This is a genomic window from Pseudomonas sp. UW4, assembly GCF_000316175.1.
Taxonomy (GTDB): domain Bacteria; phylum Pseudomonadota; class Gammaproteobacteria; order Pseudomonadales; family Pseudomonadaceae; genus Aquipseudomonas; species Aquipseudomonas laurylsulfatiphila.
In genome coordinates this window covers 4,103,560-4,160,948 of sequence record NC_019670.1, presented here as the reverse complement: position 1 = coordinate 4,160,948, position 57,389 = coordinate 4,103,560, and the positions used below count along the sequence as shown (strand labels likewise).

Annotated in this window: 52 protein-coding genes and 1 pseudogene (2 of these 53 only partly in view); 8 read left to right on the top strand and 45 right to left on the bottom strand. The window is 57.1% G+C overall.

From position 1 onward, the window contains the following. The 3 genes from PPUTUW4_RS18195 to PPUTUW4_RS18185 all read right to left on the bottom strand — a co-directional run. Positions 1-76: the 5' portion of a hypothetical protein gene (locus tag PPUTUW4_RS18195; protein ID WP_015096004.1), read on the bottom strand. It extends 1,373 nt beyond the left edge of the window; only the first 76 of its 1,449 coding nucleotides appear in the window; the start codon lies at positions 74-76; its stop codon lies beyond the left edge, outside the window. A 193-nt stretch (positions 77-269) separates the two neighbouring features. After that, the gene (locus PPUTUW4_RS18190) at positions 270-1,601 is read right to left on the bottom strand and encodes a site-specific integrase (protein WP_015096003.1); all 1,332 of its coding nucleotides are present in this window, start codon (positions 1,599-1,601) and stop codon (positions 270-272) included. Between the two features lie 292 nt (positions 1,602-1,893). Next, complete coding sequence (locus tag PPUTUW4_RS18185; protein WP_015096002.1) at positions 1,894-2,691, bottom strand: transporter substrate-binding domain-containing protein; 798 nt, start codon at positions 2,689-2,691, stop codon at positions 1,894-1,896. A 123-nt stretch (positions 2,692-2,814) separates the two neighbouring features. On the opposite strand from PPUTUW4_RS18185, the gene dnaX reads away from it, so the two are divergent. From dnaX to PPUTUW4_RS18160, 5 genes are all read left to right on the top strand, one after another. After that, positions 2,815-4,896, top strand: coding sequence for a DNA polymerase III subunit gamma/tau (gene dnaX, locus PPUTUW4_RS18180; protein WP_015096001.1), 2,082 nt, complete (start codon positions 2,815-2,817; stop codon positions 4,894-4,896). 68 nt (positions 4,897-4,964) lie between these two features. Continuing rightward, a complete protein-coding gene (locus PPUTUW4_RS18175) occupies positions 4,965-5,303 on the top strand; it encodes a YbaB/EbfC family nucleoid-associated protein (RefSeq protein WP_007971455.1) in 339 nt (112 codons plus the stop codon). Between the two features lie 272 nt (positions 5,304-5,575). Beyond that, positions 5,576-6,610 carry an NADP-dependent oxidoreductase gene (locus tag PPUTUW4_RS18170; RefSeq protein ID WP_015096000.1) on the top strand — a complete coding sequence of 345 codons (1,035 nt, stop codon included), beginning with the start codon at positions 5,576-5,578 and terminating at the stop codon, positions 6,608-6,610. Between the two features lie 79 nt (positions 6,611-6,689). After that, positions 6,690-7,292 carry a recombination mediator RecR gene (gene recR / locus PPUTUW4_RS18165; RefSeq protein WP_008050204.1) on the top strand — a complete coding sequence of 201 codons (603 nt, stop codon included), beginning with the start codon at positions 6,690-6,692 and terminating at the stop codon, positions 7,290-7,292. A gap of 193 nt (positions 7,293-7,485) precedes the next feature. Next, positions 7,486-8,634, top strand: coding sequence for an acyl-CoA dehydrogenase family protein (locus PPUTUW4_RS18160; RefSeq protein ID WP_015095999.1), 1,149 nt, complete (start codon positions 7,486-7,488; stop codon positions 8,632-8,634). 129 nt (positions 8,635-8,763) lie between these two features. On the opposite strand, the gene PPUTUW4_RS18155 is transcribed toward PPUTUW4_RS18160, so the two are convergent. The 16 genes from PPUTUW4_RS18155 to ccoN (PPUTUW4_RS18080) form a co-directional block, all read right to left on the bottom strand. Then, positions 8,764-9,312, bottom strand: coding sequence for an adenine phosphoribosyltransferase (locus PPUTUW4_RS18155; protein WP_015095998.1), 549 nt, complete (start codon positions 9,310-9,312; stop codon positions 8,764-8,766). Between the two features lie 80 nt (positions 9,313-9,392). Next, positions 9,393-10,127 carry a fumarate/nitrate reduction transcriptional regulator Fnr gene (fnr, locus tag PPUTUW4_RS18150; RefSeq protein ID WP_015095997.1) on the bottom strand — a complete coding sequence of 245 codons (735 nt, stop codon included), beginning with the start codon at positions 10,125-10,127 and terminating at the stop codon, positions 9,393-9,395. A 90-nt stretch (positions 10,128-10,217) separates the two neighbouring features. Next, positions 10,218-11,600, bottom strand: a complete 1,383-nt coding sequence (hemN, locus tag PPUTUW4_RS18145) for an oxygen-independent coproporphyrinogen III oxidase (RefSeq protein WP_015095996.1) — start codon at positions 11,598-11,600, stop codon at positions 10,218-10,220. Between the two features lie 200 nt (positions 11,601-11,800). Beyond that, the gene (locus PPUTUW4_RS18140; protein WP_015095995.1) at positions 11,801-12,484 is read right to left on the bottom strand and encodes a sulfite exporter TauE/SafE family protein; all 684 of its coding nucleotides are present in this window, start codon (positions 12,482-12,484) and stop codon (positions 11,801-11,803) included. Continuing rightward, on the bottom strand, positions 12,477-12,695 hold the full coding sequence (gene ccoS / locus PPUTUW4_RS18135) for a cbb3-type cytochrome oxidase assembly protein CcoS (RefSeq protein ID WP_007971444.1): 219 nt from the start codon (positions 12,693-12,695) through the stop codon (positions 12,477-12,479). Before ccoS ends, PPUTUW4_RS18140 begins: the two co-directional genes overlap by 8 nt. 22 nt (positions 12,696-12,717) lie before the next feature. Then, the gene (locus PPUTUW4_RS18130) at positions 12,718-15,171 is read right to left on the bottom strand and encodes a heavy metal translocating P-type ATPase (RefSeq protein WP_015095994.1); all 2,454 of its coding nucleotides are present in this window, start codon (positions 15,169-15,171) and stop codon (positions 12,718-12,720) included. Between the two features lie 154 nt (positions 15,172-15,325). Continuing rightward, positions 15,326-15,865 carry a FixH family protein gene (locus tag PPUTUW4_RS18125; protein WP_015095993.1) on the bottom strand — a complete coding sequence of 180 codons (540 nt, stop codon included), beginning with the start codon at positions 15,863-15,865 and terminating at the stop codon, positions 15,326-15,328. Positions 15,866-15,876: 11 nt separating this feature from the next. Then, positions 15,877-17,292 (bottom strand): cytochrome c oxidase accessory protein CcoG, encoded by a 1,416-nt coding sequence (gene ccoG / locus PPUTUW4_RS18120; RefSeq protein WP_015095992.1) that lies wholly within the window; start codon positions 17,290-17,292, stop codon positions 15,877-15,879. Positions 17,293-17,704: 412 nt separating this feature from the next. Next, a complete protein-coding gene (gene ccoP / locus PPUTUW4_RS18115) occupies positions 17,705-18,682 on the bottom strand; it encodes a cytochrome-c oxidase, cbb3-type subunit III (protein WP_015095991.1) in 978 nt (325 codons plus the stop codon). Further along, a complete protein-coding gene (locus PPUTUW4_RS18110) occupies positions 18,679-18,864 on the bottom strand; it encodes a CcoQ/FixQ family Cbb3-type cytochrome c oxidase assembly chaperone (RefSeq protein ID WP_003175465.1) in 186 nt (61 codons plus the stop codon). The genes ccoP (PPUTUW4_RS18115) and PPUTUW4_RS18110 overlap by 4 nt, the downstream gene beginning before the upstream one ends. Positions 18,865-18,869: 5 nt before the next feature. Further along, positions 18,870-19,478 carry a cytochrome-c oxidase, cbb3-type subunit II gene (gene ccoO, locus PPUTUW4_RS18105; protein WP_007905434.1) on the bottom strand — a complete coding sequence of 203 codons (609 nt, stop codon included), beginning with the start codon at positions 19,476-19,478 and terminating at the stop codon, positions 18,870-18,872. Further along, a complete protein-coding gene (gene ccoN / locus PPUTUW4_RS18100; RefSeq protein ID WP_008050393.1) occupies positions 19,478-20,920 on the bottom strand; it encodes a cytochrome-c oxidase, cbb3-type subunit I in 1,443 nt (480 codons plus the stop codon). The genes ccoO (PPUTUW4_RS18105) and ccoN (PPUTUW4_RS18100) overlap by 1 nt, the downstream gene beginning before the upstream one ends. A 482-nt stretch (positions 20,921-21,402) precedes the next feature. After that, positions 21,403-22,356, bottom strand: a complete 954-nt coding sequence (gene ccoP / locus PPUTUW4_RS18095) for a cytochrome-c oxidase, cbb3-type subunit III (RefSeq protein WP_015095990.1) — start codon at positions 22,354-22,356, stop codon at positions 21,403-21,405. After that, complete coding sequence (locus tag PPUTUW4_RS18090) at positions 22,353-22,550, bottom strand: CcoQ/FixQ family Cbb3-type cytochrome c oxidase assembly chaperone (protein ID WP_086780479.1); 198 nt, start codon at positions 22,548-22,550, stop codon at positions 22,353-22,355. The genes ccoP (PPUTUW4_RS18095) and PPUTUW4_RS18090 overlap by 4 nt, the downstream gene beginning before the upstream one ends. Positions 22,551-22,568: 18 nt before the next feature. Continuing rightward, positions 22,569-23,177 carry a cytochrome-c oxidase, cbb3-type subunit II gene (gene ccoO, locus PPUTUW4_RS18085; protein ID WP_007974128.1) on the bottom strand — a complete coding sequence of 203 codons (609 nt, stop codon included), beginning with the start codon at positions 23,175-23,177 and terminating at the stop codon, positions 22,569-22,571. 10 nt (positions 23,178-23,187) lie between these two features. After that, entirely contained in the window at positions 23,188-24,612 is a 1,425-nt protein-coding gene (ccoN, locus tag PPUTUW4_RS18080) for a cytochrome-c oxidase, cbb3-type subunit I (protein ID WP_015095988.1), read from the bottom strand. A 95-nt stretch (positions 24,613-24,707) separates the two neighbouring features. Between ccoN (PPUTUW4_RS18080) and PPUTUW4_RS18075 the strand changes: the two genes are divergently transcribed. Beyond that, positions 24,708-25,385 (top strand): alpha/beta family hydrolase, encoded by a 678-nt coding sequence (locus PPUTUW4_RS18075; protein WP_015095987.1) that lies wholly within the window; start codon positions 24,708-24,710, stop codon positions 25,383-25,385. Between the two features lie 206 nt (positions 25,386-25,591). Here the strand turns inward: PPUTUW4_RS18075 and PPUTUW4_RS29935 are convergent, their stop codons facing one another. From PPUTUW4_RS29935 to acnA, 25 genes and pseudogenes are all read right to left on the bottom strand, one after another. Then, a complete protein-coding gene (locus PPUTUW4_RS29935; protein WP_158467556.1) occupies positions 25,592-25,753 on the bottom strand; it encodes a hypothetical protein in 162 nt (53 codons plus the stop codon). Between the two features lie 122 nt (positions 25,754-25,875). After that, positions 25,876-27,441: a PAS domain-containing methyl-accepting chemotaxis protein gene (locus tag PPUTUW4_RS18070; protein ID WP_015095986.1), complete on the bottom strand. Its 1,566-nt coding sequence runs from the start codon at positions 27,439-27,441 to the stop codon at positions 25,876-25,878. 154 nt (positions 27,442-27,595) lie between these two features. After that, a complete protein-coding gene (locus PPUTUW4_RS18065) occupies positions 27,596-27,979 on the bottom strand; it encodes a hypothetical protein (protein ID WP_015095985.1) in 384 nt (127 codons plus the stop codon). Next, positions 27,976-30,075 (bottom strand): YjbH domain-containing protein, encoded by a 2,100-nt coding sequence (locus PPUTUW4_RS18060; protein ID WP_015095984.1) that lies wholly within the window; start codon positions 30,073-30,075, stop codon positions 27,976-27,978. The genes PPUTUW4_RS18065 and PPUTUW4_RS18060 overlap by 4 nt, the downstream gene beginning before the upstream one ends. Further along, a complete protein-coding gene (locus PPUTUW4_RS18055) occupies positions 30,072-30,803 on the bottom strand; it encodes a capsule biosynthesis GfcC family protein (protein ID WP_227698098.1) in 732 nt (243 codons plus the stop codon). Before PPUTUW4_RS18055 ends, PPUTUW4_RS18060 begins: the two co-directional genes overlap by 4 nt. A gap of 38 nt (positions 30,804-30,841) precedes the next feature. Further along, complete coding sequence (locus PPUTUW4_RS18050) at positions 30,842-31,501, bottom strand: YjbF family lipoprotein (protein WP_015095982.1); 660 nt, start codon at positions 31,499-31,501, stop codon at positions 30,842-30,844. Between the two features lie 14 nt (positions 31,502-31,515). After that, positions 31,516-32,622 carry a polysaccharide biosynthesis/export family protein gene (locus PPUTUW4_RS18045; RefSeq protein ID WP_015095981.1) on the bottom strand — a complete coding sequence of 369 codons (1,107 nt, stop codon included), beginning with the start codon at positions 32,620-32,622 and terminating at the stop codon, positions 31,516-31,518. Positions 32,623-32,709: 87 nt separating this feature from the next. Continuing rightward, positions 32,710-33,009, bottom strand: coding sequence for a hypothetical protein (locus PPUTUW4_RS18040; RefSeq protein ID WP_041474924.1), 300 nt, complete (start codon positions 33,007-33,009; stop codon positions 32,710-32,712). A gap of 142 nt (positions 33,010-33,151) precedes the next feature. Next, positions 33,152-34,042: a dTDP-4-dehydrorhamnose reductase gene (gene rfbD / locus PPUTUW4_RS18035; protein ID WP_015095980.1), complete on the bottom strand. Its 891-nt coding sequence runs from the start codon at positions 34,040-34,042 to the stop codon at positions 33,152-33,154. Positions 34,043-34,044: 2 nt separating this feature from the next. Continuing rightward, positions 34,045-34,587 carry a dTDP-4-dehydrorhamnose 3,5-epimerase gene (gene rfbC, locus PPUTUW4_RS18030; protein ID WP_015095979.1) on the bottom strand — a complete coding sequence of 181 codons (543 nt, stop codon included), beginning with the start codon at positions 34,585-34,587 and terminating at the stop codon, positions 34,045-34,047. Beyond that, positions 34,587-35,462 carry a glucose-1-phosphate thymidylyltransferase RfbA gene (gene rfbA / locus PPUTUW4_RS18025; protein ID WP_015095978.1) on the bottom strand — a complete coding sequence of 292 codons (876 nt, stop codon included), beginning with the start codon at positions 35,460-35,462 and terminating at the stop codon, positions 34,587-34,589. Before rfbA ends, rfbC begins: the two co-directional genes overlap by 1 nt. Positions 35,463-35,542: 80 nt before the next feature. Continuing rightward, entirely contained in the window at positions 35,543-36,613 is a 1,071-nt protein-coding gene (gene rfbB, locus PPUTUW4_RS18020; protein WP_015095977.1) for a dTDP-glucose 4,6-dehydratase, read from the bottom strand. A gap of 62 nt (positions 36,614-36,675) precedes the next feature. Continuing rightward, a pseudogene (locus PPUTUW4_RS18015) lies at positions 36,676-37,689 on the bottom strand (IS630 family transposase). Between the two features lie 362 nt (positions 37,690-38,051). Next, a complete protein-coding gene (locus tag PPUTUW4_RS18010; RefSeq protein WP_015095976.1) occupies positions 38,052-39,209 on the bottom strand; it encodes a glycosyltransferase family 4 protein in 1,158 nt (385 codons plus the stop codon). Between the two features lie 12 nt (positions 39,210-39,221). Then, a complete protein-coding gene (locus PPUTUW4_RS28295) occupies positions 39,222-40,025 on the bottom strand; it encodes a glycosyltransferase (protein ID WP_015095975.1) in 804 nt (267 codons plus the stop codon). Next, complete coding sequence (locus PPUTUW4_RS28290; RefSeq protein ID WP_015095974.1) at positions 40,007-41,326, bottom strand: O-antigen ligase family protein; 1,320 nt, start codon at positions 41,324-41,326, stop codon at positions 40,007-40,009. Before PPUTUW4_RS28290 ends, PPUTUW4_RS28295 begins: the two co-directional genes overlap by 19 nt. Beyond that, positions 41,313-42,365 (bottom strand): CDP-glycerol glycerophosphotransferase family protein, encoded by a 1,053-nt coding sequence (locus PPUTUW4_RS28285; protein ID WP_158467555.1) that lies wholly within the window; start codon positions 42,363-42,365, stop codon positions 41,313-41,315. The genes PPUTUW4_RS28290 and PPUTUW4_RS28285 overlap by 14 nt, the downstream gene beginning before the upstream one ends. Positions 42,366-42,411: 46 nt before the next feature. Then, entirely contained in the window at positions 42,412-43,677 is a 1,266-nt protein-coding gene (locus tag PPUTUW4_RS28280; RefSeq protein ID WP_015095972.1) for an oligosaccharide flippase family protein, read from the bottom strand. 1 nt (position 43,678) lies between these two features. Then, on the bottom strand, positions 43,679-44,143 hold the full coding sequence (locus PPUTUW4_RS18000; RefSeq protein ID WP_015095971.1) for an adenylyltransferase/cytidyltransferase family protein: 465 nt from the start codon (positions 44,141-44,143) through the stop codon (positions 43,679-43,681). Positions 44,144-44,818: 675 nt separating this feature from the next. After that, the gene (locus tag PPUTUW4_RS17995) at positions 44,819-46,210 is read right to left on the bottom strand and encodes an undecaprenyl-phosphate glucose phosphotransferase (RefSeq protein ID WP_144443157.1); all 1,392 of its coding nucleotides are present in this window, start codon (positions 46,208-46,210) and stop codon (positions 44,819-44,821) included. A 623-nt stretch (positions 46,211-46,833) separates the two neighbouring features. Further along, on the bottom strand, positions 46,834-47,340 hold the full coding sequence (rfaH, locus tag PPUTUW4_RS17990; protein ID WP_015095969.1) for a transcription/translation regulatory transformer protein RfaH: 507 nt from the start codon (positions 47,338-47,340) through the stop codon (positions 46,834-46,836). 54 nt (positions 47,341-47,394) lie between these two features. Further along, a complete protein-coding gene (locus PPUTUW4_RS17985; protein WP_015095968.1) occupies positions 47,395-49,632 on the bottom strand; it encodes a polysaccharide biosynthesis tyrosine autokinase in 2,238 nt (745 codons plus the stop codon). Positions 49,633-49,656: 24 nt separating this feature from the next. Beyond that, positions 49,657-50,091 carry a low molecular weight protein-tyrosine-phosphatase gene (locus PPUTUW4_RS17980; RefSeq protein WP_007974078.1) on the bottom strand — a complete coding sequence of 145 codons (435 nt, stop codon included), beginning with the start codon at positions 50,089-50,091 and terminating at the stop codon, positions 49,657-49,659. A 218-nt stretch (positions 50,092-50,309) separates the two neighbouring features. Continuing rightward, positions 50,310-51,098 carry a type II CAAX endopeptidase family protein gene (locus PPUTUW4_RS17975; protein WP_015095967.1) on the bottom strand — a complete coding sequence of 263 codons (789 nt, stop codon included), beginning with the start codon at positions 51,096-51,098 and terminating at the stop codon, positions 50,310-50,312. A 222-nt stretch (positions 51,099-51,320) separates the two neighbouring features. Further along, on the bottom strand, positions 51,321-54,062 hold the full coding sequence (gene acnA / locus PPUTUW4_RS17970) for an aconitate hydratase AcnA (RefSeq protein WP_015095966.1): 2,742 nt from the start codon (positions 54,060-54,062) through the stop codon (positions 51,321-51,323). 297 nt (positions 54,063-54,359) lie between these two features. Between acnA and rlmM the strand changes: the two genes are divergently transcribed. Together rlmM and tusA are read left to right on the top strand one after the other, a co-directional pair. After that, positions 54,360-55,433, top strand: coding sequence for a 23S rRNA (cytidine(2498)-2'-O)-methyltransferase RlmM (gene rlmM / locus PPUTUW4_RS17965; RefSeq protein WP_008022982.1), 1,074 nt, complete (start codon positions 54,360-54,362; stop codon positions 55,431-55,433). A 186-nt stretch (positions 55,434-55,619) separates the two neighbouring features. Further along, positions 55,620-55,871 (top strand): sulfurtransferase TusA, encoded by a 252-nt coding sequence (gene tusA / locus PPUTUW4_RS17960; RefSeq protein ID WP_015095965.1) that lies wholly within the window; start codon positions 55,620-55,622, stop codon positions 55,869-55,871. 143 nt (positions 55,872-56,014) lie between these two features. On the opposite strand, the gene PPUTUW4_RS17955 is transcribed toward tusA, so the two are convergent. Continuing rightward, on the bottom strand, positions 56,015-57,389 hold the 3' portion of the coding sequence (locus PPUTUW4_RS17955; RefSeq protein WP_015095964.1) for an MATE family efflux transporter. The gene runs 35 nt beyond the window's last position; only the last 1,375 of its 1,410 coding nucleotides appear in the window; its start codon lies off the right edge, out of view — the gene reads right to left on this strand; its stop codon occupies positions 56,015-56,017.

Below are 57,389 nucleotides of genomic sequence, written 5' to 3'. Positions count from 1 at the left end.
GCAGGGCTTCAGTTTTACCTGCTCCGGGGGCAGCGATAGCGGTATAGATCGGTTTGATATGGGTGATGCAAGACATTCTATGTTCTCCTTGGTCAAGTTCATTTCATTGGCGTTACCTCGGGTATTGCCGATTGGTTTTGGTAAATCGCAGACGCAAAAAAACCTCCTTGCAAGGCACCAATTTTGGCTCGGTGGTCGCGTGGAGGTTTTCAGATTGTCTGTCTGCTCACTGAAGCAGGTGCGGGATTATACAGTAACCAAAATTATTGTCAATAATTATGTTGATTTTTGTGCTCGGCATGTGCTTGCAGTGAAAGATATCCCAGTGCTCCGACCATTGCTTTAATAGGGATACGGCTACCATAAACCCCGAATGTTACGGCAGAGTCCTCGTGACCAGCGATACGTTTTATCAGCGAATCCTGCACGCCTGCTTCACGCAGGTCGTCGATCATTGTGTGACGGAAACTGTGGAAGGTTTTCTTGGGATCGGTGATACCCATTTTGATCCGGTATCGGCTAAACCATTTCGACGGTGCGTGTCCTAGTTTTCCACGAACAGGTTCAAGTTCTGGAAACAGTCGGTCTAAGCTTTGGGTACGCTGATGATTCACATAATCGAGCAGTCCGAGTTGAATCAGGGTGGGATGGATTGGTAGCGTCCGGCGACTGCTGCTGTTCTTCAGCTTTTGAGATTCGTGACCATCGTCGATGCGTATGCAGTCGATTCCTTGTAACGTGATGAAGTCGGTAACGTGCAACTGGCAAAGCTCTTCCAGTCGTGCACCTGTGAATCTTCCGAGTAAGGGTAGCCAGTACCTCCATGGATGCTTGCGAGCCTCAGCCTTGAGTGCATCCAGATTGAGAAGGGTTGTCAGGTCGTGTTGGTCAAACGACAGTCGTGCTTCCTTAGCTGATCCCGTCATCACCTTCAGTCCCACCAGTGGATTGTTAGTAACGTAACCATTGGATTTGCACCAGTTCATGAATGCAGAGAGTTTGCGTAGACGGTTGTTCACGGTAACGGCGGTGATGGTTTTGTAAGTGGCACCTGACTCAACGACCTGCTTCAAGGTCTTACCTTCATATTCGGGGCGTAGGCCGAAGTACTGCGGACAGCGACTCAAACGATCTTTCAATAGTCGGGCTTGCTGGACGTCGAATGCTTCAACGGGCATGTCGCCCATCAGTTCGAACAAATCTCGTAATGAGCGTTCGACTTCGTGCGTGCTGACCTCACGCCATGTACCGCCACGTTTTCCCTCTTCTATATAGAGCTTGGACAGGGTAGACAAAGCCGGACCATCAGCAACTGATTTCGCAGGCTTGGCTATGGGGTGGTGTGGGCGATGCATTGAGGGTGGAGCAGGGCATTTATCTCGCCATTCGGTACAGAGTCTACGCAACGTCAGGATATCTGACAGAGGATGTTCGAGTAGGTGTCCGTGTACCTGCTGAGCAAGGGACGCAGCGAGGAACAAGGCGCTCTGACGTTCGCGAATGTTCAAGCACATGCGCAAGGTGTGACGGTTCGGAAACAGGTGTTTGGGTAGTCGAAGGTTTAGGTAATAGACCGATTGGCGACGGACGATATAGGTCATGAGTGGAGCACCAGAGTGGAACAGCAAAGTGGAACAATGCTGGTTACACCCCGAGTTTTTTCGAAGAATCGTGCAACGTGTTTTCACACGATCAAGAGATAGTTCACCAAGCTGGACGCCCCGTATTACATGGCTTGTAATGATCAACGAGCTTGGTTGCATGCCAGCCAGATTTGATTGGAAGGGAGCAGCCGCAGCGGTGACATTGTGTGCCGGGGTGTGGCTGGTAGGGTTACCACCTTAACGCCACGCGAGTGTTCTCTCGCGTTATCTTCTTGAATACAGACTTTCGCTAGCTGCCAGGATCTTCTCCGGGGCGGTTTTTCGTCGTTTGCGGTTTATCCACAGCCGCAGGCTCGCCACCGATATACAACCGAACAATTTCATCGATCTCCCCGGACATCTTCATCCGCGCCAGGGTGCGCAGAATGCTCTGCACCGGGACCTGTGGGTCGTTGCGAACGTAGCAACCGAGACGGTTTTCCTGCAGCACTGCCACGCTTTGCAGTTGCTGCTCCGGCAGCAGGCGGTGATTGAACCAGTCCAGGCTCCATTGATTGCTGACGGCATAGCGATTGCGGCCGGCCAGGAGTTTTTCCAGCACTTGTTCCTGATTGCGTGCATCGTCGCGCAGCAGTTGGCCGCTGTCGAACAGTGGCTGCAGGGTCGGGTAGCTGTAGCCCAGCACGGTGCCTATGGGCTGTTGCGGCAAGTCGGCGGGTTTGACTGCGTCGGGCGGCGCAGGCCGGGTGATCAACACGTCAGGTTGAGTGAAGAGCGGGATGCTCCAGAGATAATCGCCAGGCTGCTCGGGCAGCCACGATTGCGCGGCATAACAGCGGACATCGACCTCGCCTTGCTCCATGGCGCCTTGTATGCGCCTGCGGGGCAATACGTGGAATTCGGCTGGTACGCCGACCTGGGTCGCGAGGCTGAGCATCATGTCATACAGGATGCCCTGGGTCGGTTTGCCCCGCTCAAGCTGCACCATGGGCATGCTCCAGCTGTCGGTTATCACGAAGCGCAGCGGTGCTGGCGCCGCCGCGCCGTCCAGGCTGATCAACAGCAATGCCCCCAAGGCCAGCCGCATAAACACTCCGTTAAATGCCTCCGATGTGCAGCTTAGCCACAATACACGAGCGCACCGGATGCAATTTGTGCCTTGCTCCGCTAGCATTAGCCGCTTCTGCTTCCTTCGCTGCGACGGTTTTCGATGAGTTATCAGGTTCTTGCACGTAAATGGCGTCCGCGCTCGTTCCGCGAAATGGTCGGCCAGACCCATGTGCTCAAGGCTCTGATCAATGCCTTGGACAGCCAGCGGCTGCACCACGCCTACCTCTTCACCGGTACCCGTGGGGTCGGCAAGACCACCATCGCGCGGATCATTGCCAAATGCCTTAACTGTGAGACAGGTATCACGTCGACCCCCTGTGGCGAGTGTTCGGTGTGTCGCGAAATCGACGAAGGCCGCTTTGTCGACCTGATCGAGATCGACGCCGCGAGCCGCACCAAGGTCGAAGATACCCGCGAATTGCTCGACAACGTGCAGTACGCCCCGAGCCGTGGGCGCTTCAAGGTCTACCTGATCGACGAAGTGCACATGCTCTCCAGCCATTCCTTCAACGCGCTGCTCAAAACCCTCGAGGAGCCGCCACCCTACGTCAAGTTCATCCTGGCGACCACTGATCCGCAGAAACTTCCGGCAACGATTCTGTCGCGGTGCCTGCAGTTCTCCCTGAAGAACATGACGCCGGAACGGGTTGTCGAGCACTTGACCCACGTGCTGGGTGTTGAGAACGTGCCGTTCGAAGACGATGCACTGTGGTTGCTGGGCCGTGCTGCCGACGGTTCGATGCGTGATGCCATGAGCCTGACCGACCAGGCGATTGCCTTCGGTGAAGGCAAGGTCCTGGCCGCCGATGTGCGGGCGATGCTCGGGACCCTCGATCACGGGCAGGTCTACGACGTCCTGCATGCGCTGATCGAAGGCGATGCCAGGGCGCTGCTCGAAGCCGTCCGCCACCTGGCCGAACAAGGCCCGGACTGGAATGGCGTGCTCTCGGAAATTCTCAATGTGCTGCACCGCGTTGCCATTGCCCAGGCCTTGCCGGAAGGTGTCGATAACGGTCACGGCGACCGTGATCGCGTGCTGGCACTGGCCCAGGCCTTGCCGGCCGAAGACGTGCAGTTCTACTACCAGATGGGCCTGATCGGCCGCCGCGACTTGCCGCTGGCGCCGGATCCCCGGGGCGGTTTTGAAATGGTGTTGCTGCGGATGCTGGCGTTCCGGCCCGCAGACACCGCGGATGCCCCGAGGCAACCGCTAAAGCCAGTGGGGATCAGCCAGGCCACAGTTGATTCCGCAAACTCAGTGGCTGCCGCGCAGGTTGTTGCGCCGGTAGCCGCTGCGGCCGTTGCACCGATTGCGGCTGCGCCAGTGGCAGCTCCTGCGCCAGCACCGGAACCGGTGGCGCCGGTCGTTGTGCCAGAACCTGCGCCTGTGCCTGTGGTTGAAGCGGCCGTGGTCGAAGAGGTGGTCGACCTGCCGTGGAATGACCCGGTTGAGCCTGCTCCCGTTCAGCAACCCGCGGTGGAGCCGGTGCTGGAAACCGCCAGCGAACAACCCGAATTACCGCCGATGCCGTTGCCGACGCCGGACAGCGTGGTGCCGGACGCCCCGGAGTGGGCCGCCGCGCCAATTCCGGAGCCTTCGGTGGCCGACGTCGATGCCGCAACGCCGGGCATGGACCTGGATGACGAGCCGCCGCTGGACGAGGATTACATCGAACCGGACATGGATTCGGCCTACAGTTACCTCGACGAACTGGCCAGCGAGCATGCTGCCGACCCGGCGCCGGAGCCCGAGCCTGAGCCCGCGGCAATGCCGGCCACCGGCCTGGCCCTGCAATGGCTGGAGCTGTTCCCGAAATTGCCGATTTCCGGCATGACCGGCAGCATCGCCGCCAACTGCACGCTGATCGCGGTGGATGGCGACAATTGGCTGATGCACCTGGACCCGGCCCACAGTGCCTTGTTCAACGCCACTCAGCAGCGTCGCCTCAACGATGCGCTGAACCAGTATCACCAGCGCACGCTGACCCTGAGCATCGAGCTGATCAAGCCCGAGCAGGAAACCCCGGCACAAGCGGCTTCGCGCCGCCGCGCCAACCGTCAGCGCGAGGCAGAGGAATCGATCCACGGTGATCCGTTCATCCAGCAAATGATGCAGCAGTTCGGTGCGGTGGTCCGTAACGATACTATTGAACCTGTCGACGCCCTGGTCACTCAGGGCTAATAACTGAAGGCGCTCGGCTACATTCCGCCGGGCGCTGTTTTGATCCAAGTACTTTAGAGGTGATTACCATGATGAAAGGTGGCATGGCCGGCCTGATGAAGCAGGCGCAGCAGATGCAGGAAAAAATGGCCAAGATGCAGGAAGAACTGGCCAACGCCGAAGTCACCGGTAAGGCCGGTGGCGATATGGTCACCGTGGTGATGACCGGTCGCCATGACGTCAAGAGCGTGACCATCGACCCGAGCCTGGTCGAAGGCATGAGCGAAGACGACAAGGAAATGCTGGAGGCGGTTATCGCATCCGCGGTCAACGATGCCGTGCGCAAGATCGAAGCCAACAGCCAGGACAAGATGGGCAGCATGACTGCCGGCATGCAACTGCCGCCGGGCATGAAACTGCCATTCTGATTCGCCTTCAGGCGGCAGATGAGCTACAAAAAATGCCAGGTATTGCGCCTGGCATTTTTGTTTCTGGCATTGGAAATGTGGTGTCTGAAGTGCCGTCATCGCGAGCAAGCTCGCTCCCACAGGGGATTTGTGTACGGCGAGAATCCCCTGTGGGAGCGAGCTTGCTCGCGATGAAGTCGCCCCGGTGCAACTGAAAACACATCGAACCCCATACCGCCACAAAGGTCTGCTCCCTATATCACCCAACCCCATCGATCACAGGAGACGCTGCCATGTCCGACCCCATGACCCTCAATCAACGCATTGTCCTGGCTTCACGCCCGGTCGGCGCGCCAACGCCGGAAAACTTCCGCATGGAGCGGGTGGCGTTGCCGGAACTGGCCGACGGTCAGGTGCTGCTCAAGACCGTTTTCCTGTCGCTGGATCCCTACATGCGCGGACGCATGAGCGACGCGCCGTCCTACGCCGCACCGGTGGAAATCGGCGAAGTCATGACCGGGGGCGCCGTCAGCCGGGTCGAGCGCTCGCTCAATCCGAAGTTTCAGGAAGGAGACCTGGTGGTTGGTGCCACCGGTTGGCAAAGCCACAGCATCAATGACGGGCGCAGCATCATCCCGGTGCCGTCGGGATTACCCAGTGCATCGATGGCCCTTGGGGTGCTGGGGATGCCGGGCATGACCGCGTACATGGGCCTGATGGACATCGGCCAGCCCCAGGCCGGCGAAACCCTGGTGGTTGCAGCGGCCTCAGGCGCTGTGGGTTCGGTGGTCGGTCAGGTGGCGAAGATCAAGGGACTGCGCGTGGTCGGCGTGGCCGGCGGGGCGGACAAGTGCCGTTATGTGGTCGACGAGCTGGGCTTCGACGCCTGCATCGACCACAAGAGCCCTGACTTTGCCGATGAACTGGCCAAGGCCTGCGGCAAGGGCATCGACATCTACTACGAAAACGTCGGTGGCAAGGTCTTCGACGCTGTGGTGCCGTTGCTCAATCCCAAGGCGCGGATCCCACTGTGCGGCCTGATTGCCTCCTATAACGCCCATGAAGCGCCGAGCGGGCCGGATCGCCTGCCCCTGTTGCAGCGCACCCTGTTGACCAAGCGGGTGCGCATCCAGGGTTTCATCGTGTTCGATGACTATGGTGATCGCCAGCCGGAGTTCCTCAGTGCCATGGCGCCCTGGGTACGTGATGGCAAGGTGAAATTCCGCGAAGACGTGGTCGATGGCCTGGAACAGGCTCCCGACGCGTTCATCGGCATGCTGGAAGGGCGCAACTTCGGCAAACTGGTGGTTCGGGTTTCCCGGGACTGAGTAATCGACGCTGCAATTTGACGCTTAACCGAGGCGCGGGTATAAACCGCGTCTCGTTGTTTTGTCGGACTTTTCCACCATGAGCTTCAGCCCTTTGATTCGCCAACTGATCGACGCCCTGCGAATTTTGCCTGGCGTGGGTCAGAAAACCGCCCAGCGCATGGCGTTGCAGTTGCTCGAGCGTGACCGCAGCGGCGGCTCGCGCCTGGCGCTGGCCTTGAGCCAGGCCATGGAAGGGGTCGGTCATTGCCGCTTGTGTCGTACGCTGACCGAAGATGATCTCTGCCCGCAATGCGCCGATACCCGTCGCGACGACACCTTGCTCTGCGTGGTGGAAGGCCCGATGGATGTCTACGCGGTGGAGCAGACCGGTTTCCGCGGGCGCTACTTCGTACTCAAGGGGCATCTGTCGCCGCTCGACGGTCTGGGGCCGGAAGCCATCGGCATCCCGCAATTGATGGCGCGGATCGAAGAGGCCGGCACGTTCGCCGAAGTCATCCTGGCGACCAACCCGACCGTGGAAGGTGAGGCTACAGCACATTACATCGCCCAGTTGCTCAGCAGCAAAGGCCTGATCGCCTCGCGTATCGCCCATGGCGTGCCGCTCGGTGGTGAGCTGGAGCTGGTGGATGGCGGCACGCTGGCGCATTCGTTTGCCGGGCGTAAGCCGATTTCGCTCTGAGTTCATGTGGCGTCCATGCTGACGCCATCGCGAGCAAGCTCGCTCCCACAGGGTAGTGCGGCGTACATAAAACCAATGTGGGAGCGAGCTTGCTCGCGATGCAGGCGACGCGGTCCGTCTGAATGACACAATCCTGTTGAAAACCAAGCAAGCGCTCGGTTAACTTCACTGACCCCTTCAGTGGAGCTCGCCGATGTCTGCCTTTCAGGAATACTTCGACCCCAGCCACCAATTGGTCCGTGACAGCGTCAGACGATTCGTCGAGCGCGAGATTCTTCCTGATATCGAGCAGTGGGAAGAAGCCGAAAGCTTCCCTCGTGAGCTCTACCTCAAAGCCGGCGCAGCGGGGATTCTCGGCATTGGGTACCCGGAAGCTTACGGAGGCAGCCACGAAGGGGATCTGTTCGCCAAGGTTGCCGCCAGTGAAGAGTTGATGCGCTGCGGCTCAGGCGGGCTGGTGGCTGGCCTGGGGTCGCTGGATATCGGCTTGCCGCCCATTCTCAAGTGGGCACGACCGGAAGTGCGTGATCGTGTGCTGCCCCAGGTGTTGTCGGGAGAGAAAATCAGCGCCCTGGCCGTCACCGAGCCCGGCGGCGGCTCCGACGTCGCCAACCTGCAAACCCGCGCTGTGCGCGATGGCGACTTTTACCGGGTCAATGGCAGCAAAACCTTTATCACCAGCGGTGTGCGTGCGGACTTTTATACCGTCGCGGTGCGTACCGGTGAGCCGGGGTTCTCCGGCATCAGCCTGTTGCTGATCGAAAAGGGTACGCCCGGTTTCACCGCAGGACGGCAACTGAAGAAAATGGGCTGGTGGGCGTCAGACACGGCCGAACTGTTCTTCGATGATTGCCTGGTACCCGTGGGAAATCTGATCGGTACCGAGAACATGGGCTTTGCCTGCATCATGGGCAATTTCCAGAGCGAACGCCTGGCCCTGGCACTGATGGCCAACATGACCGCACAGCTGGCGCTGGAGGAGAGCCTGAAATGGGCGCGCCAGCGCGAAGCCTTTGGCAAACCGATCGGCAAGTTTCAGGTGATCAAGCATCGCCTCGCCGAGATGGCGACCGGGCTGGAAGTGTCCCGGGAGTTCACTTACCGCCAGGCGGCAAAGATGGCGGCGGGGCAGAGCGTGATCAAGGAAATTTCCATGGCCAAGAATTTTGCGACGGATACCGCAGACCGGATCGTGACCGATGCGGTGCAGATACTCGGTGGGCTGGGATACATGCGCGAGAGCCTGGTGGAGCGGCTGTACCGCGACAACCGGATTTTGTCGATTGGCGGCGGGACGCGGGAAGTGATGAACGAGATCATCAGCAAGCAGATGGGGCTTTGAAGGGATGTAGTGAAGCTACTGACGCCATCGCGAGCAAGCTCGCTCCCACATTTGATCGTGTTCTTTCAGGAAGAATACAGTCCAGTGTGGGAGCGAGCTTGCTCGCGATGGCGGTCTGACAGGCGCCGCTTACATGTCAGTCAACGCAAACTGCGTCAGGCAAAACGTAGGAATGCCCATGTCTTCCAGGCGCTGCGAGCCACCCAGCTCCGGCAGGTCGATGATCGCCGCCGCTTCATGCACCCGCGCGCCCATGCGGCGGATCAGGTTGGCGGCGGCAATCAGGGTGCCGCCGGTCGCGATCAGGTCATCGAACATCACCACCGAGTCACCTTCGCACAGGCTGTCGGCGTGCACTTCCAGGAAGGCTTCGCCGTATTCGGTCGCATAGCCCTCGGCCAGCACGTCAGCCGGCAGCTTGCCTTGCTTGCGAAACAGCACCAGCGGTTTGTTCAACTGATAGGCCAGTACCGAACCGATCAGGAAGCCACGGGCATCCATGGCGCCGATGTGGGTGAAGTCAGCCTCGACGTAACGGTGGGCAAAGCTGTCCATCACCAGACGCAGGGCCTTGGGCGACTGGAACAGCGGGGTGATGTCGCGAAAGATCACACCCGGTTTCGGGAAGTCGATGACAGGGCGGATGAGGGATTTGATGTCGAAGGAGTCGAAGACCATCGTCTAGGTGTCCTGGCAGGGCTGCAAACCACGCAGTATAACGGCGGCTGAACCCTTTCGCTCAGCCGCAACGTTTTGTTTCAGCCTTCCAGTGAGCCACCGGCCAGGGCGCACAGCTGGATCGGGTCGATAATCCGGATTTCCTTGCCTTCTGCCGCAATCAGCTCGTTTTGCTGGAAGCGGGTAAAGACCCGGGACACGGTTTCCACCGCCAGGCCCAGGTAGTTGCCGATTTCGTTGCGCGACATGCTCAGGCGGAACTGATTGGCGGAAAAACCCCGGGCGCGGAAACGTGCCGAAAGGTTGACCAGGAAGGTGGCGATGCGTTCGTCGGCGGTCTTTTTCGACAACAGCAGCATCATCTGTTGGTCGTCACGGATTTCGCGGCTCATCACCCGCATCAACTGACGGCGCAACTGCGGCAGTTGCAGGGCCAGTTCGTCGAGGCGTTCGAAAGGAATTTCACACACCGAGGTGGTTTCCAGGGCTTGCGCCGACACCGGGTGCTTTTCGGTGTCCATGCCCGACAGGCCGACCAGTTCGCTGGGCAGGTGGAAGCCGGTGAGCTGTTCTTCACCGCTGTCGCTCAGGCTGAAGGTCTTGAGGGCGCCGGAACGGACAGCGTAGACAGAATCGAAGGTATCCCCCTGGCGAAACAGAAACTCGCCTTTTTTCAGCGGCCGGCCGCGCTTGACGATTTCGTCCAGCGCATCCATGTCTTCCAGATTCAGCGAAAGAGGCAGGCAAAGAGGAGCCAGGCTGCAATCCTTGCAATGGGCTTGATTATGAGCGCGCTGTTTTACTGGCTCGGACATTTCTGCAATCCTTGTGGGAAATCACACATAAGACGTAAGGGTAACTCACCATAGGAGATCGAGGCCAGTCTGGGGCGCTAGCTTGCAGAATTAGATCACCCGCGAAAATCGCTGGCGACTGTGTTGTTCCAGGTACGCGTCGAACACCATGCACACCGAACGCACCAACAGTCGCCCGGCGGGCAGGATGGTGATCCTGTCGCGATCGAGTTCGATCAGCCCGTCTTTGGCCATGTCTTGCAGTTGGGGCCAGAGTTCGCCGAAGTAGCCCTGGAAGTCGATGTTGAAGGCCTGTTCGATGTCGCAGAATTCCAGGCTGAAGTTGCAGATCAATTGCTGAATGACTGCGCGCCGCAGCCGGTCATCGGCATTGCACAGCAGGCCGCGGCTGGTGGCCAGTTGCATTGAGGCCAGGGTGTTCTGATAGTGGTTCAGGTCGCTGCTGTTCTGGCAGTAGAGGTCGCCGATCTGGCTGATTGCCGAGACGCCGAGGCCGATCAGATCGCAATGACCGTGGGTGGTGTAGCCCTGGAAATTGCGTTGCAGGGTCGATTCTTCCTGGGCGATCGCCAGCTCGTCGTCGGGCAGGGCGAAGTGGTCCATGCCGATGTAGCGGTAACCGGCGCTGATCAGTTGCTCAATGGTGCGCTGCAGCATTTCCAGTTTCTGCGCGGGTGTCGGCAGTTCATTGCTGTTGATGCGCCGCTGGGGCATGAAGCGTTCCGGCAGGTGGGCGTAGTTGAATACCGATAACCTGTCCGGTTGCAGGTTGATGACCTCTTCGACGGTGCGGGCGAAGTTCTCCGGCGTCTGCCTCGGCAGGCCGTAGATCAGGTCGATATTGATCGAGCGAAACTGCAAGGTGCGGGCAGCGTCGATCACCGCGCGGGTTTCTTCCAGGCTTTGCAGGCGATTGACCGCTCGCTGCACCGCCGGGTCGAGGTCTTGCAGGCCGATGCTGACCCGATTGAAACCCAGTTCGCGCAGCAGTCCCATGGTCGACCAATCGGCCTCGCGGGGGTCGATCTCGATGCCGTAGTCGCCGGAATCGTCGTCCAGCAAGTTGAAGTGTTTGCGCAAGTGCGCCATCAACTGGCGCAGTTCGTCGTGGCTGAGAAAGGTCGGCGTGCCGCCACCGAAGTGCAGCTGCTCGACTTTCTGCGTGGGGTCGAGGTGGCAGGCGATCAGCTGGATTTCCTGTTCCAGGCGCTGCAAATACGGCTGCGCCCGGCCGCGATCCTTGGTGATGACCTTGTTGCAGGCGCAGTAGTAGCAAATGTTCGCGCAGAACGGCACGTGCACGTACAGGGACAGTGGGCGTTGGGCCTTGCGGCTGTCGCGCAGGGCATGAAACAGGTCGAAGGTGCCGACCTGGCTGTTGAATTGCACGGCGGTCGGGTACGAGGTGTAGCGGGGTCCCGCCAGGTCATAACGGCGGATCAGATCAGTGTCCCAACGAATGGCGTCGAGCATCATGCGGGCATTCCCCGGATAGGCTGGCAGTGTCGGCCACTTTATGCGAGGTCGGGATTGGGCATCTTGATTTGCATCAAGGTCAGAATCTTTGTCGTTTGTGAGGGCCTCATCGCGAGCAAGCTCGCTCCCACAGGGGGAGTCGCTGTGTACACAAAACCTGTGGGAGCGAGCTTGCTCGCGATGGGCGCGCCGCCGGTTTAATGACCCATGAGCCAATGTTGATGCGGTCCCGGCAAGGTCCAGATGCCGAACAACATCACCAGCACCCCACCCGCCAACCGCACGCTGCGCTTGCGCAACACCGCGGTGACGCGCTCGGCGGCCAGGCCGGTCGCCAGCAGCACCGGCCAGGTGCCAAGCCCGAACGCGAGCATCAACAATGCACTGTCCAGCGCGTTACCCTGGCTGGCCGACCACAGCAGGGTGCTGTAAACCAGGCCGCACGGCAGCCAGCCCCAGAGCGCACCCAGCAGCAACGCGCGTGGAACGCTCGATACCGGCAGCAACCGGTTGGCGACTGGCTGGATGTGCCGCCACAAGCCTCGACCGAGGCTTTCGATACGGGTCAGGCCACTCCACCAGCCGGCCAGGTAAAGACCCATGGCAATCAGCAGCAAGCCGGCGAGGATGCGCAGGAACATCGCCGCCGGGCTGCTGGCCACGGCCCATCCGGCCAGGCCGATCAACAGTCCGGCGCAGGCGTAGCTCAGAATCCGCCCCAGGTTGTAGGCCAGCAGCAGGCGAAAGCGGCGGCTGCGTTGCTCCTTGGGAATCGCCAGGGTCAGCGCGCCCATCAAGCCGCCGCACATGCCCAGGCAATGACCGCCGCCGAGCAAGCCGAGGATCACCGCCGATACCAGCAGTGGCGCCAGTTCAAGCATGGGGCGGGGCCTTGTCTTGAGGTTTGGCCGGTTGGCCGCTGGCTTCGTCGACGGCGGCGGTGTGGTTCGGGTCCTGGTCGTCGAACAGGATGCTGTGGGCCGGGCCGTCGAGGTCGTCGTACTGCCCGCTGTCGACCGCCCAGAAGAAGATATAGACGGCGATGGCCACGATCAGCAGCGCAGCGGGAATCATCACGTAGAGAGCTGGCATCTGGACTCCATGCCCGCGCGGCTCAGGCCGGCAGCGGGCGGGTTTCTGGCGGGGTGTCGAGGGTGCGCTCGCTCGGCATGCGAGTCAGGCGCAGCGCGTTCAGCACCACGGTCAACGAACTGATCGACATGCCTACCGCCGCCCAGACCGGAGTAATCCAGCCGAGGGCAGCGAAGGGCAGCATGAGGCCATTGTACAACCCGGCCCACAACAGGTTCTCGATAATGACCCGACGGGTGCGCCGCGCCAGGCTGAAGGCTTGCACCAGCGAGTCGAGGCGGTTGGACAGCAGCACCGCATCGGCACTGGTTTTCGCCAGGTCAGTGGCCGAGCCCATGGCGACGCTGATATCCGCGGCTGCCAGCACCGGCACGTCATTGACGCCGTCCCCCAGCATCAACACCTTGCGACCTTCCTTGTGCAGTTGTTGCAGGACTTGCAGTTTGTCGTCCGGGCGCAAGCCGCCGCGCGCTTCATCGATGCCCAGTTCCGCTGCCACGCTGGCGACCATCGGCGAGCTGTCGCCGGACAACAACAGCGTGCGCCAGCCCCGCGCCTTGCACGCGGCCAGCAAGGCCGGTGCATCGGCGCGCAAGCGATCATCGAGGACGAGCCAGGCCAGCGGCCCTTCGCTATCGCCGAGCAGCAGCCATTGGCCGGCTTCTTCGGGCATCGGCGGCACCAGGGCGCTACTGAGTTCGCAGACGAATCCCGGTTGACCGATGCGCAGGCGCCGCCCTTCAACCAGCCCCTCCAGGCCAAGACCCGGGGTGCTATGGACTTCTTCGGCCGCCATCGGCGCACGACCGAAAGCACGGGCGATGGGGTGTTCGGAGCGGTTTTCCAGGGCGGCGGCCAGGCCCAGGCATTGGTCGCTGTCGAGGGCGCCGAGGGGGCGGATCGAGCGCAACGCCAGCCGGCCTTCGGTGAGGGTGCCGGTCTTGTCGAAAATCACCGTATCGATCTGGTTCAGGCCTTCCAGCACATGACCGCGGGTCAGCAGCAGGCCGAGTTTGTGCAAGGTGCCGGTGGCCGCGGTGAGGGCGGTCGGCGTCGCCAGCGACAAGGCGCACGGGCAGGTCGCCACGAGCATCGCCAGCACGATCCAGAAGGCTCGCGATGAGTCCAGTTCCCACCACAACAGGCCAATGGCCGCAGCCGCGATCAGCGACAACAGCAGGAACCATTGTGCGGCGCGGTCGGCGATTTCCGCCAGGCGCGGTTTTTCGGCCTGGGCACGATCGAGCAGGCGAACGATGGCCGAGAGGCGCGTGTCCTGGCCCAGGGCCTGGACCTCGACGGTCAGTGCGCCTTCGACGTTCAGGGTGCCGGCGGTGACCGCATCGCCGAGGGTGCGAGGGTGCGGCAGGTATTCGCCGGTCAGCAGCGATTCGTCGATACTCGATTGGCCGTCGAGGATCTTGCCGTCAGCCGGGAGAATGGCGCCTGGATGAACCAGTACCTGATCACCGATTCGCAGTTCGCTGAGCAGAATGCGTTCGCTCTGGCCTTCAGGCGTCAAGCGCAGGCACGAGGCGGGCAACAGATTCACCAGCTGCGCGGTGGCGGCGGCCGTGCGCTCGCGGGCGCGCCGCTCCAGATAGCGCCCGGCCAGCAGGAACAGGGCAAACATGCCGACGGCGTCGAAATACAGCTCGCCGACCCCGGTGATCGAAGTCCAGATCCCGGCAACGTAGGCGCTGCCGATGGCCAGCGACACGGAAACGTCCATGGTCAGGTGGCGGGTGCGCAGATCGCGCATGGCACCTTTGAAAAACGGCGCGCAGCTGTAGAACACGATCGGGGTGGTGAGGAACAGCGCGACCCAGCGCAGGATGGTATGCAGTTCGGGACTGAGGTCGATGTTGAATTCAGGCCAGGTGGCCATGGTTGCCATCATCGCCTGGAACCACAGCAATCCGGCCACGCCAAGCTGGCGCAGGGCCAGGCGGTTTTCGCTGGCCAGTTGTTCGCTGGCGCGATCGGCCTGATAGGGGTGTGCGGCGTACCCGATGTGGCGCAGTTCGCTGAGGACCCGGCTCAGGGGTAATTGCGCGTCGCTCCAGCGCACGTGCAGGCGGTGGTTGGAGAGGTTCAGGCGCGCTTCGGCCACCGCCGGCAAGGTGCGCAGGTGTTTCTCGATCAACCAGCCGCAGGCGGCGCAACTGATGCCTTCCATCAGCAGCGTGGTTTCGGCCATTTCGCCTTCGTGGCGGACAAAGGGCTGCTGCACATCGGCGCGGTCGTAAAGCGCCAGTTCGTCGACCAGTTGTACCGGTAGCGCCTCGGGGTTGGCCGAGGCTTCGCTGCGGTGCTGGTAATAGCTATCCAGTCCCCCGGCGACGATGGCCTCGGCCACGGCCTGGCAACCCGGGCAGCAGAACTCGCGGGACTCCCCGAGTACGACGGCGGTGAAGCGACTGCCGGCCGGGACGGGCAGGGCGCAGTGGTAGCAGGGGAGTGGGGTGGTGGTCATGGAGTATTCACTAGTACTGCTGAATCTCTGGCGTCTGATAGGGCTTCATCGCGAGCAAGCTCGCTCCCACAGGGATCATAGGTGTACTCAGGTTCTGAGCACGGCGGTGATCAACTGTGGGAGCGAGCTTGCTCGCGATGCGCGAAGCGCTGCTTTATTTCTTCAGGTCTTCGGCGCCTTGCAGAGGTTCATCACCGAGCTGCAGATCCTTGTCATGGTTGACCAGTTCTTCTTCGAACATGCGCCAGATGTGCTCGTCCTGGGTGCCAAGCAATTCGACAAAACGCCGGCCTTCGATCTTGTCGCTCAGTTGGCCAATGTAGCGACCCTGTTCGGTTTCGCTGCGGGTCAGGGTGATCTTGCGATCCTTCTCGGGCTGGGTCGGCGAGATCAGGTTCAGCTCCAGGGTTTTCGGATGGCTGTCGCCGCTCAGGCGCAGGTCAACTTCGCCGGTCACGTCATCGAGATGAATACTGGCGCGCATATTCAGGTTCTGGGCCAGCAGTTCACGGTCGAGGGAGCGGTTGATGCCTTTGCCAGCCTCGTAGTAGTTGTCGTTGACCAGGTTGTCCGGGTTCTTCACCGCGATGGTCACCATGGACAAGGTCAGCATCACCGAGCAGGCCAGGATCCCGATGATGATCCACGGCCAGAGGTGCTTGTACCAGGGGCTTGCGGCAGTTGCTGCGGGCATGTTCAGTTCTCTCAACGAATTTGTGGGCCGATGAACCGGCTCTTGGCTTCAATGTGGACGCTGTCGTCATCGGCATCCTTGAGGATGAATTTCACCTCGTTGGTGCTCGACGGCAGTTTTTCCGGCGCGACCGACAGCTCGGCAGGCTGGCTGACGATCTCGCCGGCCGCGACCTTGATCTCGCGCCGGCCCTGCAATTTGAGATCCGGCAGGCCGGAGGCTTCGAGCAGGTAGGTATGGTCGCGCTGGTCCTTGTTCATGATCTTCAGGCTGTAGACGTTTTCGATCCGGCCTTCGGCGTTCTCGCGGTACAGCACGCGGTCCTTGCTGACATCGAAACCCACCAGCGCACGCATGAAAAACGCGGTCACCAGCAAGCTGATCATCGCCAGCAGTACCACGGCATAGCCGATCAGGCGTGGACGCAGTTTATGGGTTTTCTGCCCGGACAGGTTGTGCTCGGTGGTGTAGCTGATCAGCCCGCGGGGGTAATCCATCTTGTCCATGATGGCGTCGCAGGCATCGATGCAGGCAGCGCAGCCGATGCATTCGATTTGCAGGCCGTCGCGGATGTCGATACCGGTCGGGCAGACCTGGACGCACATGGTGCAGTCGATGCAGTCACCCAGGCCCTGGGCCTTGTAATCGATGCCTTTCTTGCGCGGGCCACGGCCTTCGCCGCGGCGCGGGTCGTAGGAAACGATCAGGGTGTCCTTGTCGAACATCACGCTCTGGAAGCGCGCGTACGGGCACATGTAGATGCACACCTGTTCGCGCAACCAGCCAGCGTTGCCGTAAGTGGCGAGGGTGAAGAAACCGACCCAGAAGTAAGACCAGCCATCGGCCTGACCGGTGAAGAAGTCGAACACCAGTTCGCGGATTGGCGAGAAGTAACCGACGAAGGTCATGCCGGTGACGAAACCGATCAACAGCCACAGGCTGTGCTTGCTGAACTTGCGCAAGAACTTGTTGGCGCTCATCGGCGCCTTGTCGAGCTTGATGCGCTGGTTGCGATCACCTTCGGTGACTTTTTCGCACCACATGAAGATCCAGGTCCACACACTTTGCGGGCAGGTATAACCGCACCAGACCCGGCCGGCGTACACCGTGATGAAGAACAGGCCGAACGCGGCGATGATCAGCATGCCGGACAGCAGGATGAAGTCCTGGGGCCAGAAGGTGGCGCCGAAAATGAAAAACTTGCGCTCCGGCAGGTTCCACCAGACCGCCTGATGACCGCCCCAGTCCAGCCACACCGTACCGAAATACAGCAGGAACAACAGGGCGCCGCCGGTCATCCGCAGGTTGCGGAACAGGCCGGTGAAGGCGCGGGTGTAGATTTTTTCCCTGGCGGCGTAGAGGTCGACGCTGTTGTTCGCGTTCTTGGTGGGTGGAGTGACGTCGTGTACCGGAATCTGGTTGCTCATCATTGCATCCCACGGCAGTGGAAAAGTGCCTCGGTCAGTACGTGCCGACCGCGGTCAAAAAGGAGTGTTGCAGTGGCGCAATGATACGCCTGTCGCTCTAGCTCAAGGGTGCGACCTTTGGTCACGTTTGGCAAAATCAATTGATGGTGTAATGACTTGAATCAATTGACTTGTAAATTATGGACGGTTTTCAGGTGCGGGCGGAATCAATTCTCAACGCAACAACCTGTAGGAGCCAGCCTGCTGGCGATGGAGTCAAGGGCGCCGCGTTGAACCAGAGAGCACGCGTTGTCGTAAACGACCATCGCCAGCAGGCTGGCTCCTACAGTTTCCCGGGAATGCGTGAAGAACCATAAAAAAGGCCCCGCCAATTCTCATTGGCGGGCCTTTTTTATTGCATCAAGCGTTTGCCTTACTCGGCGTCCGCTGCCTTCTCACCGTGAGACAGGCTGTAGACGTAAGCGGCCAGCAGGTGAACCTTGTCGTTACCTTGCAGTTGCTCTTGCGCAGGCATCTGGCCCTGGCGGCCGTAACGGATGGTCTGCTGCAGTTGAGCGAAGCTCGAACCGTAGATGAACGCTGCCGGGTGAGTCAGGTCGGGTGCGCCCATCGCTGGCGTACCTTTGCCTTCCGGACCGTGGCACGCCACGCAGTTGGCGGCGAACAGTTTCTGCCCGGCAACCGGGTCGGCCTTGGCGCCTTCCGGCAGCTTGCGGCCGTCGAGGTTGGTCAGGACAAACGCGGCCACGTCGGCCACGCCTTGCTCGCCGATCACTTCAGCCCACGCCGGCATCACCGCATGACGGCCGCCCATGATGCTGGTCTTGATGGTTTGCGGCTCGCCGCCCCAGCGCCAGTCGGCGTCGGTCAGGTTAGGGAAGCCATAGGCGCCCTTGGCGTCGGAACCGTGGCAGACCGAGCAGTTGGAGGCGAACAGTCGGCCACCCATCTTCAGGGCTTGCGGGTCCTTGGCCACTTCTTCGATTGGCATGGCCGCGAATTTGGCGAAGATCGGACCGAACTTGGCGTCCGACTTGGCCATTTCCTTTTCCCACTCGTGGACGCCGGTCCAGCCGGTCTGGCCGTTGGCGAAGGGGGTCTGCTTCTCGTTGTCGAGGTAGCCGTAACCCGGCAGCAGGCCTTTCCAGTTACCCAGGCCCGGATACAGCGCCAGGTAGCCCAGTGCGAAGATGATGGTGCCCACGAACAGCATGAACCACCATTTCGGCAGCGGGTTGTCGTACTCCTCGATCCCGTCGAAGGAGTGCCCGACCGTCTCGTCTGTCTGCTCGGTGCGCTGGCCCTTGCGGGTCGACAGCAGCAGCCAGGTCAGGGAAAAGATCGTACCGAGACTGAGGACTGTGACGTACAGACTCCAGAATGTAGTCATTCTTTGTTACTCCTAGAAGCTTGCTCGACGTGCTTGATGGCTTCGGGATCATCCGCGAAAGGCAGCAAGGTCGCGTCTTCAAACTCCGACTTGCGCTTGGGACTGAACACCCACAGTGCCAGTCCGATGAAGGCCACCATCACGACAACGGTGCCCAGGCCACGAATCATCCCGATATCCATCTAATTCACCGTTTGCTTTTGATGATGGTGCCCAGGCCTTGCAGATAGGCCACCAGCGCGTCCATTTCGGTTTTGCCCTTCACGGCATCCTTGGCACCGGCGATGTCTTCGTCGGTGTAAGGGACGCCGAGCGTGCGCAACACTTCCATTTTCTTGGCGGTGTCTTTGCCGTCGAGCTTGTTTTCCACGAGGAACGGGTAGGCCGGCATTTTCGATTCGGGCACGACGTTGCGCGGGTTGTACAAGTGCGCACGCTGCCAGTCATCGGAGTAACGACCGCCGACACGGGCCAGGTCCGGACCGGTACGCTTGGAACCCCACAGGAACGGGTGGTCCCAGACGCTTTCACCGGCGACCGAGTAGTGGCCATAACGTTCGGTTTCAGCACGGAACGGACGGATCATCTGCGAGTGGCAGCCGACACAACCGTTGGCGATATAAACGTCCCGGCCTTCCAGTTCAAGGGCGGTACGGGGCTTCATGCCCTCGACCGGCTTGTTGGTGACGTCCTGGAAAAACAGCGGAACGATCTGGGTCAGGCCGCCGACGCTGACGGCGATGACCATGAAGAAGGCCAGCAGGCCAATGTTCTTCTCGACTGCTTCATGCTTCATCAGTGAGCTCCAACTACGGCAATCTGTTCGGCGGCTTTGGCTTCAGCCGGGTTCGAGGCGCGTACGGTACGGAATACGTTGTAGGCCATGAACAGCATGCCGGTGGCGAAGAACGCACCGCCCAGGGCGCGAACGATGAAACCCGGGTGGCTGGCTTGCAGCGCTTCGACGAACGAGTAGGTGAGGGTGCCGTCGTCGTTGATTGCACGCCACATCAGGCCCTGGGTGATGCCGTTGACCCACATCGAAGCGATGTAGAGCACGGTACCGATGGTCGCGAGCCAGAAGTGCGTGTTGATCAGGCCGGTGCTGTGCATCTGCGCACGACCGAACAGTTTCGGGATCATGTGGTAGATGGCGCCGATCGAGATCATCGCTACCCAGCCCAAGGCGCCGGCGTGTACGTGGCCGATGGTCCAGTCGGTGTAGTGGGACAGCGAGTTGACGGTCTTGATGGCCATCATCGGGCCTTCGAAGGTCGACATGCCGTAGAACGCCAGCGACACCACCAGGAAACGCAGGATCGGGTCGGTGCGCAGCTTATGCCAGGCGCCCGACAGGGTCATCATGCCGTTGATCATGCCGCCCCAGCTTGGTGCCAGCAGGATGATCGACATTGCCATGCCCAGCGACTGCGCCCAGTCCGGCAGTGCGGTGTAGTGCAGGTGGTGGGGACCGGCCCAGATGTACAGGGTGATCAGCGCCCAGAAGTGCACGATCGACAGGCGATAGGAGTAGATCGGACGCTCGGCCTGTTTCGGCACGAAGTAGTACATCATGCCCAGGAAGCCGGTGGTCAGGAAGAAGCCCACGGCGTTGTGGCCGTACCACCACTGGATCATTGCGTCCGTCGCACCCGAGTAGGCCGAGTAGGACTTGAACAGGCTGACCGGCAGCGACATATGGTTGACGATGTGCAGCATCGCGGTCACGACGATGAAGGCGCCGTAGAACCAGTTACCCACATAGATGTGCTTGGTCTTGCGCTTGACGATGGTGCCGAAGAACACCAGACCGTAGGTGACCCAGACAATGGCCAGCAGAATAGCCAGGGGCCATTCCAGTTCCGCGTATTCCTTGGTGGTGGTGAAACCCATCGGCAAGGTAATGATCGCGCCGACGATCACCGCTTGCCATCCCCAGAAGGTGAAGGCGGCGAGGCTGTCGGAAATCAGTCGCGTTTGGCAGGTTCGCTGCACGACGTAATAAGAAGTGGCAAACAGTGCACATCCACCGAAGGCGAAAATCACCAGGTTGGTGTGCAGCGGGCGCAGGCGTCCAAAGCTCGTCCATGCCAGACCGAAGTTCAACTCCGGCCAGACCAGTTGCGAGGCGATGAAGACACCGAGCCCCATGCCAAGGATCCCCCAGACCACCGTCATGATGGCGAACTGGCGGACTACCTTATAGTTATAAGCAGTCGGACTGATTGCTGTGCTCATTCTAAGGTTCCACGGTTTGGGTGTTTTATTAGGATTAAAAATCGGCCGCAAGTATGGAGAAAGCAGGGGGTCATTGCAACGCGCCATGACCTGGGTCAATGCTTTCAAATGCTGATTCTGCGGCCTTTCCATGCGCCGCGTAGGGACAAAATTGCCCGCGGGCAAAACGTCCCGGCGGAATGATCAGGCGAGGGGGTCAGGTCGGATGTAACGGGGTGTGTTCAAACGCAACGTTTGGCTGACCGAAGGAGATTGGCGCGACAGCCGGTATCTACCAGCCTTTGCGGCCTGTCATCGGGCAGATTCGTCGAACACATCGTTCAGGGTCGACCTGGAACCGGCACCGGCCAGTCCGCATCGGGGGAAGCTTAGACCTGAATCCGGGGAACCGAAAGGAAGAGTCAGAGAGGGTGCGACAATGCGTCGCAAAGGGGCAGGGGACTGCCGCATCCGGGAGAATGCGGCAGCAGAGCCGTCGGGATTTATTCGCGGTTGTCTTCAGCCTGCAGGCGCTCGGTATTCAAACCGTGGGACAGGCTGTACACATACGCGGCCAGCAATTGCACCTTGTCATTGCCGAGCAGTTCGTTCTGCGCCGGCATATGGCCCTGGCGGCCATGACGAATCGTCTGTTCAAGCTGCGTCAGGCTGGTGCCGTAAATGAAGCCGGCCGGGTGCGTCAGGTTCGGCGCGCCCATGGCTTCGGTGCCCTGGCCGTTTGCTCCATGGCAGGCGACGCAGGTGGTGCTGAAGGCTTGCTGTCCGGCTTGCAGGTCCGCCTTGCTGCCTTCCGGCAACGGCAGGCCGGCCAGATCATGACGCACATAGGCGGCGACGTTTTTCACACCTTCTTCCCCCAGCACTTCACCCCAGGCCGGCATCATCGCCATCCGGCCACCCATGATGGTGGTCTTGATGGTTTCTGCGTGGCCGCCCCAGCGCCAGTCGCTGTCGGTCAGGTTGGGGAAACCATATGCACCCTTGGCATCCGAGCCGTGGCACACCGAGCAGTTGGAGGCAAACAGGCGGCCGCCCATTTTCAGCGCTTGCGGGTCTTTGGCGACTTCTTCCAGTGGCATTGCCGAAAATTTGGCGAAGATCGGTCCGAACTTCGCGTCAGCCCTGGCCATTTCCTTTTCCCACTCGTGGGCACCGGTCCAGCCGTTTTCATAGCCGGGGAGGACGCCTTTCCAGTTGCCCAGGCCGGGATAAAGGATCAGGTAGCCGACGGCGAACACCAGCGTGCCGGCGAACAGCATGAACCACCATTGCGGCAGCGGGTTGTCGTACTCCTCGATGCCATCGAAGCTATGGCCCATGGTCTGGTCGACGCTGCCCTTGGTCTCGCCCTTGCGGGTGCCGATCAGCAGCCAGGTCAGGCCGATCAGGCTGCCGATGGTCAGTACGCAGATCCACGTACTCCAGAAGGTGGTCATGGCCGGGTACTCCTTGTTGCTGAATCTTCGGTGAGGTCGGGTTGTGGTTCGTCGGCGAACGGCAGCAGGCGCGCTTCGGCGAATTCCGGGCCGCGCTTGCTGTTGAACACCCACAGGGTCAAGCCGATAAACGCGACGAATACGACGACCGTGCCCAGGCCGCGGATCATTCCAGTACTCATTTCGCTCTCTATAAAAGACATGGGCATGGCTCACCTCTTGCTCTTGATGGCAGTGCCGAGCACTTGCAGGTAGGCGACCAGTGCATCCATTTCGCTCTTGCCCTTGAGCGAAGCGACGGCGCCGCTGATGTCTTCGTCGGTGTACGGCACGCCCAGGGTGCGCATGGCCTTGATCTTGGTTTCGGTGTGGCTGCTGTCGAGTTGATTGGCCACCAGCCACGGGTAGGCGGGCATCTTCGACTCCGGCACGACGTTGCGCGGGTTGTACAAGTGCGCGCGGTGCCAGTCATCCGAGTAGCGCGCCCCCACCCGCGCAAGGTCCGGCCCGGTACGTTTCGAACCCCACAGGAACGGGTGGTCCCAAACGCTTTCGCCGGCCACCGAGTAGTGCCCGTAGCGTTCGGTTTCGGCGCGGAACGGACGGATCATCTGTGAGTGACAGCCGACACAGCCTTCGCGGATGTAGATGTCGCGGCCTTCCAGTTGCAGCGCGGTGTAGGGCTTCATGCCTTCGACCGGCTTATTGGTCACGTCCTGAAAGAACAGCGGGACAATCTGGGTCAGGCCACCGATGCTCACGGCCAGGATCATCAGCAGCAGCAACAGGCCGACGTTTTTCTCGATAGTTTCGTGTTTCATGGCGGACTCCTCAGGCCATCTGCGCGGCAGCGGCGACTTCGGCAGGCTGCGAGGCCCGCACGGTGCGCCAGGTGTTGTAGGCCATCAGGAACATGCCGCTGAGGAAGATCGCGCCGCCCACCAGCCGCACGACGAAGCCAGGGTGGCTGGCCACCAGGGTCTCGACGAAGGAGTAGGTCAGCGTGCCGTCCTCGTTCACCGCACGCCACATCAGGCCCTGGGCGATGCCGTTGACCCACATCGAGGCGATGTACAGCACGGTGCCGATGGTGGCGAGCCAGAAGTGTGCGTTGATCAGGCCGATGCTGTGCATCTGCTCGCGTCCGAAGACTTTCGGGATCATGTGGTACAGCGCGCCGATGGAAATCATCGCCACCCAGCCGAGGGCGCCGGCGTGTACGTGGCCGATGGTCCAGTCGGTGTAGTGGGAGAGGGCGTTGACCGTCTTGATCGCCATCATCGGCCCTTCGAAGGTCGACATGCCGTAGAACGCCAGCGACACCACGAGGAAGCGCAGGATCGGGTCGCTGCGCAACTTATGCCAGGCGCCCGACAGGGTCATCATGCCGTTGATCATGCCGCCCCAGCTCGGCGCGAGCAGGATCAGCGACATCACCATGCCCAGCGACTGCGCCCAGTCCGGCAGCGCGGTGTAGTGCAGGTGGTGGGGACCTGCCCAGATGTACAGGGTGATCAGCGCCCAGAAGTGCACAATCGACAAGCGATAGGAATACACCGGGCGCTCGGCCTGTTTCGGCACGAAGTAATACATCATGCCGAGGAAACCGGCGGTGAGGAAAAAGCCCACGGCGTTGTGTCCGTACCACCATTGCACCATCGCGTCGGTGGCACCGGAGTACAGCGAATAGGACTTGGTGAAACTGACCGGCAACTCCATGTTGTTGACGATGTGCAGGATCGCCACGGTGATGATGAACGCACCGAAGAACCAGTTACCGACATAGATGTGCTTGGTCTTGCGCTGCATGATCGTGCCGAAGAACACGATGGCGTAGGCGACCCAGACAATGGTGATCAGGATGTCGATCGGCCATTCCAGCTCGGCGTATTCCTTGGAACTGGTGTAGCCCAGCGGCAGGCTGATGGCCGCCAGGAGAATCACAAGCTGCCAGCCCCAGAAGCAGAACGCGGCGATTTTCGGTGCAAACAGTTGCGACTGGCAGGTGCGTTGCACCGAATAGAACGAGCTGGCGAACAGCGCGCAGCCGCCGAAGGCGAAGATCACCGCGTTGGTGTGCAGCGGGCGCAAGCGGCCGAAACTGGTCCAGGGCAAATTGAAGTTGAGTTCGGGCCAGACCAACTGGGCAGCGAGAAAAACCCCGAGCCCCATGCCGACGATGCCCCACACCACCGTCATAATGGCGAATTGGCGGACCACCTTGTAGTTGTAGGCGGTACTGATAGAAGTGTTCATGGTTCCCCATCCACGGTTCAGCCGAAGTGAGCGCACTCGCGCAAGGCAGCGCACCCTTCGGCCGGAGTTATAGGCAGACTAAAAGCGAGGCAAGCATGGACAAAGGGCACAAGGCCGGTATTGACGGGGATCAATGGGCGCAGTGTGTGCGGGATCATGGATGGTTGTGGAATGCCGCTGCCGGCAAGGCAGCGGCGACGCTGATCCTCGCCCACGGCGCCGGCGCACCGATGGACAGCGACTGGATGAGCGACATGGCTGCACGCCTCGCCGCACAAGGCGTCAACGTGTTGCGCTTCGAGTTTCCGTACATGGCGCAGCGGCGCCTCGACGGCGGCAAGCGCCCACCGAATCCGGCGCCGAAACTGCTCGAATGCTGGCGTGAGGTGTATGCCCAGGTGCGACGCCATGTCACTGGGCCGCTGGCCATCGGCGGCAAGTCCATGGGCGGGCGCATGGCCAGTTTGCTGGCCGATGAGTTGGGGGCGGATGCGCTGGTGTGTCTGGGGTATCCGTTTTATGCGGTGGGCAAGCCGGAGAAGCCGCGGGTCGAGCATTTGGCTTCTTTGAAAACCCGAACCCTGATTGTGCAGGGCGAGCGCGATGCGCTGGGCAACCGCGAGGCGGTCGAGGCTTACGCATTGTCACCGAGCATTGAGGTGTTCTGGCTGGCGGCGGGGGATCATGACTTGAAGCCGTTGAAGGCTTCCGGGTTTAGTCATGAGCAGCATTTGGCTTTGGCTGCGGATCGGGTAGCTGCTTTTCTCCGCTGATGTTTGCAGTGCCTTTCAAGGCCTCTTCGCGAGCAGGCTCGCTCCCACATTGGATATGCGGCGGACACAAGTGTTGTGACCGATAAGAATCAACTGTGGGAGCGAGCCTGCTCGCGAAAGCGGTCTGCCATACAGCAGTAAACTTAAATTGATAATAAAAAACCCGGAAGCTTCCACTGTCCGGGTTTTTTATGAATCAACAACAATCAGCGGTTGAACCGCTCCACCAACGAATACTGGGTGTTCGCAGTCTTGGTCAGCTCTTCACTCAACAACGCCGAGTTTTGCGCCTGTTCCGAGGTCTGGTCCGCCAACTCCGAGATGTTGCTCCCACAGTGATCTGTGGTGTGGCTTGATCGTGTGATCAATGCAAAACCCTGTGGGAGCGGGCTTGCCCGCGAAGGCGGCCGCACAGACAACATACTGTTCAAATTGATAATAAAAAACCCGGAAGCTCTCACTGTCCGGGTTCTTGTCATTCCAGCAGCAATCAGCGGTTGAACCGCTCCACCAACGAATACTGGGTATTCGCAGTCTTGGTCAGCTCTTCACTCAACAACGCCGAGTTCTGCGCCTGTTCCGAGGTCTGGTCCGCCAGCTCCGAGATGTTGCTGATGTTGCGGCTGATTTCTTCGGCCACGGCACTTTGCTCTTCGGTCGCGGCGGCGATCTGGGTGGTCATGTCGGTGATGTTGGCCACCGCTTCACTGATCCCCACCAGTGCCTGATCCGCTTCCAGCACCCGCGCCACGCCTTCTTCGGCCTGACGATGCCCGGCTTCCATGGTTTGCACCGCAGTACCGGCGGTTTGCTGGAGCTTGGCGATAAGCGCATGAATCTGCCCGGTGGACTCGCTGGTGCGTTGCGCCAGCTGACGGACTTCGTCGGCCACCACCGCAAAACCACGACCCATCTCACCGGCACGGGCCGCTTCGATGGCGGCGTTCAGGGCCAGCAGGTTGGTCTGGTCGGCGATGCCTTTGATCACGTCGACCACGCCGCCGATTTCGTTGCTGTCCTTGGCCAGCTGGGTCACGGTGACGCCGGTTTCACCCACCACCACCGACAGGCGCTGGATGGCTTCGCGGGTTTCCCCGGCGATGTCACGACCGCGACCGGTCAGCCGATTGGCTTCCTGGGTGGCGTCGGCGGTGCGTTGTACGTGGCTGGCGACTTCCTGGGTGGTCGCGGCCATTTGGTTGACCGCCGTGGCCACTTGCTCGGTCTCGACCCGTTGACGTTCCAGGCCGCTGGAGCTGTTGTGCGCCAGGTCATCGGACTGTCTGGCCTGATCGGTCAAGTGCTCGGCCGTATCTTGCAGTCGAGTCAGACAGGTTTTCAAGCGTGCTTCCTGGCTGAGGATGGACATCTCCAGCCGCGCCTGGGCGCCGCGACTGTCGGTGTACATCTGTGCGATCAACGGATCGGAGGTGGTCTGCTCGGCCAGGCGCAGCAAACGCTTGAGACCGCGCTGTTGCCACTGCAGGCCCATCAGGCCCAGCGGCACCGAGAGACCGGCGGCCAGGGCAAAACCCCAATGGGAGTTCAGCGATGCACCGATCATGAAGCTCAACTGGCTGACCAGAATGAACGGCAGCCAGTCCTGCAGGATCGGCAACCATTTATCCGAAGAGGGAATGGCTGACTTGCCCTGGTTGATGCGTTGGTAGAGCGCTTCGGCACGGCGGATCTGTTCGGCGGTGGGCTTGACCCGCACCGACTCGTAACCGGTCACCTGATTGCCTTCGAAGATCGGTGTCACATAGGCGTTAACCCAGTAGTGATCACCGCTCTTGCAGCGATTCTTCACAATGCCCATCCATGGCAAGCCTTGTTTCAGCGTGCCCCACATGTGGGCGAACACCGCGGCCGGGACGTCGGGGTGACGGACCAGGTTGTGCGGTGCACGGATCAGCTCCTCTCGGGAGAACCCGCTGATTTCGACAAAGGCGTCGTTGCAGTAGGTGATCATGCCCTTGGCATCGGTGGTGGAAATCAACCGTTGCTGAGCGGGAAAGGTCCGTTCGCGTTGTGTAATAGGCTGGTTGTTACGCATGGCGTTTTCAATCCGTGAGGCTTTGACAGGGTGTCGGCGGGGGAGGGGATTTGTTGAGTTTATTTTTCAACAAGCGACGCCCTGCCAAAGGAAGGGACACAAAACAAATGTAGGAGCAAGCTCGTCCCTACAGTAGGTCGGGTCGGCTGGCGCTTTACGACGCCAGCGCCGACGCCTTTTTGAGCTTCGTATACCGATACCCGCGCCACGCCAGAATCACCAGCATGCCGCACGTCACGCCGGTGGCATTGGCCACCATATCGCCCCATGACGCACTGCGCAGCGGCATTAAGCTCTGCTCCAGCTCAATCACCATCGAACCCACCAACGGCCAGAACAACAACCAGATCAATCGCGTGCCGGGGAACGCCAGCCAGGCACTCACCGTCAGGCAGGCAAAACCTGCCCAGTGATGCAGCTTGTCCTGGTTCTCGAACACCTGAGGCACCGGCTCACCGCGCATTCCGGCGAAAACCAGCACCAGCAAGATCACGAAAAACGCCAGCTTGGGCAGGGCACGCAGGATTCGCTGCTTCATTCGGTGACCTTGTAGAAGTTGTTGTGGAACAGGTCGATGTTGCGACGCTCCGTCAGGGAATACAGCGAGTAGCTGCGCGCCAGTGCGGCACCACCGTCACGGGTCAGCGGCGTCCACGCCAGGGTGGCACGGCGGGTGGTGGAACTGACCATCAATTCGTCGAACGGAATCGAGAAGTAGATACCTTTGCCAAAGCTACCTTCGCCGTACTCTTCCTTGGTCGCGTTGGTCACCGTCACCCAGCCACCGAAACGCACGCCATTGTTGAATTCACGGGACAAGTCCAGGGTAACCCCGTAGTCCTTGGCCAGATAACGCCCAACGCTGACCGCACCAAGAATGTCCTGGAAGGCACTGCGGTAGTAAAGCGTGGCATTGCCGGTGATGGTGTCGTAGTCACGCAGACCAAAGCCCTGATCGAAATCACGCTGCTTGACCCAGTTCATGTCCACGCCCACGGCCCAGCGTTCGCCCATCGGACGATACAGCGCTTCGCCACCGACACCGGCGAACATCGACTCCAGATAACCGCCATACAGCATGCCGTAAAGGTCCTCATCCAGCTGTTTGACCTTGTTCATCTGGAAGGTCGGCATGGTGACTTCCGAAGTCGTCATGTACTGGCGCAGGTCGGTACGTACACGCGGCAAGCCGCTAGGTGCGTCGTACTTGAACTTGTCGAAGTTGTTCGCCAGGTTCGCGCTCAGGGTACCGCTCCACCACAGGTCAGGCTTGAAGCGATACTCGCCGTTCAAGTCCGCACTGAACTGGTACAACAGGAACCCGTCGGGGCCGCCGACGTTTTGCTTGTAGCCCAGGCCCAAGCCATAGCTGAGCGGGTCAGGCTTTTGCTCGAACAGGGTCTTTTCGTGATGCGGTACCGGGACGTTCATCTCGGTGACCCGACGCAGGTCTTCCAGCGGACGATCTTCTTGCACCACTTCGCGGAAGGTATCCCGCGGCAGGCTGACTTCCTCGACCGGCAAGCTGTAGCGCGTGTCGACCATGGTGAACCAGTCGATTTCGTCGTTGACGCTGTTGTCCAGAATGCGCGAAGCGCGGCCGACCGCTTTCGGCGTATAGAAATAACGGCCTTGCTCGCCATAAACAATGACTTCGGAATCCCGCTGGGTGATGCGCGAAACCGTGTAGCCCGCGTTCTTTTGCAGGCGCTTGGCGACACCGGCCCATTGCACATCCTGCGGCGCAACCATGGGTTTGGTGTCGGACACAGGTTCAGGCTTGGGGTCGAAGCTCTTGGTCGGCGCCTTGCGGGTGGCAAAGTTGGTGTGCATGGTGATGCCGAACATCGCGGTGTTGCCGCGTTCCCAGGCAGCGTGCAGATCGATCCAGTCGTTGGCTTTGAAGACTAAGCCGAGGTTGATTGGCGAGTCCTGGACCTGGTTGTTGTTCAGGGGCTCGTGTTGGTAGTCGTTGCCTTCGTATTCGAGCTTCAGAGACAGAGGGTCCCAGGGCGTTTGGTAAGTTACACCGCCGAAGAAGGAGGGGGAGCCGCGGAAGTAGGAGTTGCCATTGAATTCACCAGAGTTTGCAACATCGCTGTCCGGGGCTGGTCGGTTATCGAATTTATCATCTACCAGACCCAAGGGATTGCTGATATCGCCACGGTTGCCGATGTAGCCCCAAGCCAGGCCGAGGCTCAGGTCGAAATTACCCAATCGCTTGTTGCCAACAAAATATTCACTGGAAAACAGGCCGGTACCACCAATGTCTCGCGCCCCCAACGCAATCTGAGGCATCCAATGACTTTCTTCGATCAGGCGCACTTTGGCGTCGATAGCCTTGTCCTTATAGCTTTGGTCGCCACTCAATTCTTCTGAACCGTAATTGCGGTTAGAGATAGCGGTGTACCGAAACGACCCCTCCAACCAATCAAACGGCTGAAACGACACGCTGTAACGACTGTAAGGGTCGGTACGGTTAGCGTTCAAAGACAACTCACCCGCAGGTGCCATACGCGCAGTAGGCGTTTGCAGCAGCCCCACGCCACCGAAGTCACTCTGCGTATAGCGCGGCTCTGCCCCCACCCACGTGCTGCAACCCAGCAGTAAGCAAGGGATCAAGTGATACTTCATGGCTTCACCTCCAGCAATGGCTGGGTGGCAATGAAGGCAGCCAGTTCGGTATTCAGATCAGGCGTGAGGTCGCCTTGTTTGCTGTTGTGCACCGGCACATAAATGCGTGCGCCCGGGGCAGGTGGTACGGATGTGGTTTCGTTCCACAGAGCCACGCCGTCTTTGAATACCCGGCCGTCAGGCTGAATCACGAAGAGCCAGTCGGCGTCAGCGTTTGGATCGAGCGGGCAAGCCTTGAGATAGTCGATCGCTGCTTGCAACGGCTGGAACGGCAATTCGCACTCACCCAACACCGCGCCTTCGACCCGAACTGTGGTTGGGCGAGGCGGGTAAAGCAGCACATCGCCGTCACTCAGGAAGCGGTTATTGATGCGGTCCAATTCAACCTGCACCGGGTCAAGTTGGGCGACCTTGCGCCCGGTCACCGGCATGGCCTGCACCTTGTCGCGCAGGCGCGCGGCAAGCGTTGCCAACCCAGCCTGATCGCCCACCAGTGCATTACTGTGCAAGCTCGACAGATCGAAAAGAACACCCACCTTCAGACGCTCTTGCGCATCACGCAGAGGGGTATGCAACCAGGCTGCGCCGAGCAGATATGCCTTGGGGCTCACCTGAGCCTCCAGCAGCACGTCATGCAGGCGCGTGCCGTCCACAATCGAGTAACGCCCGGGCTTGGCGGCATCGCCCTGCAGCGTGACCAGCGAGTCGGCGTTTACGGCAAAAGTCATGAACAGGCTGCAGCAAAGCAGCCAGGAAGAGCGAAAAATCATTGCACTACCGGCTTATTCGGGCGCACTTGAACAATGCGTAGGGGCAATTCGGGGGTGAGGTGTTGCTCGCTGGCCATGATGAAACCGTCAGTCGGATCGACCCAATATCGGTTCTGCGCGGTGAAGCCCAGGCCGTCCATTGAGATCTCTTCGTCCACGCGCAATAACTCGACGTCGCGGTCGAGGATGTGCACGGTCTCCAGGCCCTTCCTGTTGAAAACGCTGGTCACGCTGACACCCATTCGATAGCCGTCGGTAAAGTCCACCTGACGTCGGGTTTGCAAGCCATCGGGGATGCGGTGCAGTCCGGTCTTGAACGGCGATACGCCTTCAAAACGGGTGCCATCCAGATTGTCGTTGAAGCCGACACTGCGAATGGCCAGGCCGTCTTCAAGCATCAGGATCTGGCGGGTCGAAGCCATCCAGAAGCCCACGCCATCCTGCAGGCGCACCAGTGCCATCACGGCTTCACCCGTAGGGGCCGCGATGGTGATCTGGTAGTAAGGCGTTGCATCAACTTGCTGGCGGGTCAGCTCCAAGGGCTCAGGCCCTTCGAACGCGACCTTCAGCGTGTCCATGGAAGCGGTCATCAACGGATTGCAGGCGCTCACCAGCAAGGAGGCCACCCCCAGGGTGGCCAGTCGCAGAAATTTCACAAGAATTCCAAATCTTAGTTTTCGTCGCCCATGTCATCTTGAATAGCAACACCCGTACGCAGCAGGTTGGCTGTTGGGAAGACCTGGCTGATAAAGCGGTTCCAGCGGGTGACATCGGCCGGGCCGACATAAACCACATCCTGCGGCTTCAGCTTGAACTGCTGGGCAAGGGCAAACGCAGACGGCGACTTCAAGTCGATCTGGAACACCTTGACGGGTTCGTCTGCCAGATTCTCAACTCCACGGATTACATAAACCTCCTTGCCGCTGGAGGTTTCCTGACGCAGGCCGCCAACACTGCCAAGGGCATCGGTGAGATTCATGTTGCTGCCCTTGAAAACAAGCGGACGAGCTGCAGTGACTTCACCCAACAAATAGACCTTTTTCTGGTCGTTGTAAGGCAGGTGCAATTGGTCGCCGTCTTTCAGGTAGAGATGGTGCAGATTCGAGCTCTTGCGATTGAGCGCGTCGAGATCGATCAGGTATTCACGGCCGTCGCGCTTGAGCACCAGTCCGGAAATATCGGCAGTGCCGGTTTGTACTGAACCTTGGCCAACCGCGTCCAGCAGGTTCAAAGGCGTGTTGGTGATCGGCAACTGGCCAGTTTTACCAAAGGCCCCCGAGAGAATCACTTTCTGACTGACAAAACGCAGGATGCTGACATCCACCTGGGGCTCGGCAACAACCTTGGACAGGCGAGAGGCAATGATCGATCTTAGTTCGTCGATAGTTTTACCCGCCGCTTCGATGGTGCCTACATAGGGGTAGAACAGCGTGCCATCCGGGCGAATCAGGCGTCCGTTTGCTTCAATTTGCTGCTGCGGACCGGACGGAGCGGTCAGCTCGGGGTGATCCCAAACGGTGATGTAGATCAGGTCGCCGGCACCAATCCGGTACTCGGTCGGTTGATAGCGCAGGAGCTCCGGGGCTACCACGTTCGAATGGTCTGCCGCCGCTTCAATAGCGACCAGCTTCGGTGTAATCGGTACCAGCTCAATGCGGCTGCTTTCCGGTGAACCTTCACGTACCAGATTGCCCGTGTCCATGTGCTGACCAGGGGAGAAAATGCAGCCTTGCAGGGTCAGGCCAACCAGCATGGCCAAGGGAAGCGCGCGATTCATTGTAGAAATTGCTCGAAGGGAATAGGCAAAACAAAACCTCCCAGCAGGGCTGGGAGGTTAGCGTATCGAACTTTAAGCGGGGGGCTGTTACCGAGTGGTACCAGTAGTGCCGGTAGTACCAGTGGTGCCGGTAGTACCTGGGGTACCGTCGTTACCGCCGCCGCCACCGCTGTTGGAAGCAGCGACGCCAGCAGCGATTACGCCAGCGCCGATTGCCAGACCAGTACCAACGGTTACACCGCCAGCGATTGGAGTGGACAGGGACAGGCCGGAGTTTGCACCAGGCGTTTTAGCAGCGGTGCCAGGGGCTTTTGCTGGGGCGGTTTCAGCAGCCATCAATGGCAGGCTGATGGAGGTAGCGAGGGCGATTGCCAGTAGTTTTTTCATGTTCATGCTCCTTGAAAGGATAATCCTTTGGGTTTATTGGGTTAAGGGTATTTCAGTAGGTGTCTGAAATGCAAGTTAGAGCTGTTTAGAGGAAGGTTTTTTTTCGATTTTTCTATGCAGTTACATAAGTGACGCATGTTTCTCAAGCAACTTCCGATTGCGCCAATTCAGTTATGACGGCGGCAAGCTCCAGGCGCCAGTCCGGTTGCGAAATACCTAGCTGTTCCCGCAATTTCGAGCAATCCATTACCGACCAGGCTGGCCGCTTCGCCGGCGTAGGATATTCAGCCGAATTGATGCCCCGTACCTGCGGCATTTTGGTTATCAATTCGTGCTGATGCCCTTGGCGTAAAATCTCCAGGGCAAATTCATGCCAGGTACAGGCCGGGGTACCGCTGAAGTGGTAGGTGCCCCAGTGTAGCGAACCCAGATCACGGTACTGCATTGCCAGTGACCACAAAGCGCGTGCGATGCTCGCAGCTGAAGTCGGGCAACCCTGCTGATCGGCCACGATGCCCAACTGATCCCGCTCACGACCCAGTCGCAGCATGGTCTTGACGAAGTTATTGCCTTGGGCTGCGAACACCCAGCTGGTACGCAGGATCATGTAGCGACTGCATTTTGCAGCCAACTCCAACTCCCCCCCCAGCTTGCTCGCTCCGTACACCCCGGTAGGACCTGTAGCTTCGCACTCCCGATAAGGTTCGCGGGCATCACCGGCAAACACATAATCGGTGGATACATGCAGCACCGGGATACTCAGCCGTTCCGCGGCAACTGCGAGATGGGCGACACCATCGCGGTTAACCGCCCAGGCGCGCTCAATTTCGCTTTCGGCCTTGTCTACTGCTGTGTAGGCTGCAGCATTGATGATCAGCTGTGGCTGTAGCTCGGCAACCAACACGGCCACCCGCTCTGCATCGCTGATATCAAGTTCTGCCGAGCCCATTCCCACCGTGTCAAAACCTTGCGGTTCCAAGCGCATCAGCTCATGGCCAAGCTGACCTTGGGCACCCGTAATCAATACGCGCATGCTCAGTCCTCATTGCCCAGCAGTTGGCGCAGCGCGGGGTTGCACTGATCCTTGCCTGAAAGATTCGGGTTTTCGATAGGCCAGGGAATATTGACTTCAGGGTCATTCCACATGAGCCCGCCCTCGTCCTCGGGATAGTACAGATCGGTGCACTTGTACTGAAAATCCGCAACCTCGCTGAGCACGCAGAAACCATGAGCGTAGCCTGGTGGCACCCAAAGCTGACGATGATTTTCATCGTTCAACTCGACGCCAACGAACTGACCACAGGTCGGTGAGTCGGGGTTGATATCCACCGCCACGTCATAGACGGAGCCACGACTGACGCTGACCAATTTGCCTTGCGGGCGGGTGCGCTGAAAGTGTAAACCGCGCAGCACACCGCGCAGCGAGCGTGAGTGATTGTCCTGCACGAAGGGCAACTCAATACCCAACTCGCGATAACGCTCGGTTTGAAAGCTTTCGAGAAAGAAGCCACGCTGATCGCCAAACACCTTAGGCTCGATGATCAAGACGCCCGCCAACGCCGTTTCAATGGCCTTCATTACGCAAGCTCCTGCACCAGCAAGCCCTGCAGATATCGTCCGTAACCGGTCTTGCTCAGCGCCTCGGCTTGGCTAGCCAACTGCTCGGCTGACAGCCAGCCCTGATGATAGGCAATCTCTTCCAGACAGGCGACTTTCAAGCCCTGGCGCGCCTCAATGGTGTGAACGAAGTGACTGGCTTCCATTAGTGAGTCATGGGTACCTGTATCCAGCCACGCAAAACCACGCCCTAACAAACTCACATGCAAATCACCACGCTGCAGGTAAGCATTGTTCACATCGGTGATTTCCAGTTCGCCACGAACAGAGGGCTTTACCTGCTTGGCAATTTCCACCACCGAGTTGTCGTAAAAATACAAGCCGGTGACTGCATAGTTGGATTTCGGCGCCTTGGGCTTTTCCTCGATGGAAATCGCCTTGTTACCCGCATCAAACTCCACGACTCCGAAACGCTCCGGGTCATTGACGTGATAGCCGAACACGGTCGCACCGGTTCCACGACTGGCCGCCTCTTGGAGCATCGCGCTGAAACCGTGGCCATAAAAGATGTTGTCGCCGAGGATCAAGCATACGTTGCTGTCACCAATAAAGGCTTCACCGATCAAAAAGGCTTGGGCCAACCCGTCTGGCGAAGGCTGCTCGGCATAGCTGAGTTCAATACCAAACTCCGAACCATCACCCAGCAACTTGCGAAAGTTAGGCAAATCTTCAGGAGTGGAGATGATCAGCACTTCGCGGATACCTGCGAGCATCAGTACCGATAACGGGTAATAGATCATCGGTTTGTCGTAAACCGGCAGCAGTTGTTTGGATACGCCACGGGTGATGGGGTGCAGGCGGGTACCGGAGCCACCGGCCAGGATGATGCCTTTCATATTAATGTCCTTAAAAACGAATCAAATGGATTCCAGGGGCGGCATTACGTAGGATCGCTGCCACGGCACGAAGCGCTTGATTAATGATTACTACCCAAGCGCCCCAATCGATAGTCCCCACTCAACACGCGCTGCCACCACTGGCGATTATCCAAATACCACTTCACAGTCTTGCGCAGGCCGGTCTCAAATGTTTCCTGCGGCACCCAGCCCAATTCACGCTCGATTTTCGATGCGTCGATTGCATAGCGCCGATCATGTCCCGGCCGATCCTTCACGAAAGTGATCAACTCCTTGTAGGAGCGGGCTTGCTCGCGATCCGCCTTTAGCGGCACCAATTCATCCAGCAACTCGCAAATGGCCTCGACCACCTCCAGGTTGCGCTTCTCGTTATGCCCACCAATATTATAGGTTTCACCTACTATGCCTTTGCTGACCACCTCGACCAGCGCCCGAGCATGGTCTTCCACATACAACCAGTCGCGAATCTGCGAGCCATCGCCATACACCGGCAACGGCTTGCCTGCCAAGGCGTTTAGGATTACGTGCGGCACCAGCTTTTCCGGGAAGTGGTACGGCCCGTAGTTGTTCGAGCAGTTGGTGACCAGGACCGGCAGCCCATAGGTACGCTGCCAGGCGCGGACCAGATGATCCGAACTGGCCTTCGAGGCGGAATACGGTGAGCTGGGTGCATAGGGTGTGGTTTCGGTGAACAGGTCATCCGTGCCTTCCAGGTCGCCATACACCTCATCGGTGGATATATGGTGAAAGCGGAATGCACTCTTCTCCGTCGCCGGCAAGTCACTCCAATAACGGCGGGTCGCTTCGAGCAAGCTGTAAGTGCCGACAATATTGGTTTGGATAAAGTCAGAGGGTCCATCGATGGAGCGATCCACATGGGATTCGGCCGCCAGGTGCATCACCGCCGTGGGCTGAAACTCGGCAAACACCATATCGAGTGCAGCGCCGTCGCAGATATCCACCTGATAGTAGCGGTAGTGTGACGAGGCAGTGGCCGACGCCAGCGACTCCAAGTTGCCGGCATAGGTGAGTTTGTCGAGGTTGGCGACCTCTGAGGGAGTGTTGTCGATCAAGTGGCGAACTACAGCAGAGCCGATAAAGCCAGCGCCGCCGGTAACAAGAACTCGCATTAGTGTTTCTCCGAGTAGGGACTATTTCAATAGATTTTGTACATACCTAGTGGCCTGAGCGGTTAATTCATTAATTTATTTTTTATCACGCTCATCTTCGCTTTATGTACCGAGCTGATGATGGCCTCAGCCGTTTTATTCCACTTAAACGGCTTGGCTGATTACTCATTTTGAGCCTCTTTAAATTGGCGGATAGCCGCCTTCAGGTCGGCGACGCCGGTGAAAGCGCCCCGGTACAGCGCTCGTCTTTCCAGTTGTGCAAACCAGCCCTCCATGGCGTTCAGCCAAGACGCGCTGGTCGGGGTGAAGTGCAATTTAAACGCGATGCTTTTCCAGCCACTGCGGTCAATCTGTTGCAGAAAAGCCAGAAACTACTTGGCTCGATGGCGCAGGGTAATCCGTCCGATGACTTGACCGGTCATGATGTCGAAAGTCGCATACAGACTCGCCGGATCATGGCGCTTGTAATCATGCGTGCTACGTTCAACTCGACCTGGGCGTAGTGGCAGCATCGGTTGGGTGCGGTCCAACGGCTGGATCTGGTTTTTTCGTCAACCGACAACACCAGGGCGTTATCCGGCGAGTTCAGATAGAGCCTGACCACGTCGACTACCTTATCGGTGAAATGAGGATCGTTGCTGATTTTGAAGGTCTTCAGGCGATGGGGTTTGAGGTCGGAAGCGGCCCAGATCTAGCGAACCTCACGTGGTGCCCCGTGCATACTTGGCCATCAAACGAACGCTCCTGTGAGTGGCTTCCTGGGGGGCACGCCGGGTCGTCAGGGTAAGAATTTCGTTGATTTTTTCCAGCCCCAGTTTCAGTGGCTGGCCGCTGCGCGGCAGATCGCTCAACCCTTCGATTCCCGCTTCCAGATAACGTTTTCGCCATTTGAATACCGTCGGCGGCGTAACCTGCAACTGCTCGCTGACGACCTTGGGCGTCAATCCATCAGCCAGTAGAAGCAGGATGCGCGCTCGCTGGGCGAGGCTCTGTTCCAGCGCACTCATATGCAACCAGCCTTGCAGGGCGATGAGATCAGAAAGCATTAAAGCAAAGGGGGAAGTCGGCCGGGCCATGCGCATAACCAATTCATGACATTGGACGCACAGTATATCGTTACCTGTAGTTGAATAAATTAACCGCTCAGGCCACTAGGTGGGGTTTATGGAGCGCTTACGATTGTTGAGAGGCTACGGGCCAGTTGACGATCAATCAATCCCTGCAATTCCCTATCTGTATCACGGCGCGTTCTTCAATACTTTGTTTTGTATAGGACATTGTAGAAACTTACCGAATCGGTTGGGTTTTGCACGGCAGTCGATGCATAAAGTCTGATTTTTATTAACGCATCGAATTATGTGGTTGATTTAGAGATATTAACTATCGCAAAGTAAGGCCGCAACGCATTGATTTGGCGGTTTTACTAAGTCAGCTAACTTCAAGATAAAGTATCTATAATTGCAGCTTCAATATTTTGCGCATAAGAATCAGAAGAGAATGATTTTAGATAAATTTCGCGTGATGATTCTTGGAGCCGGTTTAACAGCTTTTCATCAGTGATAAGCTTTTCTAAGGCATTTGCTAAAGACTCGGAATCCCTAGGCGTAAAAAGCAAACCGGTTTCACCATTGCTAATTATTTCAGAAGGGCCTCCATGATTAGAAGCGACTACGGGTTTTTTCGCTGCCCATGACTCAATTACGACCATACCGAACGATTCTGGATATATAGAGGGTAATACCGTTATATCCGTATTTGCCCAGATTTTGGATTTTTCTGCAATGAATCCGGTGAAAGTAAAAAAGTCACACAGTTTAAGTATTTCGATTTTTTCTTTTAAAAAATCAACTCGTTTTTCATCTCCAGGTACTGGCGAGCCTATAAATAAAAAGTGAACTTTTTCCAGAGCGCATCTTGGCAGCTTCGCCGCAGCATCTATAAGTAATTCTTGTCCTTTTAGCTCGCTGATTCTACCAATTAAAGAGATTCGAATTTTATCGTTGTCTACGATGTTTTCTTCGTCTCTGGGTAATACGTCGATAATATCGGGCGTCCCATTCATAACCACTTTTTTTTCAGGACAAAACGGTAATGGCAGTAAGCTCATAGCCTTGGCTGTGGCGTTTGAGTTGTAGATAACGGTGTCGCTAAAAAGGGTAAGCGCCAATCTAAATAAATAGTTTGCTGAGCGTGGTGATTGAATTATTTCGTGAACATGCCAGATATGTTTTTTCCTGAAAAATATCTTTAAAAGCATCCCGTCAATTATTGCGAGTGTGTTCGAATATACGACGTCAAAATCACCGATTTCGATCCTGCGATAGTAGTCTAGTGTTTTCTTTATTCTTTTTACTATCCCTATCAAGCCATAAAGTGAAAAGTCCGCACGCCGAACTTTTAAAGGTGTATTGATCAGGGTTTTGACGCCGCCAATTTTGCTTAGCTCAGAAACCAACGGTCCATGGTCAGGGACTATGACAGTATAACGAAGTTTTTCGCTGGTGGTTGCTTTGAGAAAGTTCAATAAAGTAACGTCTGAGCCATACAGCTCTGATGATTGATGAACTATAAGTATATTCATTGCCGGAATTGTCATATGTTTTTCTTGCTAAAATGTACTGGACCGAATTTTTTTAAGAATATTGAAATATTCGCCACGCCATTTCAATGCGAACAGAAGTGCGCTTTTTATATTCCAATAGCTATATTTAGAAAAAACTGCTCTGCTTTTTTGTTGTAAGTCATGCTTGATTCCTTCCATAGGAATACCAACAACTCTTTTTCCACGGAAGTGCGCAGTCAAGCAAATGTCAGGGTCTTCGCAGTAAAGTCTGTAACGCTCATCTAGAATTCCAGAACCAGTGTTAAGTTCATGGCTTACATATAGGAAGGCTCCGAGCGCCCACTCTATGGAGTAAGTGCTGTCGTGCAGTTCGTGAGTTGTATGATTTCCAGGGTCTGCAAGTTTTTTATTTATTCTTTTGTTAACGAATTGATACGGAGTTGGAAATTTTCGCCAAGATGATTGGGGGGTGCCATTTGGATAAGTAAGAGAAGGGGCCGCAACTCCGATGTTCTCAATGCTGCTCGCAATCGAGACGAACTTGTGAAATGCTTGTGCAGAGAAAGAGCAGTCTGGATTTACAAGGATTATCGGAAGATTATGCAATTTATAATGATGGATTAAATCGTTGTTATTCTTTGAGAATCCTTCAAGGACATTCTTGCTTAGTAAATTAAAATCGCTTTTGTCCGCGATCAGCTTTTTCAGTTCTTCGTTTGTTCCGTCACTGGACGCAGCGTCACATATGTATTTTTTTATATGCGGGAGCCTGATGCAGGACTCAATCAAAGGGCCCAAGAACTGCTTGTGATTGTGTGTAACGATCAGTATTACTGGTTGCTGAGACATGCTTTAGCTCTATCAGTATTTTCGGTATTGGTAATATTGCTTGGTGTGCTAAGGCGTAAACGGACGTTGCTGTTCATAAGCGTAGCTACAAAAAATGCTATACAAATAAACGTAAACCGATTGGACAGAACTTCCGTAGTAAAAGACATAATCGCCCAGAATAATGGAATTGCAATCAGTAATTTATCTCTAGGGAGTTTGGGTGATATGCCTTTAGCTAGTGATAAGATCAGTACTATGTAAAGGAAAAGACCCTGAACACCAAAGTTTGCAAGAATCGTTAAGTATTGCGAGTCAGAATCAATAAAATTAACGGTCGTGTTTGCGTTTGCGAATGAAACGAAGTCCGCACCATGACCAAATGGGTTCTCCTTCACTTTGGAAAATATCTCATCATACTTTAAAAAGCGTGCTTTCAGAGTTCCTAGGCTAAGGCGCTCATTCACAACAATACTATCGGTTTTAATTATGCTGCTTAAGTTGAAGGTTGAGACCTGTGTTAAGGAAATAGATATTAGGCTAATCGTAATAAACGCTAAAATCCGCGGAACTGATTTTTGTTTTATTTTCGAAGTAAATTTCGCAATGACTACCGAAATTATAAATGCAATCAGCGCGGAAGATTTTAATGGTAAAAATGAAAGAGCAAGTGTTGTCGTTAAAATGCAACGATTAATTAAAACGGATCTTAACGGCCGAAGGTAAAGAGAAAATGCGCCAAAAATATAGTATGCGGTGAGATATCCTGGATCTTCAAAGGTTGCAAATGGGCGAAAACGGCGATCTTCACCAACGTTTCCAATATATAATGAAGACCAACTATCTGATGCCCAAGCCTGCTCAAAAGGAAGTATGCCGAATGCCGTATGTATTAACGTATGTAGGCTAATTACAGGCAAGGTTGTTAAGAAAACGTTGCGGAATATACGTATTAAGTCTGTACCATTGCGTGAAAAATATGCAAGCACCGGGATCAAAAGAAGAGTGTAATAGGTGTGGATCAAGCTAACCAGCATTTTGCTGTTTGGGATGTTTATCAAGCACACCAATATTCCGTTTAATAGGAATAAATAATATAGGGTTGAAATACCACCTAGTTTTGGAAGTTTAAAGTTTCTCTTGAGTATAATCAAAAAGAACGCACTAATAACTAGAACTGGAAATAGCGATATGTAACTAAAATATATCTGATCGCGTCCAGCTATGCTTAGGTAGATTCTTTTAACTACTCCTAGAAAAATTTGGTCGATTAGGATCAGTGATAGCAGTAGCTCTAGTCTATTTATTTTAAAGTAGCGCACTTAGTTCTTCTTTCGAAAATTCTTGATTTAGTGTAAAGGTAAAAGGGTTTTCTTTTAGTTTCTTTAGTTCGTCTATCGATTTTCGGGAGAGCTCTATTGGTTGAAGAATTAAGTTGCTTGGATTTATGTCTGATTTATTTAAGTATAGTGAATATATCTCGGAGTATTTTTCTAAGCCGTCCCATAGTAGTAAAGTGGGTTTTTTAAATTCTAAAAAATCAAATACTATTGATGAGTAGTCAGTTATTAGTAGGTCGGCCTGCAAAAATATTTCATATATATTGGGGTTTGTTGTAACGTTGATGATGTTGGAGTGTAGCTCTTTGGTGTCAAGTTTTTTACCTCGAGATGGGTGCCCTCGAAATAAGATAGCAACGTTGTTTTTTTCTAGCCAAAGTCGGACCTCCGGTGAACGTAGGAGTGCGAATTCACTCATATATTCCCTAAACGTGGGTGCATAGAGGATTACAAAGGCGTACTTGGAGTAGGTATTTGGATTGAGGGTATTATAAGATGGGCCTGGTGGGGATTTTTCAATTATCTTGCAGGTTGGAATCCGCCAGCATTGTTCAATTATTTTGGAATGTGCTGAATCATATGAGAATACATAGTCCCATCTAGAGTAAGGAATTTCTAAACCTTTCTTTGATTTTTCTTCAATCCAGTTGCGTTCGACCGGGCTGTCGTACCCGATTTTTTTGATCGGTCGACCATGCCACAGGTTGATCGCTTTAATCCAGCTGTATGTAATTGGGCTTATATCAGTTGTGTCATGCGTAAAGATGTATGCCTTTGAGTGAAACGTTATTACCCACCATTTTAAGCTGTATTTGTTAATAAAATTATTTGGTGCGATTTTTTTTAGTTCATGCAGTTCGTTTTCGTTGTTGCATACCCAATATATATTGGTGTTATATGCGGGGTCGTTAAGTAGTAAGGAAAACAAATTCCGACTATAACCTGAGTATTTCCTAAATCCACATCCGAAAACGATGTACTTTTTTTTCGATAACGGCTGGAGGGCTGAGGTTGCCAGCACTAAGTACTGCCGAATTTTATGTAAAATAAACCTGCCCGATGATAATTTATACATTTTTTTTGATTTTTAGTAGCGGGTTGTTGGGGTGACCTTTGATCAATTTGATCGAGGCCTTGCTTCGATAAATTAAAACAAATATTTCGGTTGCTAAAACTGTAAGGGCAATATGCCAGCCCAAGTGAAAGTCTAGAAGATAGCAAGTTAGTAGGAGGAGTAGCTGAAGAAGGCCTGCATAAATCACACTTATATTAGCCGATTTCGAGTCACCAAGTGCGCCTAGTAGTGGATAGCCCAATAGAATAGACGGGGCTGAAAAAAGAAAAGTAGCCATAAATAATAAAAGTATAGAGTATGAGTTAGTAAACCCAGGCCCAAAAACTAAAGATATTAGCCAAGGACCTACAAAAACGCCTGCTATTAGTGCTACGCCGCTGGCGGCGACTACTGCTTTTAATATTTTCAGAAGGAGAGAAAAATTTCGATGTTTAGCCATGTGGGGGTAAAGGGCTTGAGATAACGGGCTAAACAGTGCTTGAGCTCCCTTGTAAAGTTGCTCGGCTGCAGAGTAGTAAGCTACTTGAGTTGAAGATGAAAAAACGCCCAAAAAAACGGCCCCACCTGCGGTATAAGTCGCTACAGCTGCTCTAGACCAGAAAAACTCAGTCGACTCTCTGAATGTCTCTTTAACAAAATACCAACCGCACCATTTTGGACTATATCCCAAGCGTAGCATCATACCAATACCTATGGTCGCGGCTATTATACTGGCAACGCCATTTGCAACGGCGACTAGGTAATGGTCATCTGGAGTTGAAACTAACCATATTACTAGTGCAATATATAATATTCTCGACACAACGGTGTATGCCGTGATGCAGGCCATTTTTTCGATGCCTTGAAAAAACCAGATTGGCTGGAGTGTTTGACCGACTATAGGAATCGAAAGGAGCCAAAAGAAAGTGTGGTATTGATTGTACTTATCTTGAGCAAGAATGAAGGTTGCGAGTAATACTCCAGCCGGTGCCAGCAATAAGATCTTGCATGTCATTACTGCGCTGATTGTTTTTTGGAGTTCAGTTTTATTGTTTTGTTGTTTCGCAATTTTATAAGTCGCTGACAAGCCGAAACCATAATCAGTGATAATGCATGCTATTTGTACAATCGCCAAGCCAAAAGCTACGACGCCATACAAAGATACTCCTAGAGTCCGAGTTAGATACGGTATCAATAGAAATGGGAGCGCGTAATTTGCAATTTGAATTGCTAATAATGCCCCGGTATTGCTAAAAAGAATAGAGGTGGGTTTCCTCATGTTATTCGAAGCGCTCAACGATAGATGAAATAATATCAAGTGCTTGCTTTAATTCGTTGACGTGCGATTTGTCTAGGACTTTTAGTATCTGCTTAATGTCGGTGCTGGAGATGTTAGGTGTACGAGGCAGATAAACTACTTCGCAGAACTCTTTTAGTTCATCAAATTTTCCTTCCCAATCGTGCCCCATGCCAAATGTTGTAACGTTATACTGAGATATGTCACGAGTTTTTTGATCCCATGTTGCTTCTGGGATTGCTAAGTCGACGCATTTAATGTTGCGTACTATTTCAATTCGGTCTTTGAATGGAACGATTGTTTGTTTGTTTTTTCCGGCGTTAAATTCATCTGTGGACACCCCAACTATGAGGTGATCACCATACTCTTTTAAGCGTTGGAGTAGGTTTAGATGCCCAATATGAAAAAGGTCAAATGTTCCGTATGTGATCACGATTTTTTTGTTCATGGAAATCCTCAGGTTTCGCTATTTCTTCAAAGTTGGAGAGCTGTAGCGCCGCGAAAATGCTTTCCCGCTTTAACTTTTTTGTAATATCTTTACGGTTAAATAGAATTACGGTTGCAAGAGCTGAGTGCTACACGGTCAGTGAATTGGAGAGAGAGGCTTCATGTTCCAGTCTTACTACTTTCGTAATCATTTCTGTCGGGAGTTTTTAGTCGAGGCACTAATGTTCAACGAAAAGACGACTCTATTATTCATTCTTGCGTGTGAACCGACAAAACAAGGCACTTGGGAAAAGTACTGATGGATCAAGCCATTGATGTTCTCATTTTTACCGTAGATGCCTTCAAATGCTTGTGTTTACATGTCGTACAGCTTGCTAGCAATATGCTCGGGAGAAAAACGCTCTCGCAACAGAAAATTCACAAACTTGAATAATTCTCCCTTGAGCAATAACTTCTTGCGGGGGGCAATAGTCCATTCGCCGTTGACGCATTTTGGCTCTGGGAGTGACCGATGTTGAAGGTTCCGCGATGCGTTATTCAGAGTGAGTTCTCTATAGGGCCTAGCAGCAACTTACCGAATTGGTATATGTTGCATTTTTTCAACTGCCAATCTTAACTTATTATTTTCTTTTGATTCTAATTTTTATTAGAGTTCGTTTTGATGTGCTTATGATATTTAATATATATTTTTCGATAATAGCGTGAGTGGTGTTTTAATTAAAATCTTTATATCGAGCCAAAGTGACCAGTTGTTAATATAAGCTAGATCTAGCTCGACTCGTTTCTCCATCTTATCGATAGTTTCCGTCTCGCCTCGGTAACCGCTGATCTGTGCTAGGCCAGTAATCCCCGGTTTGATTCGATGGCGGGCCATATAGGCATCGATTTTTCCGGTGTAGTAATCGTTATGCGCCAGGGCGTGAGGGCGAGGGCCTACCAGTGACATGCGGCCTTGCAGGGCATTGAACAATTGCGGCAGTTCGTCGAGGGACGTGCGGCGGATGAACTGACCGACACGGGTGATTCGCGGGTCATTGCGGCTGGCCTGCTTGACCTCTTTGTCGTCATGCATGCGCATGGAGCGAAACTTCCAGACCTTGATGATCTTGCCGTTCCAGCCGTGGCGTTTCTGTTTGAACAGGATCGGGCCAGGGGATGAGCATTTGACGGCGATGGCGGTGGCCAACAATACCGGGCTGAGCAGAATGATCGCGATGAGTGCGACGGTCCGGTCCATGATCGCTTTAGAGGCTGCGGCGGTGGGGTAGGACGTCAGTGGGCTTTCGTTCAAGTGAATGGCGGGAAGGCCTTCGATATCACTGACGGAGTGGTTGAGCAGGATCAGGCTTTGCAGGTCCGGGGTCCAGATGACGTCGACGCTGGAGTCCAGCAGGTCGATGTACAGGCCTTCGATCTGCTCGGCTTCTGTCAGTGGCAAAGCGATGTAGAGGCGCCGAATCTGGTGGGTTGCGATCAGGTCCCGCAGGTGGGCAAGGCTGCCAATCACCGGGTACAGGCCATTGCTGGGCGAGGGTTGGTCGTCCGCGGCCACCAGGCCAACCAGCGGTTCGTTTCTATTGCGAACCAATTTGTCCGCGAGTTCTTGGGCCAGGTCGCCGGTGCCGATAATCAGAGACGTACGTTCTGATTGCAGCTTTTGCTGGTAACGCCGGGAGAGGTTATGCAGCGGCACATAGAGACAGGCTTGGAGTGCGAAACCGCCGAGGGCGAGGCCAATAATAACTTCGCGGGAAAAAAGCTCACTGGTTTTGGTGATAAACGCCACGACGGTCAAGCCGGAGAGTAGCACCAGCCAGCCAGCCAACAATCGGCCTAGCCCTACCAAATAGCCATGGTGTTTATGGTAGACCTGCATCATGGAGTAGGAGGGTACTGAGCCGAGCAGCATGAATGCCGCGAGTATCCGGTAGTGGGCTTCGACTTCCCCGGTCTTTATGGTTGCCAGTGCACAGAGCAGGAGGATGAGTGCGGAGATTGCGCCAAGCCATTGGGTCCAGAACGTAAGACCGCGACCGGCTGGTAGCGTGGTGTTGCGCTTGCGAATCAAAATAATGTCCCTTGCGTCGATTTGGACATAGCCTTCCTGGGTATGCCTGCTGTCTGGAGTGTTCACTCCATGCCGCTTTGGTTGCTGTTTGAGCCTCTGGCGCAAACCGGTCTGTGTCGTGGCGTTTCCCTTATCCGTGACAGGGAACGCACTCGCCTTGGCCAATATCAAGGTTTTGGGCACGCTACCGCCCCAGGATTGACCGTTGGTTTCCTGAGAACGTGCGCCGTGGGTGCGACGAATGAGCCGATGCGCGAGCGCTGGCAATTTATTTTGGGGATGAGGTTCAGTCGGGCAGGCCGAGCTGTGGCTCGGTAAAGGTGAGCAGAGGACTATGCGTCTGTTCCTTGACTGCTGCACAACGGGGGCTGTGCAAGGCATCCTGCCAGAATGAAGTGGTTAGCCTCACCGGGTTCGCATTCTACCGAACTTGTAGGAAAAGTGAAGACGGATTTGTAGGATGGATCCAATATAAAGTGGCGTTTTTATTGGGCAAGGAGCAGTTTTCAACCCGATTTGCTGTGGTTCGGGCAGGGTTCGACATTGCAAGCCGTTTCAGCGCTCACAAGTCAGTCATTGATTTTTATTTTTGTTGTTTCAGGTGAGCAAAACGATAGGGGTGATCAGGTTTTTTCTATTGCGTCGAGCGGGATGCTGAGGGTGTGTTCGCGGTGCAGGAGCTGGAGCAGGATCACGATGCGTTCGGCACCGTCGCGGGCCAGGAAAATCGCTTCCAGTTCCTTGTAGCTGCCGCGGTTGATGCGCACCCGGTCACCGGGTTCGAATGCTGCGGACTCTGCGGGTGCCTCGTTGAGTTGCTGTTGCAATTGCTCGATCAGATCGTCAGCGACCGCAATCGGTTGTTTTCCGAACGTCACCAGTTGGTTGACCCCGCGGGTAGAGCGGATCGGGTGCCAGTTGTCGTTGAGCTGGTCGAGCTGGATAAACAGGTAGCCGGGGAAGAGAGACTCCACCGAGGTGCTGCGGCGACCGCGTTGAATGCGTTCGACCTGTTGTGTAGGTCGGTAGCAGGTGAAGCTCTGGCGGATCAGGTTTTCCTCGGCGCGGGCATCTTGCCGGGGTTTGCACTGGATCAGGTACCAGCGTGGGGGCGGGTGCGGGCGAGGCATGCTAAGGGCTCTCATGGGTGAATCAGGGCAGCGGCGCTGCCCTGATGTCCGGTGTCACTTTTTGTCCGAGGCGTATTCGTATTGATAATAGCTGTAGCTGCCGTAGCCGTAGGCTGAAGCCTTGCGTTCCACGGCGTTGAAAATCGCACCCTTGACCACGATACCGTTCTGTTCGAAGCGACGTTTGGTTACGGCGATTTCCTTGGCGGCGTTTACGCCAAAACGGGTCACGATCAGGCTTGTGCCGGCCTGACGGCCTACCAGGGCGGCATCGGTCACTGCGAGGATTGGCGGGGTGTCGATGATCACCAGGTCATATTGGCTGCTGACTTGCTCCAGGAACCGGGTGAAGTTGCTGTGCATCAGCAATTCCGACGGGTTGGGCGGGATCTGACCGCGGGTGATGACGTGCAGGTTGTCCACTTCGGTGGAGTGGGTTGCCTTGTTCAGATCAATCTTGCCGGCGAGCAGGTCGGACAAGCCGCTGTTCACGTCCATGCGGAACATTTTGTTCAGGTAGCCTTTACGCATGTCGGCGTCGACCAGCAGCACCTTTTGCCCGGTCTGGGCAATGATCGCGGCCAGGTTGCTCGAGACGAAGGATTTACCCACGGCCGGGCTTGGGCCGGAGATCATCAGGATGTTGTTCTTCGCTTCAAGGGTTGCGAAGTGCAGGCTGGTACGCAGGCTGCGCAACGATTCGACGGCGAGGTCGGCGGGGTTGTTAACAGCAAGCAGCAGAGAGCCGGTAGAGGCGCGGATGTTGCCCTTCAATGTGCCTTCGATCTGGGACTGGCCCTTGCTGAGAGGGATCGACGCGTAAACCGGGATGCCGAGTTGCTCGATGACCTCCGGGTTTTCGACGCCGCGATTCATGGCTTTACGAACCAGTACGTAGGCCACGGCAATCAGGCCGCCAAGTAGCGTTGCGATCAAAACGATCAGCATTTTTTTCGGTTTGACCGGTTTTTCGATATCTGCATCAGCCGAGTCGATGATGCGTACGTTACCGACTGTACCGGCGCGGACAATATCCAGCTCTTGGGTTTTGTTCAGCAACTGCGTATAGATGTCGGTGGTGACTTGCATGTCACGGGTCAGGCGCAGTAATTCCTGCTGGGTTTCTGGCAGGTTCTTGACCTTCTTTTCCAGCCCGCGTTTCTGCTGATCGAGCTGACCCATTTGGGTCATCAGTGCCTGGTAGGACGGATGTTCGCGGGTGAAGCGGTGTTCCATCTCGGCTTGCTTGAGCTTCAACTCGGAAATCAGGGTTTCCAGGGCTACGATCTGATCGAGTACGGCTTTGGTTTCGATAGTGATGTCTACGGAGCGAGCACTGCTCTGGTAGGCATTCAACTGACCTTCGGCCTTCTCAAGTTGCTTGCGTACATCCGGCAACTGGGTGCGTAGAAACTCCAGGCTTTGTGCGGCTTCGGCGGAGTTACGCTGGACGTTCTGCAGTACGTAGAGGCGGTTGATCTCATCGAGCACCTTGTTGGCCAGATCGGGATCTTCGTTTTCCAGCGACAGCGCGATGATGCCGGATTCCTTGCCACGTTCAGCGGCCGACACATCTTCCTGGTATTGCAGAATAGTGTTGAGGCGACGCTGTTTGGTAACTGTGAACAGAGCGCCAGCATTGGCGTTCAGGGTGGCAACTTGTAGCTTGAAGCCATTTTGCTCAAGTTTCTCACCCGCCTGACCATGGAGGATGACTTCGTCATCGTCATTCAGCAGGGTGAGGGCGCCATTGCCTTCTGCGCGAAGTGTCAGCTCCTTGCCAAGGTAAGCATCCGGCACTTCCAGTTGGAAGATATCGAGTTTTTCTCCACCCCAGGTGAAGCTGTTGAGACCGAGCAGTGGCGAGGCCGCCTGGTTTTCACTCACTGGCTCAAAGCGCCGGCTCAGAAAACGGCCAATCAGCGGGAAGTAGTTCGGCTCAACAATAATATCGAGGTTCAGGTTCTCCACAGCCTTGCCCAGTACCGCCCGGGATTTGAGCAGCTCAATTTCAGTCACTGCCGGAGACGTCCCGCCGAACATCTCAGTCATTTCCGCCATGCCGCCCAGCGCAGCCATGCCGCCTTTTTTCTCTTCAACCTGTACCAGTGCATTCGCCTGGTAAACCGGCGTCGACAACACGGCATACGCAACACCCACCGCGCAAAAGAACGCAGTGATGCCAACAATGATCCACTTGCTATCGATCAAGGTGCCGAAGAGTGCGAGCAGATCGATGTCGTCATCGTCGTCGCGGTGTTCCTGGATGGGGAGGCTGTTTGGGCTTTGCATGCGGGGTACTTTTACAAGGGGTGATTATAGTTTTTGCGACCAGCTGTCGACGCCTTGCGTCATCAGTTGGTAGACGTGTTCGAAGGCGACCTTCTGTTGGCGATAGGGGTCGGGGATTTCCTGATTGTTCTGCCACTTGCCCAGCAGGAACGTTTTGCCCTGTGCTTCCGGCGCCATTTGCACGATGCGTTTGACGTGGCCTGTTTCCATGGTGAGGATCAGGTCAGCCTGTTGCAGCAGTTCGCGGGTCAGTTGCCGGCCTTTGTGGTCCGGGTGGTCGCCATTGTGTTCGCGCAAGACTTCCAGCGCGGTGCTGTCCATGGGTTTGTCCACCAGGGCGTGGATGCCTGCTGAACTTACATCAATGCCGCGCTCGGCCAGTCTGCTTTTAAGCAGGGCCTCGACGGTGGGGCTTCGGCAGATGTTGCCGATGCAAACGACCAGGATTTTATTGAACATAGGGGCTGCGCAAGTTGCGATATCAAGTGTGAAAACCGCACAGGCAGGAGGAAGGAAAGGGGGGTGTGGATTCCATTCCAGCGCAACTGTACGGCTATCTCCGATGGCTTACTGCTATCGGGGCCATTTTAAAAGCGTGCACTCTAGTGACGAAGGGGGGGAGGGTCAAGGCTCGGCTGTTACTTTCTGTCATACGGTTGTTTGGTTCGTTGCGGTGATTATCCCGCCATCGGGTAGGTGAACAGTGCGAAGTGCATCAGGTTCAAGCCGAAGTGGCTGAGGATGGCAGCGCCCAATCCACCGAAACGGTAGGCGACGCCGTAACCGATCCCGGCCAGACTCGCCAGTACCACCCATTGCCAGCCGGCCCCCGCGTGGGCCAGGCCGAAAATCAGAGACGCCAGCAGCAGGGCGAGGTTTTCACCCCGGGGCAGGTTTTTCATGATCCGGCTCAGGCCGCCCTGGATATAGCCGCGAAACAACGCTTCCTCGACCAGGGTTACCAGCAGCAGGTTGTTGAGCATCCATAGCCAGCCCTGGTCCGGCCATTTCGGCGCCCAGGCGATGATGCCCATCAGCAGCGCGCCGCCCAGTGCCAGCACGGCGCTCAAGGTCAGTGCCAGTGCGGTGGCATATAGAAAGGAGCGCAACTGGCAACGACCGACAATCCATGGGCAGGCCAACAGCAGCCAGAAGCCGATCAGGGGTTTGTCCAGGTTCAGGAACATGGAAAACGGGATGGCGTTTTCGCTGAAACGCTGCAGCGCAATGCCACGACCGTTATGGAAGCCCGGTAGCCAGTGCAATGCCAGCGCCAGCGCCAGGACGATGAACAGGCCGTGGCCGAGGATGCGTAGACCAGGAATCACGTGCTGGCGAGCGGTGAAGCCTGCGGTCAACAGCAGCATCACCGAGATTGCCGCCCGCCAATCGAGGTGACCATAGCTCAGCGCCAATCCGTAGCCGAGGGTGAGCAGGGCCAGAAACGTCCATGGCAGGGCAATCATTTGAAGTCCTTGTGTCTGAATGTGCGATGCACCGCCAACCCCCTGTGGGAGCGAGCCTGCTCGCGATAGCGTTGTGCCAGTCAATATTGATTCCAACTGACACACCGCCATCGCGAGCAGGCTCGCTCCCACAAGGGATTGCGGCGCGCGATTATAGGGATGTAGGCGACATATATAAAAACACCGCCCGAAGGCGGTGTGTGTCTGTGTATTGCTCGTCAGTTACGACGCAATCAACTGCCGCAACACGTAATGCAGAATCCCTCCGGACTTGAAGTACTCCACCTCATTGAGCGTATCGATGCGGCACAGCACCTCGATTTTCTCGCGGCTGCCGTCTTCGCGAGTGATGACCAGTGTCAGGTTCATCCGTGGTGTCAGCTCGACACCGGTCAAGCCGAGGATGTCCAGGGTTTCACTGCCGTTGAGGTTCAGGCTCTTGCGGTTCTGATCCAGCTTGAACTGCAGCGGCAACACGCCCATGCCCACCAGGTTGGAGCGGTGGATGCGCTCGAAGCTTTCGGCGATGACCGCTTTGACCCCCAGCAGATTGGTGCCTTTGGCCGCCCAGTCGCGGCTCGATCCGGTGCCGTACTCCTGGCCGGCAATCACCACCAGCGGGGTGCCCGATGCCTGATAGCGCATGGCGGCGTCGTAGATCGGCATCTTTTCCCCGGTGGGAATGTAGCGGGTGTTGCCGCCTTCCTCGCCGCCGAGCATTTCGTTGCGTATGCGGATGTTGGCGAAGGTGCCGCGCATCATCACTTCATGGTTGCCGCGTCGCGAACCGTAGGAGTTGAAGTCCCGCGGTTCCACGCCTTTGTCGCGCAGGTATTGCCCTGCCGGGCTGTCCGCCTTGATGTTGCCGGCGGGGGAGATGTGATCAGTGGTCACCGAGTCGCCGAGCAGGGCGAGAATGTTCGCTGCGCTGACATCCTTGACCACGGGCGGCGGGCCACCGATGTCGTCGAAGAAGGGTGGGTGCTGGATGTAGGTCGAGTCGTCCTGCCAGACATAGGTCGCCGCTTGCGGTACCTCGATCGCCTGCCATTGTTCGTCTCCGGCAAACACTTCGGCGTATTCCTTGTGGAACATGGCGGTGTTGACCTGGCTCACCGCGTCGGCGATTTCTTTGCTGCTCGGCCAGATGTCCCGCAGGTAAACCGGTTTGCCGTCCTTGTCTTCGCCCAGCGGTTCGCGGCTGAGGTCGGTGCGTACCGTACCTGCCAACGCATAGGCGACCACCAGTGGCGGGGAGGCCAGCCAGTTGGTTTTCACCAGAGGATGCACCCGGCCTTCGAAGTTGCGATTGCCCGAGAGTACCGATGCCACGGTGAGGTCGGCTTGCTGGATGGCTTTCTCGATGGGTTCCGGCAGCGGCCCGGAGTTGCCGATGCAGGTGGTGCAGCCGTAGCCGACCAGGGCAAAGCCCAATTCATCGAGGTAACGGGTCAGCCCGGCCGCCTTGTAGTAGTCGGTGACCACCTTCGAGCCGGGGGCCAGCGAGCTCTTCACCCAGGGTTTGCGTTTCAGGCCTTTTTCCACGGCCTTCTTCGCCACCAGCCCGGCCGCCATCATCACGCTCGGGTTGGAGGTGTTGGTGCAGGAGGTGATGGCGGCGATGACCACGGCGCCGTTTTTCAGGCGATAGGTCTGGCCTTCGTAATCGTAGTCCGCTTCACCGGCCATATCGGCATTGCCGACGGCGACGCCACCACCACCTTCACTTTCGAGGCGACCTTCTTCCTTGCTGGTGGGTTTGAATTGCAGGTCGACGAAGTCGCTGAAGGCTTGCGCGACATTCGGCAGCGACACCCGGTCCTGCGGGCGTTTTGGTCCCGCGAGGCTGGCTTCGACGCTGCCCATGTCCAGCGCCAGGGTGTCGGTGAACACCGGCTCCTGGCCGGGCAGGCGCCACAGGCCCTGGGCCTTGCTGTAGGCCTCGACCAATTGCACTGTTTCAAGGGGGCGGCCGGACAGGCGCAGGTACTCCAGCGTGACGTCGTCCACCGGGAAGAAACCGCAGGTGGCGCCGTATTCCGGCGCCATGTTGGCGATGGTCGCCCGGTCGGCCAGCGGCAGGTCGGCAAGGCCGTCGCCGTAGAATTCGACGAATTTGCCCACCACGCCTTTCTTGCGCAGCATCTGGGTGACGGTCAGCACCAGGTCGGTGGCGGTGATGCCTTCCCTGAGCTTGCCGGTGAGTTTGAAACCGATGACTTCGGGAATCAGCATCGACACCGGTTGCCCGAGCATCGCCGCTTCCGCCTCGATGCCACCGACGCCCCAGCCGAGCACACCGAGGCCGTTGATCATGGTGGTGTGGGAGTCGGTGCCGACCAGGGTGTCGGGGAAGGCATAGGTGCGGCCGTCCTCGTCCTTGGTCCAGACCGTGCGACCGAGGTATTCAAGATTCACCTGGTGGCAGATCCCGGTGCCCGGCGGCACCACACTGAAGTTGTCGAAGGCGCTCTGGCCCCAGCGCAGGAACGCATAACGCTCGCCATTGCGCTGCATTTCAATGTCGACGTTCTGCTCGAAGGCGCTGCTGCTGGCGAACTTGTCGACCATCACCGAGTGGTCGATCACCAGATCCACCGGCGACAGCGGGTTGATGCGCTGTGGATCGCCGCCGGCCCTGGCCATCGCCGCGCGCATGGCGGCCAGGTCGACCACCGCCGGTACGCCAGTGAAATCCTGCATCAGCACCCGCGCCGGGCGGTACTGGATTTCCCGGTCGGAGCGGCGCTCCTTGAGCCACGCGGCCAGTGCCTTGAGGTCGGCGCCGGTGACGGTTTTCTCGTCCTCCCAGCGCAGAAGGTTTTCCAGCAGGACTTTCAACGACATCGGCAACTTGTCCAGCTCGCCCAGGCTCCTGGCGGCGTCGGGCAGGCTGAAGTAGTGGTAGGTCTTGTTGCCGACCTGCAGGGTTTTCAACGTATTCAGGCTATCGAGGGACGGCATTGCGATCACTCCTTGAAGTCCGCACGGCTACGGACTGAGGGGACGGACAGAGCCTTAAACCTAGCCCTGTTTTCGGTAGCTGGCTAATAACTGGACTCTATGGACAGACCCAGGTTCCGATCTCGGCTATCATGCGCCGGTTTTCGTGACAGGCTTTGCTTCAACGCAAGCGGTCTCTCTTTGTGGGAGCGAGCCTGCTCGCGATGGACGTTAACGATAACGCGTGTTTCCTGAATAAATGCGCCGTCCTTGAGTCCATCGCGAGCACGCTCGCTCCCACAGGGTCCAGGAGTAAGAATGAACACCCTATTCATGCATTGCCGGCCGGGCTTCGAAGGTGAAGTCTGTTCCGAGATTTCCGACCTCGCCGCGCGCTTGAACGTGGCCGGCTACGCCAAGGCCAAAGCCGCCACCGCTTGCGCCGAATTCGTCTGCACCGAAGAAGACGGCGCCGAGCGCCTGATGCGCGGGCAGCGTTTCGCCGAGCTGATCTTCCCGCGCCAATGGGCCCGGGGGATTTTCATCGATCTGCCGGAAACCGACCGCATCAGCGTGATCCTCGATCATATGGCGGACTTTCCGCTGTGCGGCAGCCTGTGGCTGGAAATGGTCGACACCAATGATGGCAAGGAACTGTCGAACTTCTGCAAAAAGTTCGAAGTGCACCTGCGCAAGGCGCTGATGGCCGCCGGCAAACTGGTGGAAGACGCTCACAAGCCGCGGCTGTTGCTGACCTTCAAAAGCGGCCGTGAGGTGTTCATGGGGCTGGCCGAGTCGAACAACTCGGCGATGTGGCCGATGGGCATTCCCCGTTTGAAGTTTCCTCGGGAGGCGCCGAGCCGCTCGACCCTGAAGCTGGAAGAGGCCTGGCACCACTTCATCCCGCGTGACCAGTGGGACGAGCGCCTGCACAGCGACATGACCGGCGTCGACCTCGGGGCCGCTCCCGGTGGCTGGACCTGGCAACTGGTCAACCGCGGCATGCTGGTGACCGCCATCGACAACGGCCCGATGGCCGAAAGCCTGATGGACACGGGGCTGGTGCAACACCTGATGGCCGACGGTTTCACCTTCAAGCCCAAGCAGCCGGTGGACTGGATGGTCTGCGACATCGTCGAGAAGCCGGCGCGCAATGCGGCGATGCTGGAAGAGTGGATCGGTGACGGCCATTGCCGCGAGGCAGTGGTCAACCTCAAGCTGCCGATGAAGCAGCGCTATGCCGAGGTGAAGCGTCTGCTCGAGCGCATTGCCGATGGTTTCAAGGCGCGGGGCATCAAGGTCGAGATCGGCTGCAAGCAGCTGTACCACGACCGCGAGGAAGTGACCTGCCATTTGCGCCGGCTGGACGTGAAGAAACCCAAGTCCCGCTGAAGCCCCCCCCTGTAGGAGCGAGCCTGCTCGCGATGGACCTGAGAGCGCATTGGGGTGTCAGGCATCCAGCGTTATCGTTAACGATCATCGCGAGCAGGCTCGCTCCTACAAGGGTACGGCGTTATGCCACAGATGACGTTACACCCGGCAATGCGCGACAATGCCGGCCAGTTTCAGGAGTGAATCATGAGTGAAATGCTTGATACGCCGGTAGACGGCACCCTCGATGCCACCGGCCTCAACTGCCCCGAGCCGGTGATGATGCTGCACCAGCACATCCGTGACCTGGTGCCCGGCGGCCTGCTCAAGGTCATCGCCACCGACCCGTCGACCCGTCGTGACATTCCCAAGTTCTGTGTGTTTCTCGACCACGAACTGGTGGCGCAGCACGAGGAGGAGGGCACCTACCTCTACTGGATTCGCAAGAAGTCCGTTTAAGTTCGCATCATGACGCAACTGTAGGAGCGAGCTTGCTCGCGAAAAAAACGAAGGCGCCGTTGGGCATCTGGTTTTACGCGTTACCGTTCACGACCTTCGTCGGAACGCCGCCCGGAACAAGCTCGCTCCTACAATTTGTGCAATCAGCCGGCCGAGCGGCTGTTACGAATCCGTTTGCGCGCACTGAGCGTCAGGCGGATCGACAACATCAGCGCCGCACAACTCAAGCCGGCAATCAACCCTTCCCACAGCCCGCTCGGGCCGCTGGCCGGACCGAACCAGTCGGTCAGTCCCAGCACGTAGCCGACCGGCAGGCCGATGCCCCAATAGGCGAACAAGGTCAGGATCATGGTTGCCCGGGTGTCCTGGTAGCCACGCAGCGCACCCGCGCAAATCACCTGGATGGCATCGGAAAACTGGTACAGTGCGGCATAGACAATCAACATCGACGCAATCTGGATCACGGCCTTGTCAGGCGTGTAGATCGAGGCGATCGGTTCGCGCAGCAGCAGGATCAGGCTCGCCGAGAACGCCGCGAACACCAGTGCCGCGCCGAGCCCGACCTTCGCCGCGAAGCGCGCCTGCCAGGGATTGCCGGCCCCCAGTGCCTGACCGACGCGCACGGTCACCGCCATGCCCAGCGAATAAGGAATCATGAACAGCAACGAGCTGATATTCAGGGCGATCTGATGCCCGGCCACCACGGTCGAGCCGAGACTGCCGATCAATAGCGCGATAACTGCGAAGATGCTGGACTCGGCGAACACGGCGATGCCAATCGGCAGGCCAATGCCGACCAGGCGCTTGATCACGGCCCATTGCGGGCGGTCGAAGCGCACCAGTACCCGGGTGCGGGCATAGAAGGGGGCCCAGAAGGTCCAGCCGGCCATGCTCAACGCCATGAACCACATCACGATGCCGCTGGCCCAGCCGCAACCGACGCCGCCCAGGGCCGGTGCGCCGAAATGGCCGTAGATCAACGCATAGTTCAGCGGGATGTTCAGCAGCAGGCCGCACAAGCCGATGACCATGCTCGGGCGGGTACGCCCCATGCCATCGCTGTAGCAGCGCAATACGTAATAGAACGCCATGCCGGGAAACCCGAAAGCGATCCCGTGCAGGTAACCCATGCTCGGCTCGATCAATTGCGGATCGACTTTCATCCAGTGCAGGATCGGCTCGGCGCTGAGCAGCAGGCCGCTGCCGATCAAGCCGACACACAATGCCAGCCACAGCGCCTGGCGTACCAGCGGGCCGATCTCGTCGAACTGCGCGGCGCCGAAGCGTTGCGCGACCTTGGGTGTGGTTGCCAGCAGAACGCCGGACATCAACAGGTAGACCGGAATCCAGATCGAGTTGCCCAGGGCCACTGAGGCCAGGTCCCGAGGGCTGACACGGCCGGCCATCACCGCATCGACGAAGCCCATGGCCGTGGTGGCCAGTTGCGCGATCATGATGGGCAGGGCCAGGCCGAGCAGGCCCTTGAGTTCCAGGCGAACGGGGGTCGTTCGCGAAGGC

Coding starts and splice junctions, on each gene's coding strand:
- PPUTUW4_RS18125 (WP_015095993.1), bottom strand. CDS start 15,865: ATGCCCGCAGCAACTGCCGCAAGCCCCTGGTACAAGCACCTCTGGCCG.
- PPUTUW4_RS18065 (WP_015095985.1), bottom strand. CDS start 27,979: ATGAAGCAGCGAATCCTGCGTGCCCTGCCCAAGCTGGCGTTTTTCGTG.
- rfbA (WP_015095978.1), bottom strand. CDS start 35,462: ATGAAAGGCATCATCCTGGCCGGTGGCTCCGGTACCCGCCTGCACCCC.
- PPUTUW4_RS18040 (WP_041474924.1), bottom strand. CDS start 33,009: ATGAAAAAACTACTGGCAATCGCCCTCGCTACCTCCATCAGCCTGCCA.
- PPUTUW4_RS28295 (WP_015095975.1), bottom strand. CDS start 40,025: ATGTCTCAGCAACCAGTAATACTGATCGTTACACACAATCACAAGCAG.
- tusA (WP_015095965.1), top strand. CDS start 55,620: ATGAGTGAAATGCTTGATACGCCGGTAGACGGCACCCTCGATGCCACC.
- rfbD (WP_015095980.1), bottom strand. CDS start 34,042: ATGCGCGTATTGATTACGGGTGCCCAAGGTCAGCTTGGCCATGAGCTG.
- fnr (WP_015095997.1), bottom strand. CDS start 10,127: ATGTCCGAGCCAGTAAAACAGCGCGCTCATAATCAAGCCCATTGCAAG.
- PPUTUW4_RS28280 (WP_015095972.1), bottom strand. CDS start 43,677: ATGAGGAAACCCACCTCTATTCTTTTTAGCAATACCGGGGCATTATTA.
- PPUTUW4_RS18160 (WP_015095999.1), top strand. CDS start 7,486: ATGTCTGCCTTTCAGGAATACTTCGACCCCAGCCACCAATTGGTCCGT.
- PPUTUW4_RS18130 (WP_015095994.1), bottom strand. CDS start 15,171: ATGACCACCACCCCACTCCCCTGCTACCACTGCGCCCTGCCCGTCCCG.
- ccoP (WP_015095990.1), bottom strand. CDS start 22,356: ATGACCACCTTCTGGAGTACGTGGATCTGCGTACTGACCATCGGCAGC.
- PPUTUW4_RS17980 (WP_007974078.1), bottom strand. CDS start 50,091: ATGTTCAATAAAATCCTGGTCGTTTGCATCGGCAACATCTGCCGAAGC.
- rlmM (WP_008022982.1), top strand. CDS start 54,360: ATGAACACCCTATTCATGCATTGCCGGCCGGGCTTCGAAGGTGAAGTC.
- PPUTUW4_RS18140 (WP_015095995.1), bottom strand. CDS start 12,484: ATGCTTGAACTGGCGCCACTGCTGGTATCGGCGGTGATCCTCGGCTTG.
- PPUTUW4_RS18175 (WP_007971455.1), top strand. CDS start 4,965: ATGATGAAAGGTGGCATGGCCGGCCTGATGAAGCAGGCGCAGCAGATG.
- ccoN (WP_015095988.1), bottom strand. CDS start 24,612: ATGAACACTTCTATCAGTACCGCCTACAACTACAAGGTGGTCCGCCAA.
- ccoO (WP_007905434.1), bottom strand. CDS start 19,478: ATGAAGCATGAAGCAGTCGAGAAGAACATTGGCCTGCTGGCCTTCTTC.
- ccoS (WP_007971444.1), bottom strand. CDS start 12,695: ATGCCAGCTCTCTACGTGATGATTCCCGCTGCGCTGCTGATCGTGGCC.
- rfbB (WP_015095977.1), bottom strand. CDS start 36,613: ATGCGAGTTCTTGTTACCGGCGGCGCTGGCTTTATCGGCTCTGCTGTA.
- PPUTUW4_RS18190 (WP_015096003.1), bottom strand. CDS start 1,601: ATGACCTATATCGTCCGTCGCCAATCGGTCTATTACCTAAACCTTCGA.
- PPUTUW4_RS18170 (WP_015096000.1), top strand. CDS start 5,576: ATGTCCGACCCCATGACCCTCAATCAACGCATTGTCCTGGCTTCACGC.
- PPUTUW4_RS18045 (WP_015095981.1), bottom strand. CDS start 32,622: ATGAATCGCGCGCTTCCCTTGGCCATGCTGGTTGGCCTGACCCTGCAA.
- ccoN (WP_008050393.1), bottom strand. CDS start 20,920: ATGAGCACAGCAATCAGTCCGACTGCTTATAACTATAAGGTAGTCCGC.
- acnA (WP_015095966.1), bottom strand. CDS start 54,062: ATGCCGTCCCTCGATAGCCTGAATACGTTGAAAACCCTGCAGGTCGGC.
- PPUTUW4_RS18055 (WP_227698098.1), bottom strand. CDS start 30,803: ATGACTTTTGCCGTAAACGCCGACTCGCTGGTCACGCTGCAGGGCGAT.
- PPUTUW4_RS18110 (WP_003175465.1), bottom strand. CDS start 18,864: ATGGATATCGGGATGATTCGTGGCCTGGGCACCGTTGTCGTGATGGTG.
- PPUTUW4_RS18075 (WP_015095987.1), top strand. CDS start 24,708: ATGGACAAAGGGCACAAGGCCGGTATTGACGGGGATCAATGGGCGCAG.
- PPUTUW4_RS18185 (WP_015096002.1), bottom strand. CDS start 2,691: ATGCGGCTGGCCTTGGGGGCATTGCTGTTGATCAGCCTGGACGGCGCG.
- recR (WP_008050204.1), top strand. CDS start 6,690: ATGAGCTTCAGCCCTTTGATTCGCCAACTGATCGACGCCCTGCGAATT.
- PPUTUW4_RS18070 (WP_015095986.1), bottom strand. CDS start 27,441: ATGCGTAACAACCAGCCTATTACACAACGCGAACGGACCTTTCCCGCT.
- rfbC (WP_015095979.1), bottom strand. CDS start 34,587: ATGAAGGCCATTGAAACGGCGTTGGCGGGCGTCTTGATCATCGAGCCT.
- PPUTUW4_RS17975 (WP_015095967.1), bottom strand. CDS start 51,098: ATGATTGCCCTGCCATGGACGTTTCTGGCCCTGCTCACCCTCGGCTAC.
- PPUTUW4_RS18155 (WP_015095998.1), bottom strand. CDS start 9,312: ATGGTCTTCGACTCCTTCGACATCAAATCCCTCATCCGCCCTGTCATC.
- hemN (WP_015095996.1), bottom strand. CDS start 11,600: ATGCTCGACGCCATTCGTTGGGACACTGATCTGATCCGCCGTTATGAC.
- ccoG (WP_015095992.1), bottom strand. CDS start 17,292: ATGAGCAACCAGATTCCGGTACACGACGTCACTCCACCCACCAAGAAC.
- PPUTUW4_RS18060 (WP_015095984.1), bottom strand. CDS start 30,075: ATGAAGTATCACTTGATCCCTTGCTTACTGCTGGGTTGCAGCACGTGG.
- rfaH (WP_015095969.1), bottom strand. CDS start 47,340: ATGCCTCGCCCGCACCCGCCCCCACGCTGGTACCTGATCCAGTGCAAA.
- PPUTUW4_RS18000 (WP_015095971.1), bottom strand. CDS start 44,143: ATGAACAAAAAAATCGTGATCACATACGGAACATTTGACCTTTTTCAT.
- ccoP (WP_015095991.1), bottom strand. CDS start 18,682: ATGACTACATTCTGGAGTCTGTACGTCACAGTCCTCAGTCTCGGTACG.
- PPUTUW4_RS17985 (WP_015095968.1), bottom strand. CDS start 49,632: ATGCAAAGCCCAAACAGCCTCCCCATCCAGGAACACCGCGACGACGAT.
- ccoO (WP_007974128.1), bottom strand. CDS start 23,177: ATGAAACACGAAACTATCGAGAAAAACGTCGGCCTGTTGCTGCTGCTG.
- dnaX (WP_015096001.1), top strand. CDS start 2,815: ATGAGTTATCAGGTTCTTGCACGTAAATGGCGTCCGCGCTCGTTCCGC.
- PPUTUW4_RS18010 (WP_015095976.1), bottom strand. CDS start 39,209: ATGACAATTCCGGCAATGAATATACTTATAGTTCATCAATCATCAGAG.